The organism is Actinomadura keratinilytica (assembly GCF_039539665.1).
GTDB classification, from domain to species: Bacteria; Actinomycetota; Actinomycetes; order Streptosporangiales; family Streptosporangiaceae; genus Spirillospora; species Spirillospora keratinilytica.
Window position 1 is genome coordinate 1 of record NZ_BAABDO010000056.1, and the last position, 40,870, is coordinate 40,870.

Sequence of the window (40,870 nt, forward strand, 5' to 3'; positions counted from 1 at the left end):
GCCCCGCCGCCCGCCGCGGCCGGCGGGCGCCCCGGCCGCGCGGGCGGCTACTACCGCGAGCGCGCCGACGGCACCCGCGAACCGCTCGGCTCCCGGGCCACCCGCCAGCCGCTGGCCGCCGGGGAGGCGCTGGTCGTGGAGACCTCGGGCGGCGGCGGATACGGCGACCCCGCGGCCCGCGCGCCCCAGGCCGTCCAACGCGACCTCGCCGACGGCCGCATCACCCGCTGGGAGGCGCCGTGAAGTTCGGCGTACCGCTCGGACTGGTCCACCCCGCGGCCTGGCGCGACGTGGCCGTGGCGGCCGACCGGCTCGGCTTCGACTCGGTGTGGCTGCCCGAGCACCTGGTGTTCGGCACCGACCTGTCCACCGCCGCCTACCCCGGTTCCGGCGCGCCCGGCATCCGCCCGCAGACGCCGCTGTTCGACGCGCCCGCCTACCTGTGCGCGCTGGCCGCCGTCACCGAGCACGTGCGGCTGGGCACCGCCGTCTACCTCTACGCGCTGCGCCACCCCTTCGCCGCCGCCCGCGCCTTCGCCACCCTCGACCAGGTCTCCGGCGGCCGCGCCGTCGTCGGCGTCGGCGCGGGCTGGTACGAGGGCGAGTGGCGCGCCGCCGGGGTCGACTTCGCCACCCGCGGCCGGCGCCTGGACGAGGCCATCGCCGTGTCCCGCCGCCTGTGGACGGAGCCGACCGTCGAGCACCACGGCGAGTTCTTCGACTTCCCCGAGGTGGCGTTCGAGCCCAAGCCCGTGCAGCGTCCGCTGCCCGTCAACGCGGGCGGCGAGTCGCGGGCCGCCCTGCGCCGCGCCGCCACCCTGTGCGACGGCTGGATCAGCATGCCGCAGACCCTCCGGGGCGTCCGCCCGAAACTCGACCTGCTGCGTGAGCTGCGCGCCGCCGCCGGGCGCGCCGACGCGCCGTTCGAGATCACCGTGCACGCCGCCGAGCTGTCCGGGCCCGACGAGATCCGCCACTGGGAGCGGCTGGGCGTCGACCGCCTCATCGTCCGCCCCTGGAGCCGCACCCGCGACGCCGTCCCGGCCCTCATCGACTTCGCCGACCGGTACGGGGTGCGACACGCGGCCTGATCATGGGTTGAGCGGTCTGTCGGGAGGCGTCCGCCATACTCGGAAATCCGCACGATCGGGGCGTGTCGGTACCAACTGGCGATCAATGGGGGGATGTCCCGGCGACCGTCGGCGCGGCCCGCCCGCCCCGCGCCGCGGGGCCGCGGACGCTCCCGCACAGCCGCCCAGGGGGCAACATATGACATCCCGCGACGCGCCACCACACGGTGGCATACGGTTCGGGCATGGCGAGTGTGCTGGTGGTGGAGGACGACGCGAACGTCCGTACCGCCCTGATCCGGGAGCTGAGTGCGCGGTCGCACGTGGTGCGCAGCGCGGGGACCGCGATGGACGCGCTGCGCGAGGTCACCCAGACGCCGCCCGACGTGGTGATACTCGACCTCGGGCTGCCCGACCTGGACGGCGGCGAGGTGCTGAAGATGCTGCGCGGAGTGTCGGACGTGCCGGTCATCATCGCGACCGCCCGCGACGACGAGCCGGAGATCGTGCGGCTGCTCAACGCGGGCGCCGACGACTACCTGATCAAACCGTTCTCGGCCGAGCACCTGAGCGCCCGGCTCACCGCGGTGCTGCGCCGCGCGTCCCGCTCGGGCCCGACCGCCGAGCTGCGCGTGGGCGGCCTGCGCATCGACCTCGACCGCCGCGAGGTCACCCTGGACGGCGCGCCGGTGGAGCTCACCCGGCGCGAGTTCGACCTGCTGGCCTATCTGGCCGCCCGCCCCGGCCGGGTGGTGGCCCGCCGCGAGCTGCTGGCCGAGGTGTGGCGGCAGGCCTACGGCGACGACCAGACCATCGACGTCCACCTGTCCTGGCTGCGCCGCAAACTCGGCGAGACCGCCGCCAAGCCCCGCTACCTGCACACGGTGCGCGGGGTCGGCGTCCGGCTCGCCGCGCCCGACGACCGGGCGTGATCGAACCGCGGCCGGCCGCGGCCCGTACGACCCGCGGGGACGGTGTCGTGGGGCGGAGGCCGGTGTGAGGCGCACGCTGGTGCTGGTGTCGCTGGCGGTCACCTCCATGGTCGCGCTGGCCTTCCTCATCCCGCTGGCGCTGACCGTCCGGGAGATCGCCCGCGACCGGGCGCTGACCACCGCCGAGCGGCAGGCCAGCGCCCTCGGCCCCGTGCTCGTCGTCACCGAGGACCCGGCCGCCCTCAGCCGCGCCGTCGCCAGCACCCAGGCCGGCGCCGACCGCCGGATGGCCGTGCACATGCCCGACGGCACGGTGGTGCCCGGGCAGACCGGCGGCGAGGCCGGCCGCGCCCGCCCCGAGCAGCTCGCCGAGGCCGGCCGCCGCGGCCGCTGGACGACCGCCCGCGTCTCCGGCGGGTGGGCGCTGCTGCAACCGGTCGCGCTGGACGCGGGCCGCACCGCCGTCGTCGAGGTGTTCATCCCCGACGAGGAGCTGACCCGGGGCGTCTGGCAGGCCTGGGGCGTCATGACCGCCGTGGCCGCCGCGCTGGTCGCCGGGTCGGTCGCCGTCGCCGACCGGCTCGGCGCCCGCATGATCCGCTCCACCCGGCGGCTGGCCGCGGCGGCGGCCGCCTTCGGCGCGGGCGACCTGAGCGTGCGCATCGAACCGGACGGCCCGCCCGAGCTGGTCGAGGCCGGCACCGCCTTCAACGCCATGGCCGACCACGTCGTCCAGCTGCTGGCCGCCGAACGGGAGATGGCCGCCGACCTGTCCCACCGCCTGCGCACGCCGCTGGCCGCGCTGCGGCTGAACGCCGAGGCGCTGGGCGCGGGCCCGGTGGCCGAGGCGACCCGCGAGGCCGTGGACCGCATCGAGCGCGAGGTGGACCAGATCATCCGCACCGTTCGCCGCCCGCAGGGCCGCGGCAGCTGCGACGCCGCCAAGGTGCTGCGGGAGCGCGTCGAGTTCTGGTCCGTGCTGGCCGAGGACGAGGGCCGCGCCTGCGAGCTGATCGGCGCCGACCGCCCGGCGCCGCTGCCGCTGCCCGCCACCGAGCTGGCCGCCGCCGTGGACGCCCTGCTCGGCAACGTCTTCCGGCACACCCCCGAGGGCACCGGCTTCGCCGTCACCCTGCACGTCGGCGAGGGCATCACCGGGATCCTGGTCGCCGACGCGGGCCCCGGCATCGCCGACCCCGACGCGGCCCTGCAGCGGGGCAGCAGCGGCGGCGGCTCCACCGGCCTCGGCCTGGACATCGCCCGCCGCGCCGCCGAGTCCACCGGCGGCTACCTGCGCATCCACCGCTCCGTCCTGGGCGGCGCCCAGGTCCAGATGTGGTTCCGCACCAAGTGGCTGCCCCCGCCCCGGCGCTCCCGGCGCCTGGTCCGGCGCCGCCACTCGCGCACCTGACCGCCGCCCCCGCCCGGGGCGCCCCGAGCGGGGCACGGCGCCTCGGACAAGGCGGCTGACCTGCGCGTATACTCAAAATGCCGAAGTTTACTCCCAACGAGCGCACCGGAATTCCTCGGCATCCGGTCGGCGCCGCACGGACGACCGTCGGGCGCGGGGCGGAGTTTCCGGATGCGCGGAAGCGTGGACGCGGTGGAACTCGCTGGCCCGCGGACCAAGAACCTGGAGGCGGTCCCCGCCCGGACGAGGGTGGCCAAGAACGGCACCCCCGAGATCGTCTTCGGCCCCGGGGCCCTCGGTGACGTGGGCACCTGCGCGCTGCGCTGCGGTGCGCGCCGCCCGTTCCTGGTGACCGACCCGGGGCTGATCGAGGCGGGCTGGATCGCCGAGGCCGTCGGGCACCTGCGCCTGTCGGGGCTGCGCCCCGTCGTGTGGCACGACATCACGCCCAACCCCAAGGACCACGAGGTCGAGGCGGCGTACGCCGCCTACCGGGACAGCGCCTGCGACCTGGTGATCGGCCTGGGCGGCGGATCCTGCATCGACGCGGCCAAGAGCGTGGCGATCCTGGCCGGCAACGGCGGCCGGATCCTCGACTACGAGGGCGTCGACCGGGTCACGCGGCCGCTTCCGGTCACCATGATGGTGCCGTCCACCTCGGGCACCGGGTCGGACGTCACCCAGTTCGCGGTCATCACCGACACGGTGCACCTGGTGAAGGCCGTCATCATCAGCGAGGCGGTGGTACCGGACATCTCCATCATCGATCCGCGGCTGCTGACCACGATGCCGGAGTGGCTGAACGCCGCGACCGGGCTGGACGCCCTCACCCACGGGATCGAGTCGTTCGTGTCGCGGGCGCACAGCCCGCTCACCGACCGGCGGGCCCTGGACGCGGTGCGCCTGGTGGCCCGGCATCTGGACCGCACCATGGACCGTCCCGAGGAGGCCGGGTCGCGGATGGCGATGGCCCAGGGCGCGCTGGAGGCCGGGATGGCCTTCACCAGCGCCATCCTCGGCGCCACCCACGCCATGAGCCACCAGGTGGGCGGCCTGCTGGACGCCCCGCACGGCGTCATCAACGGCGTGCTGCTGCCGCATGTGATCAGGTTCAACGCGCGGGTGGACCCGGGCCGCTACGTCCCGCTGGCCGCCGCCGCCGGCGTCGACGTCGGCCGGTGCTCCCCGGAGGACGCCGCGTACCTGCTCGCCGACAAGGTCGAGCGGCTGGCCGACGCGGTGGGCGTGCCGTCCGGGCTGCGCGCGGTCGGCCTGACCGAGGAGGCGATCCCCCGGCTGGCGGCCACCACCCTCAAGGACGCCTGCATGGCGACCAACCCGCGCCAGGCGACCCAGGCCGACGTCGAGCGGCTGTTCCGCGAGGCGCTGTGACCGCCTCCAAAAATCCGTCAAGTAACTATAAAAATCGCGACGGGCGGCATAATTTGCGCAACGCCTAAGGAGCGGCGGCCTCTATCGTTGCTGGCAGAAACGGAAAATCCGCTCATTGGAGCAAAAGGGTCCGCCTTCGGAAACACGCCGGTCAAGGCGCCGAGACGGCCTCGTCGGGGGAGGGGGCTCGGTGAGCAATCGGTCTGGTGAGGGCCGGACGGTCGGACTGATCGGCAATGCGAGGGGCGGCGGCGAGAGATACGCCGTCCCCGGACTGATCAGGCGCGCCCTGCGGCAGATGAGCGACGGATTCCTGTTCGTCGAGGCCGACGGGCGGATCGCCTACTCCAACGACGCGGCCGACCGCCTGCTCGGCTGCTCGCACCGCATGATCGGACGGCGGCTGTGGGACGTCCCGGCGTTCCGCGGCGTGCCCGAGCTGGCCGACCGCTGCCGCGCGGCGATGGCCGACGACACGCCCGCCGACCTGGAGATCGCCCTGCCGCGCGGCGGCTGGTGGCACCGGCTGCGCATCGTCCCGGTCCCCGGCGGCTTCACCCTCACCATCGCCGACATCACCGACCGGTCCCCGCTGGGCACCGGACCCGGGTCCGCCGCCGGGGCCGCCGACCGCGCGGCCCTCATGGAGCAGCTCACCTGGGCCCTCGCCGAGGCCGTCACCACCCAGGACGTGGTCACCGCCTTCGCCGACAGCGTCCTGCCGGCCTTCCACGCCTCGGGGCTCATCATCGCCACGGTGGAGACCGTCCGGCTCTACCTCGTCGGCACCACCGGCTACAGCGGCGAGCTGATCGACCAGCTGTCCGGCGAACCGTTCCCCGAGCACTCGCCGATCGGGGAGGTGCTGCGCACCCGCATCCCGCTGTTCTTCGAGTCGGGCGACGAACTGGCCGAGCGCTACCCGCCGGAGACCGGCCCGTCGCTGTCGGTGGACCGGGACGCCCGGGTGTTCCTGCCGCTCATCGCGTCGGGACGCGCCATCGGCGTCGGCGTGCTGTCCTTCGACCGGCCGTGCCGCCTCGGCGAGGAGGAGCGCACCCTGCTCACCGCGCTCAGCGGCCTGATCGCCCAGGCGCTGGAGCGGGCCCGCCTGTACGACGCCGCCGCCGCGCGCGCCCGGGAGCTGCAGCGCGACCTGCTGCCCCGCGACCTGCCGTCGCTGCCCGCCGTCTCGGCCGCCGCCCACTACCAGCCCGCCGGGAACGGCACGGAGGTCGGCGGCGACTGGTACGACATCATCCCGCTGTCGGCCGACCGGGTCGCCCTGGTGATCGGCGACGTCATGGGCCACGGCCTGTCGGAGGCCGCCACCATGGGCCGCCTGCGCACCGCCGTGCGCACCCTGTCGGACCTCGACCTGGCCCCCGACGACATCCTCGACCGCCTCAACGGCATCGTCGGCGACCTGGGCGAGGACAGCTTCGCCACCTGCCTCTACGGCATCTACGACCCGGTCACCGGCGACTTCGCCTTCGGCTGCGCCGGCCACCCCCCGCCCGCCGTCGTCTCCCGCGACGGCACCGTCACCTACCTGACGGCCGCGGCCAACCCGCCGCTGGGCGCGGCGTCCCCGCCGATCGACACCGCCTCGGTCAACCTGCCCGACGGCAGCCTGCTGGTCCTGTACACCGACGGCCTGGTCGAGGCGGCCGACCGCGACATCGACAAGGGCATGGCGCAGCTGGCGCAGACGCTCGGCGCGGCCGTGCGCGACGGGTCGGCCGGGTGCCTGGAGACGGTGTGCGACGACCTCAGCGCCGCCTTCATCCCCCCGTGCCACCGGGCCGGCGACGACGCCGCGCTGCTGCTCGTGCGCACGCACCGGCTCCCCTCCGACAGCATCGCCTCGTGGGCGCTGCCCGAGGACCCCAAGGCCGCAGGCCAGGCCCGCGAGCTCGTCCGGCGCCAGCTGGCCGCCTGGGACCTGCCGGATCTGGTCATGACCACCGAGCTGGTGGTGAGCGAACTGGTCGGCAACGTCATCCGGCACGCCAAGGGCCCGCTGCGCGTCCGCCTGCTGCGCAGCCGCACCCTGATCTGCGAGGTGTCCGACGGCAGCCTCACCACCCCGCTGATCCGCCGCAGCGCCCCCACCGACGAGGGCGGCCGCGGCCTGCAGCTCATCGCCGCCCTCTGCCAGCGCTGGGGCACCCGCTACACCGCCAACGGCAAGACCATCTGGACCGAGCAGGCCATGACCGGCTGACCGCGGGCCGCGCCCGCCCTGCTCGTCCGCGGCCTATCCGCGTGGGCCTATCCGCGTGCCACGGCCCGCCGCCCGAAGTCGTCCGGCCACGGCACGCCCAGCGCCGTCCACCACCGCAGATACGGTTCGCCCAACACCGACGGCATGGCGCCCCGCGCCGCCCACGTGGCCGACACCTCGTCCAGGGCGGCGGCGTCCACGCCGAACAGCCGCGCGGCCGCCCGCCGCGCCTGGGGGGTGTCGTTGCGCGGCAGCGCACCGGCGCCCTCGTTGATCGACGCGGTGTGCACGGCCGTCCCGTCCGCCCCGAGCACCTGGTTGACGACCCCCTGCTCGTCGAAGTCCCCGGCGGTGATCGCCCGGCTGCCCCATTCCGGCATCAGCGTCGCGACCTCGCTGTAGAGCAGCGGCGCGTAACCGGCGTACACGAACACCCGTCGCCGCTCCACCAGGACGGAGTAGGCGCCCTCGATCACTTCGCCGAGCGCCTCGACGAAGTCCACGGCGTCCCGCCCGTCCTTCAGATCGACGACCGCCCACCCGCTGAACGACGACATGCTCCGCACCTACCCACCGCGACCGCGCTCCTTCCGGGCCGCCGCCCCGCGCCGGGTGTCACTCCCGGGTGAAGTCGCCGTAGGCGGGCGCGCCCGCCGGCCGGTAGACGCTGAGCACGCAGCCGCTGCCGGTCGGCGTGGAGTCGACCAGGCGCAGGGCCGTCGGCGTGCGGCCCGGCTCGAACAGGCGCCTGCCGGTGCCCAGGACGACCGGGTACGTCCACAGGCGCAGCTCGTCGATCAGGCCGTGGTCCAGCAGGGACCGGGCGAGCACGCCGCTGCCGTGGATCTGCAGCTCCCGGCCGGGGCGGTCTTTCAGCTCGGCGACCTTCTCGATGACGTCGGTCCTGATGAGCGTCGAGTTGTTCCACCCGGCCGTGTCCAGGGTGGTCGAGACGACGTACTTGGGGAGGGTGTTGAGGGGGCCCGCGATCGGGTGGTCCTCGTCGGTGACGAGCGGCCAGTAGGCCGCGAAGATCTCGTAGGTTCTGCGGCCCAGCAGGAAGGCGTCGGCCTCGGCGAACCACTCGGCGGTGCGGGTCTCCAGCGCCTCGTCCGCGTAGGGGGCCTGCCAGCCCCCGTGCCGGAACCCGTCGCGGGTGTCCTCGCCGGGCGCCCCCGGGGCCTGCATGACGCCGTCCAGCGTCAGGAACGTCGTCAGGGTGATCCTCATCGGTCGTGTTCCCCTCGGTCGCGTGGGCCAATGCGGACGGGCGCCGCCCCCGGGACTCATCGAAGCACGGGCCTGCGACATCGCCATGGACCGGCGGCGCCATGCGGCCGCTGCCCCGCCTCGGCGCCGAGCGGGGAGTTCGGTGCCGAACGGGCCGTGCGTCACCTGGAGCGCATCGCCGCCGAAGCCGCGCCCGAGCGGCAGCGCCGCCGGCGAACGCGCCGGGAAACCGCCCGGTGGAGCGGCTGCGGGCGGCGGGCTCGTCACCGTCGCCGCACGTACGCCTGCTGAGCCGCCGCCCCGGGTGTACCCGCAGGTCATGAGACTTTTCGTCCAACAACGCAGGCCCCTCAGTGGACCGGAATAAGCGCGGCTCAGGCGTTCCCTAAATGAGCCGCAATGAGCGGCGGTTCAAAGTTCCTGGTGAAGCGGTGCGCTTCACGTTCGGCGGGGTCCGGGGAGCCGTCTCGGGAGCCGCGTTCCTACGCGGACTTGACGGTCTTGCTCGGGAAGATCTTGTTCATGTGTTCCGCGCCGTCGCGGATCTCCGGGCGGATCTGGTGCCGGTAGACGGTCTCTGTGATCTTTGTGGTCTTGTGGCCGACGAGGACGCTGATCTTCTCGACGGGCACGCCGTGGTCGCTCATGAGCGAGACGAACGTGTGGCGCAGCTCGCGAGGCACCCAATCAGCGCCGTTGAGCCCCGCCGCGTCGAGGATCTTGCGGAAGCGGCGGCGGACCTGGTGGGCGGTGTACGGGGCGCCGCGCTCGTCGCAGAAGACGAGATCATGATCCTCGTACGCCTCTCCCGCCTTGAGCTTCTCGGCGGCCTGCCGCGCCTTGAGAGCGCGCAGGGCCTCCACGCCGAGTGTGGCGATGCCGAGTCCCCTGCGGCTGAGCGGCGTCTTGGTCTCGCCCCTGTGCCGCTCGGCCCGCAGCACGTAGAGGGTCGCCGAGTCGAGATCGACGGCGCTCCATGTGAGCTTGCGCAGTTCCTCGGTGCGAAGCCCCGTGACGATCGCAAGGATCACGTACGCGCCGAGTCGGTGCTCGCTCTTCGCCGCCTCTGCGAGGACGGCGTTGGCCTGCTCTAGGGTGAGCGAACGCGACTTGCGTGCGGGCTTGCCCTCCGGTGTGTCGACGAGTTCGGCGACGTTCCGGGCGACCTTGTCGTGACGTGCGGCCCTGCGGATGGATCGCTTGAGCAGTCCGTGGAGGATGCCGAGGGACGAGGACGTGAGGTGCTGCGTCCGGCCGTTGAGCCACGTCTCCACGTCGTCCGCCGTGAGGTCCTTGAGGCGGATCCGGCCGATGAACGGGATGAGATGGTGGTCGGCGAGCGACCGGTAGACGCTTTCGGTGTTCGGCGACCTGCCGGTCTTGTCGAAGGCCGCGAGGAAGTCGTTGACGGCGTCCGTCACGGAGTACCTGTGATCGGGCTTCACGCCCTTGTCCAGGTCTTCCACGGCCTGTCGGAGCTTGTCCTTGACCTCGGTCTTGGTCCTGCCCTTCCGCTTGAGCCGCTTGCGCTTGCCGTCCGGGCCGAAGCCGAGCGAGATGGCGCCGGTCCAGCCGTCGCCCTCCCGGTAGATCGACCCTTCGTATCTGCCGATCATGATCTTCGCCAAGAGATGCCTCCTCGTTGGCTGATCGCCGTCCGAGTGACGGTCCACCTGCGACGGTAGCTCAAGACGTCCCAAGACGTCCCTAAGGTCGGGCGGGTTCGTCCGGTTGTTGCCAGACGAACCCGCCCCGGTGCCGTCAGCGGGTGGCGTCTTCGAGTGAGGCGATGAACTCGGCGAGGTGGCGGTCGGTGATGCGGCGAAGCTTGCCGATCTTGATGCTGCGGAGGCGGCCGGTTCGGATCAGGGCGTAGACCTTGTCGCGTCCGATCTGGAGGGTGTCGGCGACCTGTTCGACGGTGTACGCCTGCATGATCGCTTTCTTGTCCCGGGCGGTGTCGGGCGTGGGGATCACCTCCTCTGGTGACGGTGCGTGATTGTCTACGTCCTCGTCTACGTCTCGTCTCCGCCCCTTACGTGCAGGCGCGCGCGGAGACGTAGACGTAGACGAGTCACTGAGCGTGTTCGGTGATGGCGCGCCACCGGCCGCGCGAGACCTGGGTGACGCGGTGGTCGTCGGCGAGTTCGCGGAGCCGTTGGTAGATCCACGGGCGGCTCATGCCGGTCGCGTTGATCAGGTGGGAGACGGGGATGCCCTCGTCGGGTGCGCGGCTCAGCATGTCCCACAGAACCGTCTCAGGCCGGTTCTCCGGTTCGGCGACGTCCGAGACGCTGGGCGGCTCTTCCGGACCGTTGAGGGAGCGCAGGGCAACGCCTGCGTGTGCCTCCTCGATCGCCGTCCGGGACACCTCGTCCAGTGCGGGACGGCGGGCGGCGTGCCGGTGGGCCGCGTCCGCTACGGCCTCGTCGGAGAGCAGATAGGCGCGCGCACGGCGGGGCGTGTCGTGTTCGGGTGCGGAGAGCAGGAACTTGCCGGGTGCGTTGAGGGTGTGAGCGTGCCAGCCGGCGGCGAGCATGCCCTGACCCAGGATGAGATCGACGTCCTTGCGTTCGCGAACGCGGAAGCTCACCCGTACGTCCATCTGCGAGCGGACGGCCCCCTTGCCCATGGCCTTCTGCGTGGGGCGTTGGGTGGCGGCGATGAGCGTGACGGCGACGGCCCTTCCGCGTCGGGCGATCGAGTCGGTGTCGGCGGTGGTGTCGGGCACCTCGTCGGCGAGTTCGGCGTACTCGTCGATGACGATGACCAGCGCGGGCAGTTCCGGCGTCGGCTCCCACACGCGGCGCCCCCGTGCGGCGAGCCATGCCGCCCGCGCCTCCAAGACGGCCACGGCGTCGCGCAGGAGAACGCGCGCCTGTTCGGGTGCGGTGGCGAGGCGATCGATGCACGGTGCCCACGGCTGCAGCTCCATGCCGCGTTTGAGGTCCACCGCCCAGATCACGACGTCGCGGCACGCGGTGAGGTTGCCCATGAGGACGTTCAACCCGCCGCTCTTGCCCGAACCGGCCACGCCCCCGAACAGGGCATGCCGACGCAGGAAGAGGACGCGGGCGCTGGTGGCGTCTTCGAACGGTCCGAGGTCGATCGGTTCGGTGATGGAGGCGACGGACGGTCCGGGCCAAGCGATGGCGTCGGCGTGCGGGTCGGTGTCCAGTACGCGCAGCTCGAAGCGGTTGGCCTTGTCGTCGCGCGTCGGTTGCACGCGCACCGCGCCGCGGAACGTCCCCAGAGCCGATTCGATGGCGGGCACTCTTGCGACCACGTCTTGGATGGTCTGGCCTCGCGCGAGTGCGAGGCGGGCGCGCCATCCCCACACGTCCACTACGGCGGACTGCACACGCGAACCCGCAAGCCCGACCGCGTGTGCGATCTCCGGCCATGCGGCGAGTTGACGCTCTACACGGACCTTGGCGCGCCGTCGCCGATGAGCCCACCAGGGCACGGCCAGCACGAAGCCCCCGAAGAGGAGAACCTGAGGCAGCGGCGCGAAGGCGAGCCCGAGAGCCGTGGCGGCGGCGAGCCACATACCGCCCCCGAGGGCCACAGCGGCGGCGTAGAACCGTTCGGCGCGTAGCGAGAGGCCGACCCGCTCGCCGAACATCGCCAGCGTCCACGCGGCGAGCGTGGCGCCGGCGAGGATGTACGGCCACCACGGGGCGTGCGTCGCGTGCAAGACCGCCCCGGCGAGGGCGAGCGCGACGACGGCGTAAACCGGAGCGAGTTCGGACCGGTACCGCCACAGGAACCGGCCGATGATCACGGCGGCGATGTCGGGAAACCGGTCGTCCTTGTCGATGACGACCACCGGTTGGATCCCCTGACGGCGCATCTTGTGGGCGTGGCGCCGCATCTTGGTCGCCTGACTCATCGCCGCCCCCACATGTCCGGCGGAAGGTGCCCCTGTGCGCTCAGCTCGTCGCGCAGGTAGCACAGGTGGTCGCGTTCGCCGTCCCGGGCCGCGGTGAGGGTGGCGCGGGCGGCGGCGAGAAGGTCGGCGTGCGCACGGCGCACGGTGCTCCACTCGGCGACGAGGCGGGGCGTGTCGTCAAGTGAGGCGTTGAGGCGAAGCCACAACTTGCCGAGGTTGGGCATGGTCTGCGACAGGGCCGCGACGATCTCGCGGGCCACGAGGTTGCGGGTTCTGACCTCCTGAAGATCGATGGCGGGACGCTGGGGGGTGTTGGGCACTACACATCCCTCCCTTCGCACGAGCGGCTACGGCTGGGAGCCGGTCAGGGCGTTGACGAGGACGGCCACCAGGCGGCGGATCCCGGGGGCCGCGCTGGTGGCGGCGAGGAAGAACCCGCACAGCAGGCACACGGCCGCGTGCCAGACGCGCAACCCCATGTACCGCCACGCCAGCCACACGGCCGCACCGAGGACCGCCACCAGCGGAACCGACACGGTCACGAACGCTTCACCTCCCTTCCGTTGTGGGAACTGATCACAGCCACAGGTCGGGAACGCGGGAGCCCTGCTTACGGCGCTTCCAGCGGGCGCGGGCGCGGCACTTGCGGCACGCACGGCTTCCGGGGGCGATGCGCGCGCCGCAAGCGCAGGTGAACGCGGTGATGATGCGCGGCATCCGCACCGGCGTCACCGTCCCGCCTTGACACGGACGCGCGGGACGTCGTGGCCCGTCTGCGTGGACAGCAGCCGGCGGGACGCGGCACCGGTCACGGTCGGGCCGTCACCGGGACGGCTCACGCGGCGTTCCTCGGCGTGGATACCGAGGACCACCATGGCGAAGACGCCGCAGACGACACCGGCCAGGAACACGGCGGCGATCGAGGCCAGGACGAGGATCATGTGGATCACCCCTTTCCCGTAGGGGCCCGTGTCCGGCGGGGGCGGCTCGGGCGGTGGAACGCTGACGGATCGAGAGTGCGCCTGACCAGCAGGACGGGTTCACCACATGACTGGACCTGTTCATGACGTCCTCATAGGGTTGACCGCGTCCTAGGACGTCCCGGGATCCGGACGGGTGCATGCCGAACGAACGCCTACGTGCCGCTCTGCTCCAACGAGGTCTCACCGTGGCCGCGCTCGCCGAACACATCGGCGTGGACCCCAAGACCGTTGAGCGGTGGATCACCAAGGACCGCGTCCCCTACCGGCGCCACCGCTACGCCGTGGCTTCGCTTCTCGGCGTGGACGAGACCTACCTGTGGCCGAACGCGCTGACCAAGGAGCAGGTCACCTCTGCGTCGGGCAGCGAGATCGTCACCATCTACCCGCACCGCTGGGCCGTCCCCCGGGACGCATGGGGACGGCTCTTCGCCGACGCCGCGTCCGAGATCGGCATCCTCGTCTACAGCGGCCTCTTTCTGGCCGAGGACACCGGCGCCCAACGCATCCTCGCCGACAAGGCACGCTCAGGCGTACGCGTCCGCATCCTCCTCGGCGACCCGGACTCGCCCCAGGTGGCCGAACGCGGCGCCGACGAGGGCATCGGCGAATCGATGGCGAGCAAGATCCGCAACGTCATCGTCCTCTACAAGCCGCTGCGCGGCCTCGACAACGTCGAGATCCGACTGCACAGCACGGTGCTCTACAACTCGATCTACTTCGCCGACGACCAGATACTCGTCAACACGCACGTCTACGGCGCGCCGGCGTCCAACGCGCCATGCTGGCACCTGCGCAAAATCCCCGGCGGCGAGATCGTCAACACCTACCTTGAAAGCTTCGAACGCGTCTGGGAAGGCGCCCGACCACTGCAACCGGGGGAGTGAACCGATGGGCCGCAGGATCGACTACTACGACGACCCCCAAGCCCCCAAGGCCAACAGCCTCGTCCCCTCCGTCAACGTCGTCGTCACCAACGACAACGGCGACATCCTCATGATCCGCCGCACCGACAACGACAACTGGGCCCTCCCCGGCGGCGCCATCGACCTCGGCGAATCCGTCGCCCAAGCCGCCGTCCGGGAGACCAAAGAGGAAACCGGCATCGACTGCGAGATCACCGGCCTCGTCGGCGTCTACTCAGACCCCAAGCACGTCATCCACTACACCAGCAACGACGAGGTCCGCCAAGAGTTCTCCATCGTCCTCACCGCCCGCCCCACCGGCGGCGAACCCCGCCCAAGCGACGAATCACGCGAAGTCCTCTGGATCCCCGCCCACCAAGCCACCGACCGCCAGATGGACCACTCCATGCGTCTCCGCATCACCCACTACCTAGAAAACCGCCAAGACCCCGTCATCACTTGACCGGCATTGATAGGCCAGCTTCACGAGGCTAGGGGCAAGAGCGCACTCCTTCCCAGGACAGCCAGGCAGCGACTTGCGCCTGCCCCGATCAACCATCGACTACAAGGAGTTTTTCCGGCGTTCTTTGAAATTGTTGAATTTTACTGCGAAAACGTAGATATACTCCAACATCGTTTCCGCCAAGTCCAACGCGTCTTCTGCGTCTTCGCGGCTAACTTGTCTGCCAGTGAAGTGGGCACCCTCATTGCCAATAACGCGTAGCTCATTTGCCCATTCCAGTAGGCGGTCGTCAATCTTGCCCATCTCATGCAATTCCTTGAGCCCTTGGGCCAAGATTTTCTTTTTCGCGCCGTTAAGTTGACACATGCCCTCAAGGGTGCGTCGCACCATAACAACCACAGCCGTGTGCGCCCGTGCCTCCAGGCAGGCAACGGCTTGCTGATGCTCTCTTCGAAGTTCTTCAGGGACAAGGTTGCTAAGTGCTTGTCGTCGCAATGGCCAGACGGGCGCCAAGAACGTAACGGCTTCACCTTCGTAACAATATTGGCTGAAAAGCGAGCCCTTGCCGCACTCACTGCATTCCAACAGGAACAGCTCGCGTGTCGCTACGGGTACGTCCTCATCTGGTTCCGAGAGTCGCCCCATTATTCGCGCGATCGCGATCTTTTCGCAGTAGGGGCAACGTGTTGCATGAACTTCAGAGGGCAGATCACTCATACTGGGCGATCTTAATCATGGCTAGTATTGTAGGTGTTCGACCGCGCCAGATTGGCCACCTTCAGCCACTTATGGGTATTTCCAAACTTGCATGGCATGGAACTTGCTACACTGGTATATTGACCAGCTCGCACCGCCTGTCCTGCACCGACTCTTCGTGACGTCACGCGCAGGGGACACGTGTAGGCAGGGAACCAGCTAGTGCAGGCAGCTGCAAGAACTAAGTCGATGGCGCGCCCCCTACTTTTGGTACCGCATTGAAGTAGCTTGCGCAGCCGCTACCTTATTTCTGTGATAGACCTCTATGGTCAGTCGCGGGCCATCAATGCTTCCTGCACGCGATGTACGGCTCCTATCAGGAGCGGCGATGAGGTGGTTATTGCTCGGGTGACCAGGTGCTCTTCGCCGTAGCGGGACAGGATTTCCGACAGGCGTTCTTCTACCGGTAGCTCCATGCCGTCGGGGCTGGTGGTCATGTCGCAGTAGATCAGGGCTTCCGTCAACTCGGGGGGCTCGCTGCCGAACTCGCTCACTAGGTCGTCGGCGAGTCCTCGTTCGCGTGCCTCAACCAGTGCACAGGAGTGGTGAGCCACCAGGCGGCACAGGTGGTCGTCAGCCTTGTGGACGTTGCGGAGGTAGCGGGCGCCGTCCAGCGGGTGGAAGCCCGTCACGGCCAGGTCGGGCGCGTAGCCGACGTCGTGTAGCCACGCGGCGGCCTCCAACAAGTCGGCACGGTCGCCGAGGATCGGGGCGAGACTGCGCGCCTGCCGCGCGACGCCTCGTGTGTGCGCCCACCGGCGCGGGAGCGTGCTCTCTAGGTGCTGACGTGCGACTTCTCGTGCCCACGTGGCCATGCTGCTCATGACTCCGACGCTACGCGCAAGATCGCGGACATCCACGGGCGCCTGTGGATCATCTAGGGACGTCTTGGCAGCACAACGCGTCCCCTGCCGCGCACACACCTCACCAGGCCCTCGGCTTCCAGCCGCCGCAGCGCCTGCTGTGCGGTGAACCGGGACACGCCGTACCGTGCGCAGATCTGTGCTTCGCTCGGCAGCACCGCACCCGGCGGGAGCGCGCCGCTCTCGATCTGTGCGCACAACTCGGCGGCGATACGGCCGTACTTCGGGTGTGTGTCTTCGACCGTCGCGCCCCGTACGAATCGGCCGATGCCAGTCACGGTTACCAGCAATCCCTCGTTCTCGAGGACGTTCAACGCGCGTCGCACCGTGTTTCGGGTGGCGCCCAACTCTCGGCTCAACGTGTGTTCTCCGGGCAAGCGTGTCCCTGCCGGGTACGTGCCGTCCTCCACGCGCCTCCGCAGCACATCCGCGATACCGCGGTAGGCACCCCATGCCGCCCGCTGCGTCATCGCATGCCCCGCCGCGCACGCGTAGGGCCCAAAGCAACAGCCCTGGGCCCTATGTCGTCGACTTTGCCGCCTGTCACCCGAAGTCCACGAACGCACCGAGGATGCGTCGCACGAGCGGCCGCCGGTGCTTGCCGCCCCGCCCGTGGACTGCGAACGGCTCGGTGGGGAAGGGGGTGCCGGGACGGCCGAGGTCGCCGTCGGGGGGAGAGGCGTAGTACCACCAGTCCGCCGTGCCGGTCTGTGTATTGCGGTGAGGGGCCGACGAGCGCGCGTGTGACCGTCGACGCACGCGCCGATGCCTGCCAGCCGGGCGGCCCATCAGTCCCGCACCTCCGCCGCGTCGCGCGGCGTGAGCCTGCCCTTGACCCACATGACCGCGTCCTCGATGCGGTCGGCTTCGGCGATCGGCTCGCGCGCCGAGTTGAAGAACCACAGCCGTCCGCCGTCCTCCGTACGCCGACGGCAGTTGATCACGTCGGACAGCACCGGGCTGTCGTCGCAGCACCCCGGCGCGTTGGGGTTGCGCACGCGCAACCCGTTGTTGGTCAGCTTGACGTCGAAGCCCTGCGCGTGAAGGTGGGTGGTCAAGGCGACCAATCGCGACTCGGACGCGCTCAGGCGGGACAGCGCGTCGGGGACGGCGTCGGACTCGCATGGCCGGTCGAAGGACATGACGCCTCCAATCAGGAACGGGGGACGTTGACGGGCCGGAACCGCTGTGCGCGGCACCTCGGCCGTGTCCAAGAGCCTCGTTCGACCTGGGGGACCTCTCCACCGGCACCTAGGGACGTCTAGGGACGTCTTCTGTTAGCGTCACTCCTACCTTGTGCATCCGGGAGGACGGATGAGCGACCTGTTGCGACGCGCGATCGAAGACGCCCAACTCACCGAAGACGACGTGGCCGCACGACTCGGCGTCGACCCCAAGACCGTCCGACGCTGGCTCGCCGGCCGTGTCCCCTACCCCCGCCACAGGGCGCGGCTGTGCAAGCTTCTCGGCCACGACGAGGAAGACCTCTGGCCCCACGTGCGCGCGCCCCGCCCACTTCCCCAACCGCCCGGCGCCCAGATCCTCGCCAGCTATCCGCACCGCTGGGCCGTCCCCCGCGCCGTCTGGCACCAGCACTTCGCCAGCGCCCGACGCGAGATCGGCATCCTCGCCTACGCGGGACTCTTCCTCGCCGAAGACCAGGGCATCATCCGCACCCTCACCGACAAGGCACGAAACGGCGTCGCCGTCCGTATCCTCCTCGGCAACCCGGGCGGCCCCCGCATCTCCCAACGCGGCGCCGACGAGGGCGTAGGCGACTCGCTCGCCGCCAAGATCCGCAACGCCCTCGTCCTCTACCAACCCCTACGCGAACTCGACAACGTCGAGATCCGCCTACACGACACCACCCTCTACAACTCGATCTACCGCGCCGACGACGACCTGCTGATCAACCCCCACGCCTACGGCATCCCCGCATCCCATGCTCCTGTCCTCCACGTCCGCCACGTCGATGACGGCGACATGGCGTCCACCTACCTTCGGAGCTTCGAACGCGTGTGGTCCGACGCGACACCAAGCCCGTAGAGGACACCTGACCATGCGGAGGCCCCCGCCGGTTCACTTGACCGGCGGGGGCCTCGTCGTCGCGTCGCGGCTCAGCCGTGTGTCACATGCTCACGGCGAGCACCGTTGTGATCCGGGTGAGACGGTCAGCCACCGGCCAACTCCTCTCGGAGCGACACCACGCACGGGTCAGCCTCGTCGGCCCCCGTCGCCACGAGTCTGGCGATCGTGAGGGCCGTGATCGCTTGGCTGCAGGTGAGCGGCGTCGGCCACCCGGTGGCGTGCCAGACACCGGCGGTGCGGGTGGCTTCGGCGATGACGCATCCGTTGATCTCGGCGGTCATGCGGGTCTCGGTGATCTTGATCATGGTGTGCCTCCCTCCTGCGGGAGGGGAGCCAGGGAGCCGATCCGGGGAGCCACCGCTCGTCGATCTCGGTCGACGCGGCTCGATTCACACGGACGGTCCGTCGCCGCTCCCTCCCGGGTTTGTGCAGGTGGACGGCTCCTGAGGCGACCCCACCGGACCCCGCCGGATGTAAGGATGAACCGCTTCGCAAGAGCCGCTTAAATGAGCCTTAAGAGGGGGCGCCGAGGGGGCCGGGCGGCTTAGCGTCGTGGGTGTCACAGCAAGACTTTCGGCGGAGGTGCAGAGGCTGGAGAGCAGAGCGAACGTCGGCTGAGGTTCCGACCCGAGGTTCCTGATTGAGACAGGCCGCTGGCCCGCACGACCCCGTAATCCGCTCTGGGGGTGTGCGGGCCAGCGCCGTTTCGCGCGGGGGTGCGGGGAGTCAGTCGCGGGGGAGGGCGCCGTGCAGGAGGAGGCGGAAGGCGTCGGCGGTGCCCGTGGCGGTGGTGTCGCCCGTGGACAGGCGGCGGACGGCCAGGCCGTAGAGCATGGCGACGACGGCGGGGGCGTGGCGTTCGGCGTCGGGGATGCCCAGGGCGGTCAGGACGGCGGTGGCGAGGCGGTCGTAGGCCTCGACGGAGCGGGTCGAGGTGGCGCGGACGGCGGGGTCGCGGGACGCGTGCAGGTGCAGTTCGAGGTTGGCGAGCTGCTCGGGGCCGTAGGAGAACTCGACGATGGCCTTCTCCACCTCGTCGGCGGCCTGGTCGGCGTCGATGCCCGCGGTGCGCAGGCGTTCCACCCGGGCGGTGATCCGGGCGATCTCCTCCTCGACGAAGGTGTGCAGGGCCTCCCGGAGCAGGTCGGACTGGTTCGGGAAGTGGTAGGTCAGCGAGCCGAGGGAGACGCCGGCCGCGCGGGCGACGGCGCGGTTGGTCACGGCGCCGACGCCCTGCTCGCCGATCAGGCGCAGGGCGGCGTGCAGGATGCGGTCACGGGCGTTCATCGGCACCAGTCTTCCGGATCGGGCGGTGTTCCCGTTATCGTTCGTTCGAACGAACGATACCCCGGGCGGGCGAGATGTCCGCCCCGGGCCGATCCGGAGGTGCGACGTGGAGGGGCTGGCCGAGCAGGCGCGGGCGCTCGCGGACGGTCAGGTGACGGCCAAGGAGCTGGTCGAGCGGTCGCTGGAGCGCATCGCGGAGCTGGACGGGCTCGGCGCCTTCCGGGTGGTGTGCGCCGAGGCGGCGCGGGAGGCGGCCGCCGAGGCCGACCGGCGGCTGGCCGACGGGGAGCGGCTGCCGCTGCTGGGCGTGCCGGTGGCCATCAAGGACGACACGGACCTGGCGGGGGAGACGACCCCGTTCGGGGTGCCGGGCGACCACCGGCCCAAGACGGCGGACGCCGAGGCGGTGCGGCGGCTGAAGGCGGCCGGGGCGGTCATCGTGGGCAAGACGACCACGTGCGAGCTGGGGCTGTGGCCGTTCAGCGAGTCGCCGGGGTTCGGCCGCGCCCGCAACCCGTGGAACCCCGAGCACACGCCGGGCGGGTCGTCGGGCGGTTCGGCGGCGGCCGTGGCGGCGGGCATGGTCGCGGCGGCGGTGGGGTCGGACGGCGCGGGGTCGATCCGCATCCCGGCGGCGTGGACGGGCCTGGTGGGCATCAAACCGCAGCGGGGCAGGGTGTCGGGCTTCCCGCACCGCGACCCCTTCAATGGGCTGACCGTCTGGGGCCCGCTGGCCAGGAGCGTCGAGGACGCCGCGCTGCTGCTGGACGTGCTGACCGGCAGCCACCCCGAGGACGCCTACCGGCTCGACCCGCCGGTGACGCCGTTCGCGGAGGCGGCCCGCACCCGGCCGCGCAGGCTGCGGATCGCGGTGTCGTTCAAGACGGCGTTCGGGGTGGGCGGCCGGCTCGATCCGCAGATCCGGGCGGCGGTGGAGCGGATGGCCCGCAGGCTCACCGACCTGGGGCACAAGGTGTTCCCGGCCGACCCCGACTACGGGCTGGTGGTGCTCGGGCTGGTGCCGCGCGGCACCGCCGGGGTGGCGGACTGGCTGGACTCCCTCCCGGGGGCGAGGCCGGAGCCGCGCACCGCCGCGGAGGCGCGGATCGGCAGGACGGTCGGCAGACGGCTGCTCCCGCTGGCCAGGCGCATGGACCCGGGGCTGCGCAGGAGGATCGGCAGGATCTTCCAGTACGCCGACGTCGTGCTCACCCCGACGACCGCGCAGCTCCCGCTCAAGGTGGGGGCCTTCGACGGCGTCCCCTACCGCAGGACCCAGTCGGGGGTGGCCGCCGCCTGCCCCTACTGCTGGCCGTGGAACGTGCTGGGGTGGCCCGCGGTGAACGTCCCCGCGGGGCTGAGCCGGGAGGGGCTGCCGATCGGGGCGCAGCTGCTCGGCCACGACTCGGACGAGGCGACGCTCATCTCGCTGGCCGCCGAGCTGGAGGCCGTCGAGGGCTGGACGCGGCGGCGCCCGGAGGCCCTCAGTAGCCCGCACCGGTGAGCATCCCGCCGTCCACCAGGATCTCGCTGCCGGTGCAGTAGCTCGACTCGTCCGAGGCCAGGTACACCAGCAGGCCCGTGACCTCTCTGGTGGAGCCGAGCCGGCCGAGCGGCAGCGCCTTCATGAACGCGTCGGCGCCGGCGGCGGTGGCGCTGACGACGTCGTCCTGCATCGACATCGGCGTGACGATGCCGCCGGGGTGGACGGAGTTGACGCGGATGCCGTCCGGGCCGAGCTCGCGGGCGGCGGCCTTGGTGAGGCCGCGCACGCCGAACTTGCTGGCCGAGTAGGCGGCGAGGCCGGCGGCGCCGATGAAGCCCTCGGTGGACGACACGTTGACGATGGAGCCGCCGCCCGCGGCGCGCATGGCCGGCGTCACCGACTTGATGCCGAGCCACTGGCCGACGAGGTTGACGTCGAGGATGCGGCGGCACTCCTCCAGCGACATCTCCTCGATGGTCTTGTGCCGCAGGATCCCGGCGTTGTTGACCAGCACGTCGAGCCGGCCGAAGGCGTCCACGGCGGTGCCGACGGCGGCCTGCCAGTCCTGCGGCGAGGTCACGTCCATGCGGACGAACCGGGCGGCGTCGCCGAGGTCGGCGGCGACCGCGGCGCCCTCCTCCGCCAGGACGTCGCCGAACACCACCCGGGCGCCCTCGGCGACGAAGCGCCGCACGTGCGCCTTGCCCATGCCGCGCGCGCCGCCGGTGATGAGCGCGACCTTGCCGTCAAGCCGTCCCATGCCTGCTCCTCGCCGAGAACGTCTTTCCCGCGGCCACCGCGGCGGCGGCGGCCTCCATGCCGCGGTACACCGGGATCCCGGCGCCGCGGGCGATGCGCCGGACGTCGTCCTCGACGCCGGGCGGCGCGCATTCGCTGTTGCGCAGCACCAGCGTGACGCGCGTGCCGGGCTGCTCCTCCTGGAGCGCGCCGAGCCTGCGCGCGTAGGCCAGCAGAGGGTCGGCGCCGGTGCCGAACGTGACGAAGCTCTGCACGTTGACGTGCGCGACGACGTCGGTGAACGGGCGGTCCGCCAGGATCGCGGTGACGGCGCCGCGCACCAGGTCCGGGTCGGCCTGCGGGCCCACGGGGAGCTCCAGCGGGTTGGCCAGGGAGCTGCCCGCGCCCAGGCCGAGGGCGCGCAGCGCGGCCTCGGCCTCGCCGGGGAGCGCGGCCAGGTCCAGCCCGGCGGCGTCGAACACGTCGGCGGCCAGGACGGCGGCGCCGCCGCTGGGGCCGACGACCAGCACGTCGCGGCCGGGCCCGACGTCGCGCGCCGCGTGCAGGTCGAGGAAGTCCAGGGCGCCGATGAGGTCGTCCTGGCCGGTGACGAGGGCGGTGCCGGTCTGGGCGGCCAGGGCCGACCAGACGCGGGCGTCGCCGATCATGCCGCCGGTGTGGGACGCGGCGGCCGTGCGGCCCTGGCGGCTGCGGCCCCCGACCAGCGCGACGACCGGCTTGCCGACCTCGCGCAGCGTCTCGAACAGGCCCCGGCCGTCGCGCGGGTCCTCCAGGTAGAGGCCGATGACGGCGGTATCGGCGTCGGCCGCCAGGTAGCGCAGCAGCTCGGCGGGCGTGACGTCGGCGCTGTTGCCGACCGTGGCGACCTTGGAGAACGCCAGCCCGCGCCGCTCGCCGACCCTGATCACCTCGCCCGCGAGCCCGCCGCTCTGCGAGACCAGCGCGATCCGCCCGGGGCGGCCCGGCTCGCCGCCGAGGAACGTCTGGCCGCCGGCCGGCGCGTACACGCCCATGCAGTTGGGGCCGAGCAGCCGCACGCCCGCCTCGCGCGCCGCCGCCAGCAGGTCGGCCTCCAGGCCGGCGGCGCCCGTCTCGCGGAACCCGCCGCTCATCACCTGCACGAACGGGATGCCGGCCGCCTGCCGCACCACGTCGGCGCAGCGCGGCGCGGGCACGGCCACCAGCGCGTAGTCGACGTCCGGGGCGGCGTCGGCCAGGGACGGGACGCACGGCACGCCGTCGATCTCGCCGGCCGCGGGGTGCACCGCGAGCAGCTTCCCCCGGTAGCCCGCCGCCTTGTAGAAGCCGAGGAACATGTTGCCGAACCCGGGCCTCTTGGTGGACGCGCCCACCACCGCGACGCCGCGCGGCGCGAACAGCCGGTCGAAGCCGGGCACGGTGCGCGGCCGCCGACGGTGCGCGGGGCGGCAGCCCGTGGGCAGCGTGTCGGTGCCCAGGAGGCGCGCGTCCACGGCGACCGCGCCGTGCCGGCTGCAGATCACCGGGTTCAGCTCGAAGTCGGTGAACCCGTCGCCGAGCCGGTCGACGATCCCGCCGGGGCTGCCGACGGCCAGCATCACCCGCACCAGCGCGTCCCGGTCGACGCCCGGCCGGCCGCGCGAGCCGCGCAGCAGGGCGGCGCCGCGCAGCTCGTCCAGCATGGCGCGCGCGTCGGCCTCGGTCACCGGGCACAGCCGCAGCGCCGTGTCCCCCAGCACCTCCGTCCACACGCCGCCCAGCCCGACCAGCAGCACCGGTCCGAACGCGGGGTCGCGGACGGCGCCGACGATCACCTCCACGCCCGGCGCGGCCTGCTCCTCCACCAGGAAGCCGTCCGGGGGCACGCCCCGGGCCGCCAGGGCGGCCCGCATCTCGGCGGCGGCGTCGCGGGCGGCCTGCGGCGACCCGAGCCCCAGGCGGACGGCGCCGGCGTCGCTCTTGTGCACCAGGCCGGGCCCGTACGCCTTCACCACCAGCGGGCCGGTCAGGTCGTGCGCGGCCGCCGCCACGCCGTCGGGGGACGGGGCGGTCGCGCCGCGCGGCACGGCCACCCCGAACCCCCGGATCCACGCCTTGACGGCGTGCTCGGGAACCGACGTCATCGGGCCGTTCACCGGACGCGGTCGGCGTACCGGTCGCGGATGCCGCGCCGCAGCAGCTTGCCCGGCCCGCCCGACGCATCCTGGGTGTGCGGCAGCTCGTCGGCGACCACGACGGTGTCGGGGGCCTGATGGGCGGGCAGCCGTTCGGCGAGCGCGGCGCGCACCGCGTCGGCGTCCAGCTCCGCCCCCGCCCGCGGCACGACGGCCAGCAGGATCTTCTGCTCGACCGCGTCGCCGCCCTCCGGATGCGCGGGCACCCCGACCGCGCCGGCCTCGGCCACGCCGGCCAGCCCGATCGCGGCCTCCTCGACCTGCGCGGGCTGGGTCCACCGGCCGCCCTTGAGGATGGAGTCCTCCCGGCGGCCCAGCACGTACAGGAACCCGTCGGCGTCCATGCGGCCCAGGTCGCCGCCCACGTACCAGCCGTCGCGCAGCACCTCGGCGGTCTTGTCGGGCTGCCCGTCGTACCCGGCCATCAGGTTGGGCCCGGACAGGTTGATCTCGCCGACCTCGCCGACGACCCGCCGCCCGGACGGGTCGGTGACGCGCACCGCGCAGGACATGCGGGCCCGGCCCACCGAGGAGATGTCCTGGCTGCCGTCGTCCTGGCGGCCGATGCAGGTGTAGGGCGCCTCGGTCTGCCCGTAGTAGCTGTAGATCGCCGCGTCCGGCAGCCGCCGCATGATGCGTTCGCGCAGGCCCGGCAGCAGCGGCTCGCCGCCCAGCACGATCGCCCGCAGCGACGACAGGTCGGCGCCGCGGTGCTCGTCGGAGCCGAGCAGCGCCGAGAAGAAGCTGGGGATCAGGCTGACGTGGGTGACCTTCTCGCGCGGCACCACCTTGAGGAAGTTGGCCGGGCCCCAGTCCTGCTCCAGCACCAGCTTCATGCCCGCGTAGAACGCCGGGCCGACCAGCGCGGGGAAGCCGATGCCCCAGATGATCGCGCCGGTGCCCAGCACCGAGTCCCGGTCGTGGCCGACGTCCAGCCAGATCTGCGCGGACGCCAGCGAGCTGAAGTGGGTGTGCATGACGGCCTTGGGCAGGCCGGTCGTGCCGGAGGTGTAGAACAGCGCGAGCAGGTCGTCGCCGAACCCGCCGAGCGGCGGCTCGGCCTCGCTCGCCCCGGCGGCCAGCGCGTCCAGGTCGACGGCCTCGGCGCCCGGCCCGCCGACGCGCAGCCACAGTTTCACGCCCGGCAGCTCGGGCCGGATGGCGGCCACGGTGTCCTCCACCGTGGCGTCGTACACGAACGCGGTGCACTCGGAGCGCTCCACCACCTGCCGCAGGGTGTCGGCGGGCCAGTACGGGTTGAGCGCGGCGACGATGGACCCGATCTTCATCTGCGCCAGGTAGACCTCGGCGACGTGCAGGGTCTCGTTCAGCAGCGACGCCACCCGCATGCCGGGCGCCACCCCGGCCGCCAGCAGCGCGTGCGCCACCCGGTTGACCCTGCGGTTGAGCTGGTCGTAGGTGAAGCTCTGCTCGCCGCAGTACGTCAGCGCCACCTTGTCGGGGGTGCGCCGGGCGTTCGCGGTGAGGATGGCGTAGGCGTAGTTGCTGAAGGGGGAGTTCTCTCGCGCCACGGCTCGGCTCCTTCGGCTCCGGCTCTGGGGGTGGGGTCGCGGACGGTGGCGGGGGACGTGCCTTCGAGAACGGGGACCTGCCGGCGGATCAGGGGCGGGGCGCGTACAGGACGAACGCGTTGCCTGCCGGGTCGCGCAGCACGGCGCGGGTCTCGTGCGGCCCCTCCTCCGGGCCGCGCACCTGCCGCGCCCCGGCCGCGGTGAGCCGCTCCACCGCCGCCGCCACGTCGTCGACCTTGAACGACACCGCGGGCACGCCGCCGGTCACGTCCTCCTCCGGCCCGGCGACCGCGAAGGTGGTGCCGCCGCCGTCGAAGGCGGCGAACCGGTCGCCGTCGGTGAACTTCACGGCCAGGCCCAGGGCGTCGCGGTAGAAGCGGACCGCCTCGTCCACGTCCTCCGCGACGTACAGGACGTTCCCTATGCGCGTGCCTGTGCGCGTCATGCCGCCGGCCTCCAGTGGGGGATCGGGCCGAAGCCGTCGAGGTCGTCGAAGGTCACCTGGACCGGCATCCCGATCCGCACGTCCTCGGGCGGGCAGCCGGTGACGTCCCCGAACACCCGGGCGCCCTCCGGCAGGTCGATCCACGCGACGACGTACGGCGGGTCGAACCCGGGCAGGAAGGCGCGGTGCACGACGCTGAACGTGTGGACGTGTCCGCGTCCGGACACCGCCTCGTACGCCAGTTCGGCGGCACCGCAGAAGGGGCAGGACGGTTCGGGGAAGTGGACGAACCGCGCGCAGCCCCGGCAGCGCTGGAGCACCAGCTCGCCGCGCCGGCAGGCCGCCCAGTAGGGCTCGGTCAGCGGCGTCGGCACGGGGGAGGGGCGACGGTCCATCGCCAACCAACCTAGCGCACGCTTGGTTGGCGAACAAGAGCGCCGAACCGCGTTCGCCCGGGGGCGGGGCCCCGCGGGAGAAGGCCGCGCGGCTCAGGAGGACAAGGGCGGGGCGGCGAGGTCAGGGCGGCGGGGTCAGGGCGGCGGGGTCAGGGCGGCCAGGGCGTCGCGGGACAGCCGGTCGGCCCGGCGGGTGGTCTCCGGCAGGCGGTAGCGCGGGGTCAGCGCGAGGGCGTGGCGGCACGCGGTGTCCAGGTCGATGCGGTGCCCGACCGACACGAACACCGGCTTGACGCCGTCGCGGGTGCGCAGCACGCGCCCGACGATCTCGCCGTCGTGCCGCACCGGGCTCGCGTCGCCGCGCCGCCCGCCCGGCGGGTCGTAGGCGCCGACGAACGGGGTCTTGGCGACGCCCATCGTCGGCAGCCCCGTCAGCACGCCCACATGGCAGGCCAGGCCGAACCGGCGCGGGTGGGCCAGCCCGTAGCCGTCGCACACCAGCAGGTCGGGCGTCACCGTCAGCCGCCGCAGCGCCTCCACCAGCGCGGGAATCTCGCGGAACGCCAGCAGGCCCGGCACGTACGGGAACGCGGCCGTGCCGGTGGCCACCGCCTCCTCCACCACCTCCAGCGTCGCGGCGTCCAGCACGACCGCGGCGGCGGCGAGGCGGCCGCCCCGCCCGCCGCCGTCGCCCTCGTACGACACGTCCAGCCCGGCGACCAGGCGGGGCGCCTGCGGCCCCGGGCCGTCCAGGTCGAGCAGGGGGCGCAGCCGGTTCTGGATCTCCTCGGCCTCCTCGGCGGTGGCGGGCCGGCCGTGCAGGTCGCGTACCTCCATGCACGGGACGTTACCGCCCCCGTCTACCAAGCAAATGCTAGATTGATTCACGTGCCGATCGATCTCGCCGCACTGGCCGCCCCCGCCGACACCGCCGTGCTGGTCATGGAGATGCAGCGCGGCGTCGTGGGGGACCTGGCCCGCTTCCCCGACCTGGTCGAGGTGTGCGCCGAACGCGGGGTGACCGCGGCCGCCGCCCGCACCCTCGCCGCCGCCCGCGCCGCCGGGATCCGCGTCGTGCACTGCACCGCCGCGTTCCGCGCCGACCGCGCCGGCAGCCACACCGGCAACAGCCCGTTCATCCGCAACCTGCTGCGCGACCCCGCGCACATGCTGGAGGGCACGGGCGCGGTCGAGGTGCTGCCGGAGCTGTACGACCCGGCCGACCTGGAGTCGCGCCGCTATCACGGGTTCGCCCCGTTCACCGGCACGTCCCTGGACCAGACGCTGCGCGCCCTCGGCGTGCGCACGGTCGTCGCCCTCGGCGTGTCGCTCAACCTCGGCGTCCCCGGCCTGTGCCTGGAGGCGGTCGCCCTCGGCTACCGGGTGGTCGTCGTCACCGACGCGGTCGCCGGGACGCCCGCCGAGTACGGCGATGCCGTCATGGCCAACACCGTCGCCCTGCTGGCCGCCCGCGCCGCCAGCGCCGACCTCGCCGCCGCCTGGAGGGCCGCGTGAACGGGCTGACCCTGGACGGGCGCGTCGCGGTCGTCACCGGCGGCGCCGGGGGCATCGGCCGGGCCGTCTGCGCCGACCTGGCGTCCCTGGGCGCCCACGTCGTCGTCGCCGACCTCGACGGCGCCGCCGCCGAGCGGACCGCCGAGGCCGTCGGCGGCACCGCCCGCCGCGTCGACCTCGCCGACCCCGGCGACATCGACCGCTTCACCGCCGCGGTGGGCCGCGTCGACGTGCTCGTGCACAACGCGGGCGTCAGCATCGTCGAGCCGTTCACCGACAGCGACCCCGCCCACTGGGACCTGATGTGGAAGGTGAACCTGCGCGCCCCCATGCAGCTCACCAAGGCCCTCCTGCCGGGCATGACCGAACGCGGCTGGGGGCGCCTGGTGTTCGTCTCCTCCGACGGGGCGCGCGCCGGCTCCGGCGGCGAGGGCGCCTACGCGGCCACCAAGGCGGGGCTGTTCGGCCTGGCCAAGACCCTCGCCAGGGAGGCCGCGCGCGGCGGCGTCACCAGCAACGTCGTCTGCCCCGGCCCGACCGACACCCCGATGGTGCGGGCGGTGTCCGACCGGCATCCCGGCCTGCTGGACAAGCTCGCCCGGCAGATCCCGCTGCGCCGCATCGGCCGCCCGGACGACGTCGCCGGGCTCGTCGCGTTCCTGTGCACCGACCGCGCCGCCTACATCACCGGCCAGACGGTGTCGGTCAGCGGCGGCATCACCATGCACTGAAGGGCGCCGGCTGCGATGGGCGCGGACTCGACCGGGACGGGATCAGCCGAGGCAGCGGTAGGCGGCCTCGACCAGGCGGGCGGCGCGCAGGTCGCCGACCAGGCCGTCGCCCATCAGGTTGGGCAGGTACGCCAGCGCCAGCCCGGCCTCGGCGTCGCCCAGCCCGATCGACCCGCCCGCGCCGCCGTGCCCGAACGCCGACGCGCGGGCGGCCGCCGGGACGCGGAACGAGGAGGCCGGACGCATGAAGCCGAGCCCGAACGCGGTCTCCTGCAGCATCGTCAGGTCGGGCCCCTGCACGCGCGTCCTGACGGCCTCGCGCAGCGTGTCGGGCCGCAGGATCCGCCCGGCCGCCAGGTCGCGGTAGAAGGCCGCCATGCCCGCCGCCGTCGTCATCATCCCCGCGCCCGGCCAGCCCGCCCGCAGCACCACCGGGTTGTTGAAGCCGCCCTTGCCGGGGTGCGGGTTGCCCACCGCCCGGTTGAGCCGGCTCGCGGGGTCGGCGGCCGCCTTCGGCAGCCGCTCCAGCAGCAGCGCGTCCCCGGCCGGGCCCGGCGCCGCACGCCGGCCGCCGTCCGGGGCCGGCCCGCGCCGCCGGGCGGTCATCCTGGCGCCGCGCTCGATGACGTCGTCGGGGGCGCCGATCCACAGGTCCAGGCCCCCGGCGAACTCCTCCTTCACGAACGCGCCGACCGTCCGCCCCGACAGCCGCCGGACGATCTCGCCGGCGAGCCACCCGTACGTCAGCGCGTGGTAGCCGTGGCCCTCGCCGGGCGTCCACTCGGGCTCCTGCGCCGCCAGCTCGGCCGCCATCGCGGCCGGGTCCGCGGCCTCCTCGGCGGTGACCGGGCGTGCGAACGCCGGCAGGCCCGCCTGGTGGGACAGCAGGTGCGCCGCCGTCGTGCGCTCCTTGCCGTGCGCGCCGAACTCCGGCCACCACGCCGTCACCGGGCCGTCGACGTCGTAGGCGCCGCGCTCGGCCAGCAACAGCGCCGCCGTGGCGGTCAGCGCCTTGGTGCAGGAGAACGCGAAGCACGGGGTGTCGGCCCGCCACGCGCGCCCGGTGCGCCGGTCGGCCACGCCGCCCCACAGGTCCACCACCTTGCGGTCGCCCGCGTACACCGCGACGGCGGCGCCCAGCTCCAGCCCGTCGGCGAAGTGCTGCTCGAAGACGTCCCGTACCGCCGCGAAGGCCGGATCGCACTGCCCCTGTACCGCCGTCTGCGCCACGTGCCCGCTCCCGCTCGTCGAGAAAGGTCCCATCGGATGACCGACCGGTCAAGCTCATCCCGAATGATGTTCGAACAGTATGGCAACTGGGGGCGCTGGGGAGCCGGCGACGAGCGCGGCACCCTCAACCTGCTGACCCCCGAGGCGGTCGTCGCGGCGGCCGGGTGCGTGCGCGAGGGGCGCGTGGTGAGCCTGGCGATGCCGATCCGCGGCGCCACCTCCTCGCCCGCGCCCACGACCGTCCCGCATCTGCGGGGCAGGCCGCTGCCGCAGCACTTCATGTCCGTCGACGGCGGCGACTACGCCGCGGGCGCGCGGGCGATCGGCGCCGGGCTGCGCATGGCCGACGACGCGCTGGTCGTCACGCCGCACGGCACCACCACGCACATGGACGCGCTGTGCCACATGTGGGCGGGCGACGAGCTGTACAACGGCCACCCGGCCGGGCGGGTGCGCTCCTACGGGGCGCAGCGGTGCGGCATCGACAAGGCCGGGCCGGTGGTGGCGCGGGGCGTGCTGTTCGACGTGGCGGGGCTGCGCGGCGTCCCGCACCTGGCGGCGGCCGACCGGATCGGCCCGGACGACCTGCAGGCGTGCCTGGCCGCGTCCGGCGCCGAACTGCGCCCCGGGGACGTCGCCGTCATCCGCACCGGCTGGCCGCTGACCTGGCAGGAGGAGGGGCCGGACGGCTACTGGGCCGGGCAGCCGGGCCTGAGCGCCGACGGCGGCCGCTGGCTGGCCGGACGCGACGTCGCCATGGTCGCCGCCGACAACGCCGCGATCGGCGGGCTCAACGGGCGCCAGCTCGCCGACGAGGACCTCGCCGACGACCTGCACATGATCCTGCTGTGGCGGCACGGCGTGCACCTGGCCGAGATGCTGTGGCTGGAGGAGCTGGCCGGAGCCGGCCGCGCCGAGTTCCTGTTCGTGGCGGCTCCGCTGCGCATCGAGGGCGGCACCGCCAGCCCGATCAACCCGGTCGCCGTGCTGTGAGCCGGGCCCGGCCGCCGAGCCCCCGCCGTCCGGTCGTACCGGCCGACCGGACGGCGGGACGCGCAGGTCGGCGGGGTTTCCGGGGTTGACAATCCCATATCCCTACCGGAATTATCTGAAATATGGCGCACGCACTGACCGTCCGGCGCGTGGTCGATCTGATGCGGCTGGACAGCACGCTCTGTAGCTGATCCCGCCCCGGCTTCCCTCCGTCTCCACCTCCTCCTCCCCGTCGTCTCCCTCTGCGAGCCCCTGCGGCCGCATGCGCCCCGGCGTGTCCGCCGACGGCGCCCCGTCGGCCTGCTCGCACGACCCGTGAAGGGCCACGTCAGCCATGTCGAAATCCGTCCTGTCCGCGTTCCCCGGAGAAAGCCCCCGCCACCGCCTCAGACCGTTCGCCCGCACCGCCCTCGCCGCGCTGCTGAGCCTGTCGCTGGGCCTGGCCGCCGCGTGCGGCGGGTCGGCCAACGCCGGGGGAGGCGGCTCCGGCACGGTGATCAAACTCAAGGATCCCGGCAACGCGGGCGTGCTCGCCTACGCCAAGCGCGAGAAGATCCTGGAGGAACGGCTGAAGGCCGTGGGCGCGCGGGTGGAGTGGGGCGGCTCCTACGCCTCGTTCACCGCGACCATCGACGCGGTGCGGTCCGGCTCGGTGAACGTGCTGGAAGGCGCGATCTCCCCGGCGGTCGGCTATCTGGCCAACGGCCGCGACCTGCGCGTCTTCGCCGTCACCGACCGCGTCACCGACAAGGCCGCACCCCACGAGGACGGCCTGGTCGTCAAGCCGGACAGCCCCATCAGGTCGGTGCGCGACCTGGTCGGCAGGCGCGTCGCGGTCAACAAGGCCGGACGCGGCGAATACCTGCTGCTGCTCGCGCTGAAGGAGGCGGGCATCCCGGCCTCGCAGGTGCAGCGCGTCTACCTCGACCCGGTGCAGGGCGCGTCGGCGTTCTCCACCGGCAAGGTGGACGCCTGGTGGGCGATCGTCGACGCCTACCCCGAGGCGGTCGCCAAGGGCGCCCGCGTCCTGGTGCACGGCCGCGACCTGCCCGACCAGGACCTCACCATCTGGGCCGCCCGCACCGAACTGCTCCAGGCCGACCCGAAGGCCGTGCAGACCTTCCTGGACGTGCTGCGCGAGCTGACCGAGCAGGAGAAGCGCACCCCGGAGAAGTTCCAGAACGTCTTCCTCGACAAGGGCCCGGCCGCGGTGTCCGGGGCGCGGCTGAACGACGCGCTCGCCTCCGCCCGCCACCAGAACGTGCCGCGCCCGGTCACCGACGCCGACGGCGAGCACGTCGCGGCGGTCGCCGGCCTGTTCCGCGAGCAGGGCGTGCTGCCGGGCGAGATCCGCCCCGAGGACGTCCTGTTCAAGCTGGGGGCGCAATGACCGTCGAGACCATCCCCGAAGAGCCGGGGGGCGTGCGCGACCGGCGCCCGGCCGGCGGCGAGGCGGCGGTGTCACCGGACACCGCGGCACCGGACACCGCGGCACCGGACACCGGTCAGCTGCGCGCACCCGCCTGGCTGGGCAGGCGGCGACGCCACCCGGCGGTGTCACTGGCCGTCCGGCTGTCGGTCCCGCTGGCGCTGCTGGCCGCCTGGTGGTGGGGCTCGGGCACCGGACGCATCCCCCCGGACGTGCTGACCGGCCCCGGCGCGGTGCTGTCGGCCCTCAAGGAGCTGGTCTCCACCGGGCAGCTCGCCGACTACGTGCTGGCCTCGGCGCGCCGCGCGGGCCTCGGCGTGCTGCTCGGCTGCGGCGCCGGACTGCTGCTCGGCGCGGCCGCCGGCCTGTCGGCCCTCGGCGAGGAGCTGATCGACCCGACCCTGCAGATGAAGCGGGCGGTGCCGTTCCTGGCCCTGGTGCCGCTGTTCATCTCCTGGTTCGGCGTCGGCGAGACGTTCAAGGTCGTGCTGATCGCGGTCGCCGCGTCCGCGCCCATGTACGCCTACACCTACCTCGGCGTGCGCGGCGTCGACCGCAAGGTGGTGGAGGCCGCCCGCGGCTTCGGGCTGCGCGGCCCGCGCCTGGCCGCGTCGGTCGTCATCCCCTCCGCGCTGCCGAGCGTGCTGATGGCGCTGCGGATCAGCCTGTCGGTGTCGCTCACCGGCCTGATCGCCGCCGAGCAGCTCGGCGCCACCGAGGGCATCGGCTACCTGGTGACGCTCGCCCAGCAGTACTACCGCAACGACTACATGGTGCTGTGCATCCTGATCTACGCGCTGCTCGGGCTGCTCATCGACCTGGCGATCCGCGGCGCCGAACGGCTCGCCGCGCCCTGGCGGGGGCAGGTGGCGGTGCGATGAGCGGTCCCGGCGAGGTGGCCGTGCGGGTGCGCGGCCTGACCAAGCGGTTCGGCGCCGCGGCCGTCCTGGACGGCATCGACCTGGACGTGCGGCGCGGCGAGTTCGTCGCGCTGCTCGGCCCGAGCGGCACCGGCAAGACCACGCTGCTGCGCCTGCTGGCCGGGCTGGAGCGGCCCGACGCGGGCACCGTGCTGACCGCGCCGCGCGTCACCACCGTCTACCAGGAGCCCCGGCTGGTGGTGGCCAAGCGCGTACTGGCCAACGTCACGCTCGGGCTGCCGCGCTCGGCGCGCGAGCGGGGCCGCCGCGCCCTCGCCGAGGTCGGCCTGGCCGGGCGCGAACGCGACTGGCCCGCCACCCTGTCCGGCGGCGAGGCGCAGCGGGTGGCGCTGGCCCGCGCGCTCGTGCGCGACCCGGACGTGCTGCTGCTGGACGAGCCGTTCGCCGCCCTCGACGCCCTGACCCGACTGCAGGCCCAGGACCTGGTGGCCGAGCTGTGCGCCCGGCACCGTCCGGCGGTCGTGCTGGTCACCCACGACGTGGACGAGGCGGTGCGGCTCGCCGACCGCGTCGCCGTGCTGCGCGACGGCGCGTTCGCCGTGGACCGTGCCATCGACCTGCCCCGTCCCCGCGGCGCCCTGTCCGGCGCGGCCGACCCGGCGGTGCGAGAGCACCGCCGCGAGCTGCTGACCCACCTGGGCGTCGCCCCGTCATCCCCGTGAGGAGCCGCCGCATGCCCACGCACGCCCGTCACACCGACATCGACAAGATCTGGTTCACCCGCTGCCCGGTGCCCACCGCCAGCGGCCTGGCCCACCGGAAGGGGTGGCTGGCCGAGGCGTTCGCACCGTACGGGCTGGAGGTGGGCGTCCTGCAGGACGCCGGACCCGACCTGGCCCGCCACCACTTCGACCACGGCCTGCCGGGCCTGTTCCGCGAGGGCGGCAACGTCCCGGCGCTGGCCGCCCGCGCCGAGCGCGCGCCGACCCGGCTGATCGGGCTGACCTGGATCGAGGAATGGCAGTCGATCCTCGTGCGGCCCGGCTCGGGCATCCGCGGGCCGCGGGACCTGCCCGGCGCGCGCGTCGCGCTGCCCGGCTGGGCGCGGACCAGGGCGCAGAGCTTCCCGCGCGCGATGGCCCTGCACGGCGTCAAGGGCGCCCTCGCCCAGGGCGGCCTCACCCTCGACGACGTGACGTTCGTCGAGGTCGCCGCCGACCTCTCGCCGTCGGTGGGACGCGACGCGCGCGACCGCCGGCTGTCGTGGCCCGGCCTGGAGGAGCTGGTGCGCGGCGAGGTGGACGCCGTCTACGCCAAGGGCGCCCGCGCCGCCGAGCAGGCCGCCGAGCTCGGCCTGGCCGTCGGCGTCGACCTGGACGCCCACCCCGACCCCGCGACCCGCGTCAACAACGGCACCCCGCGGCCGATCACCGTGCACGAGCGGCTGCTGGAGGAGCGGCCCGAGCTGGTGACCGCGTTCCTCGTCCAGACGCTGCGCGCGGCCGACTGGGCCGCCGCCGACCTCGACGGCGTCCGCGAGATCCTCGCCGGGGAGACCCGGTCGGGCCGGGCCGGCGTGCACACCGCCTACCGCGGCGGGTTCCACCGCACGCTGCGCCCCGACCTGTCGCCCGAACGCCTCGCCCTGCTCGAACGGCAGAAGGACTTCCTGCTGCTGCACGGCTTCCTCGCCGCCGACGTGGACGTGCGCGCGTGGGCCGCACCCGAACCGCTGCGCCAGGCCACCGAAAGGAGGGCGGCATGACGACGCCCAGGTTCCTGCTCACCCTGCCGACGATCGGCCCGTACGCCGACCCGGCGCCGCTGCCGCCGTTCGTCACCGACACCCGCGCGGACCGCTACGGGGCCTTCGACACGATCGCCGAGGTGGGACGCGCCGCCGAGGTCACCGGCTTCGACGGCGTCGTCGCCCCCTTCGCGCACGACGCCGAGGAGGCGCTGATCGTGGTGGCCGGGCTGCTGCGCGCCAACCGCTGGCTGCACGGCGTCGCCGGCTTCCACCCCGGCGTCGGCACCCCGGTGTACGCGGCGAAGCTGTCGGCCTCGCTGCAGCGGTTCACCGGGGACCGGTTCGGCTGGTGGCCGGTCGTCGACCTGGACCCGGTGACGGCGCGGGCGCAGGGCGACTTCCTGGACGGCCCGGACCGGTACGCGCGCGCCGACGAGTTCCTGACGATCGCCAAGGGCGTGTGGGAGCACGAGGACTACACCTACGAGGGCCGGTTCTTCCAGGTGCTCGCGGGCGGCTTCCAGGGGCCGCTGGCGGGGCGCCGCTTCCCGCCCGTCCACCTGTCCGGTTCGTCGCAGGAGGCGCTCGAGCTGTCGGCCAAGCACGCCGACGTGCACATCTTCGACGCCACCGACGACATCGACGCGCTCATCGCCGACCTCGGCGCGCGCGCCGCCGCGCATGGCCGCACCGTCGCCTACGGCCTGCGGCTGACGGTCGTGGCGCGCGAGGACGAGGCGGAGGCGCGGGCCGTGCGGGGCGTCCCCGAACACGCGCTCGCCGGGTCGTTCGAGCAGGTCGCCGACGAGTTGCGGCGCTACGTCGACCGGGGCGTCGGCACGTTCGTACTGGAGACCGAGCCGCACGTGGAGGAGACCTACCGGCTGGGGGAGCGGCTGCTGCCCCTCTTCGCCCAGGAACACGCCCGGGAACACGCCCGGGAACACGCCCGGGAACACGCCCGGGAACACGCCCAGGAACACGCTCAGGAACACGTCCGGCAGCACGCGCAGGAGCAGGCGAAATGACCGCAGGGAGCCGCTCGATCGACATCTACTGGCGCATCGGCACGCACGGCGACCAGCGGTCGCTGCGCCGCCGCCTGGTGACCCGGGGCGACTGGTCGCCGGTCGGGCCGGGCAGCATCACCCCCGGGCTGCGCGGCGGCCGGCCCGACGGGTACACCCACCTGGACCACATGGCCGACGTGGCGCGCGCCGCCGAGCTGTCGGGGTTCGTCGGCGGGCTGCTGCCGTCCTTCCCGTTCACCGACGACCCGTGGGCGGCGGCCGCCGGCCTGGCCCGGGAGACCACCACCTACCGGTTCATGATCGCTTTCCAGCCGGGGTTCCTGCACCCGGTGCAGGCCGCGCGGATGTCGGCGAGCCTGCAGCGGGCCACCGGCGGACGCGTCGTCTACAACATCATCTCCGGCGGCGGCGGACCCGCCCAGCTGTGGTGGGGCGACAAGGTCGGGCACGACGACCGGTACGCCCGCACCTGCGAGTTCCTGGACGTGCTCAAGGGCGTGTGGGACGGCGGCCCGTTCACCCACCGCGGCCGCTTCTACCGGGTCGAGGGCGCGGGCCTGCCCGAGCGGCTGCGCGGGCAGCCGTTCCCCGAGATCTACTTCTCCGGCTCGTCGCGGGCGGCGATCGAGGCCGCCGGGCGGCACGCCGACTACTACCTGTCGTGGCTGGAGCCGTTCCCCGCGCTGGCCGCCAAGTTCGACCAGGTCCGCGAGCACAGCGCGGCGATCGGCCGGTCCCCGCGGTTCGCCGTGCGCATCGACGTGCTGGCCCGCGAGACCGAGGACGAGGCGTGGGAGGAGATCCGCCGCGGCTGGCGGCACGTCGATCCCGCGCTGCTGCAGGGGCCCGAGGCCGGCGGCGACTCGGTGGGCCGGCGGCGCGGCCGGTCCTTCATCGACTGGCCGGTCCGCGAATACCGCGAGCTGGAGGCCGAACCCAACGTGTGGGGCGGCTTCCACCTGCTGCGCGGCGGCCCGGCGTTCGGGCTGGTCGGCAGCTACGCGCAGGTCGCCGCCCGGCTCGACGAACTGATCGCGCTGGGCGTGGACGCCTTCATCCTCGCCGGGGTGCCGCACCTGGAGGAGGCCCACCGGGTCGGCGAGCACGTCCTTCCGCTGCTGCGCGGCGGCCGCCCGGACGGCGGCGCGCACACGTCACTGCCCACCGTCGGAACGAAAGGAAACCTCCGATGACCCGTGTCGGCTTCTTCCCCAACAACAACTCCCTGTGGGTGCTGCGGCACCGGGGCGTCCTGGAGCGGTCGCTGCCGGACGTGGAGTGGGTCGACCTGCGGTCGCTGCCCGCCGGCGACCGCCCCGCCCCCACCGAGGGACTGCCGTCCGCGCACGGCGACCACCTGTTCGACGGCGGCTACGACTTCATCGGCACCGGATCGACACCGCCGGTCACCGCGCAGGGCAAGGGCCATGACATCGTCTACGTGGCGATCTCCGGACCGCGCGTGGACAACGGGCGGCTGGTCGCGCCGGCCGACTCCGGCATCCGGTCCCCGGCCGACCTGGCGGGCCGCAGGGTCGCGCTCGGCCACGGCTCCTGGCAGACGACGCTGCTGCTGTTCGCGCTGGACCGGGCCGGGCTCACCTGGGCCGACATCGAGCCGGTGGACGCCGGACCCGAGGGCGCGCGGCTGCTGCTGGAGGGCAAGGTCGACGCCTGGACCGGCTACTACCCGCAGCTGGCCGGGCTGGAGCGCACGACGCGGCTGCGGACGCTGGTGGAGACCGAGGGGCTGTTCAGCCACCGCTCGCTGTGGTTCACCCGGCGCGACTTCGCCCTCGACCACCGCGACGAGCTGGCCGCGATCGTCGCCGCGCTGCAGGAGTCGGACGCCTGGGTGCGGGAGAACCCCCGCGAGGCCGCCCGGCTGTTCGCCGCCGAGGACGGCGGGGACCTGGACGAGTGGGAGCACGCCCTGCGCAACCGCCCGTTCGGGCTGCACCCGGTGACCGACGAGTTCGTCGCCGAGCAGCAGCGCGCCGCCGACCTGCTCCACGCCAACGGCCTGCTGGACCGGAAGATCACCGTGGCGGACGCGGTGCTGCCGGAGCTGGCCGACCTGGTCACCGCCTCGGCGCGCTGACCAGCCGGACCGCGGGAGGGGACGGCGGCGCGGCGCCCGTCCCCTCCCGCGCACCTCAGGCCCCGGGGTAACCGCCGCCGCCGTAGCGCTCGTCCAGCAGGTCGTAGTCGGGCGTGAACCCCTTCTTGGGGATCTCGTCGGCGAACTCCACGTGCCGCGGCTTCTTGTACGAGGCGATCTGGCCGCGCACGTGCTCGATGAGCTCCTCGGCGGTGGCGGCGGCGCCGTCCCGCGGCACCACGATCGCCTTGGGGGACTGGCCGAACCGGTCGTCCGGCACCCCGATCACGGCGGCGTCGGCGACGGCCGGATGGGTCTTCAGGGCGCGCTCCACCTCGGCGGGGTAGATGTTCTCGTTCGCCGACTTGATCATGCGCAGCTTCGGGCCGATGAAGGTGATGGTGCCGTCGGGCTCGCGCCGCCCCAGGTCGCCGGTGTGGTGCCAGCCGCCGGCGGTCTTGGCCGCGTTCAGCTCGGGGCGGTTCCAGTAGCCGGAGAACACGCTGTGGCCGCGCGCGCAGATCTCGCCGACCTCGCCCGGCGGGACCTCGGCGCCGGAGGCGTCCAGGATCCGCACCTGCGCCAGCGGCGACGGCCGCCCCGCCGGCCCCCGGCCGCCCATGCCGAGGCCGAGGAAGGTGAGCATGCCGCCGACCTCGGTCTGCCCGTAGCCGCCCATCTTCGACGCGCACCAGGGGCTGTCGTCCACGGTGATCATGTCGTCCCACTCCGGGGAGTGCGAGACGAAGCGCAGCGAGGACAGGTCGAAGGCGCGGTCCCTGTTGGCCTCGACCAGCCCGTCGATCATCGGGCCGAACAGGAACGCCTGGGTGACCCGCTCGCGCTCGATCAGGCGGCAGACCTCGGTCGGCTCGTAGGCCGGGGTGAACACGACCGTGCCGCCGAGCTGGAAGGCGGCCAGCGTGAACATCATCGTGCCGACGTGGAACAGCGGCCCGCACGCCAGGTAGGTGAACCCGTCCTCCATCTGCCGGATGTGCAGCAGCGACATGCTGTGCGCGATCAGCGCGGCGTCGCTGAGCAGGGCGGCGCTGGGGCGCCCGTCGAACGCGGCGGTGTAGAGCGCCAGGACGGGGGAGTCGGCGGACACCTCGGCGTCGGGGTCGATCGGGTCGCCCGCGGCGGCCCACGCCTCGTACTCGGCCCGCCCGCCCGGACCGGCGTCCCCGCCCGAGCGCACCCAGCGCGCGTCCAGCGCGACCTGCCCGCGCGCCTTCTCCACCGCCTCCGACTCCTCCCACACGACCACCGCCGGGGCCAGGTCGGTGAGCACGTGGGCGAGCTCGTCGGCGGACTGCCGCCAGTTGGCCGGGCAGAAGATCGCCCCGAGCCGCGAGCAGGCCAGCAGCAGCTCCAGCACGCGGAAGGAGTTCTGCCCCAGCCACAGCACGCGCCCGCCCGCGGTGACGCCGTCGGCGGCCAGCGCGCCCGCCACGCGGTTCACCCGCGCGTCCAGTTCGGGCCAGGTGAGCCGCACGTCGCCGTCGACCACGGCGGTGCCGAGCGGCCGGCCCCGCCGGTGCTCGCCGAGAACGTCCCCGAGTGTGAGCCGGTGTACGACGGACATCGCGCCTCCTGCGTGTGACGGAAACCGGGGGTGGCGGGGAGGGCCGCGGCGCGGTCGCTCGCTCAGCGGAAGGCGGGCATGACCTCCGCGGCGAAGAACCTCAGGACCTTCTTCATCTCCTCGACGGGCATCGGCCGCGTCGAGCCGAAGTCGCACATCAGGTGGGAGTAGCCCATCTCCTGGATCATCTTGATCTGGCCGATGACCCGCTCCGGGTCGCCGATCACCTCCAGCTGCTCCCAGCGGAACTCGCTGTCCACCGCGCCGCCCTTGAGGTAGCGGTTCTGGTAGTACTCGAAGCCCTTGGCGGCCTCGCCGGTGCGCGAGTCGATGGGGGCGCTCTGCGCGTTGAAGATGCGCGAGCGGTCGAAGGCGGCCTCGAACCGGGCCTGGTCCGCTCTGGCCTGCTCGATGGTCGGCGCGACGTACACGATGCGGCTGGCCACCAGCTCGGCCTCCGCGGTGTCCACGCCGTTGGCGGCGGCGACGGCGTGCCAGGTCTGCGCCGCCTTGGCGATCTTGCGGAACGGGGCGGCCGGGTCGGCCAGGATCGGCAGGCCGCGGGCGGCGTAGATCTCCACGGTCTCGGGACTGATCGCCGCCACGTGCAGCGGCGGGTGCGGTTTCTGCAGCGGACGCGGTGTCAGTGTCAGCGGACGGCCGGTGCCGTAGTAGCGGCCCTTGTACTCGTAGCCGTCCTGCGTCCAGAGGCCGACCACCATGTCGAGGCACTCGTTGAAGCGGTCCCGGGCCTCGCCCAGGTCCAGCCCGAAGTTCTCGAACTCGACGCTCTGGTAGCCGCGGCCCACCCCGAGCTCCAGGCGCCCGCCCGACAGCAGGTCCACCATCGCGGCCTCCTCGGCCACGTGGATCGGGTTGTGCAGGGGCAGCACGACGATGCCGGTGCCCAGCCGCAGCCGCTCGGTGCGGGCCGCCAGATGGGCCAGCATCGTGAAGATGTTGGGCACCACCCCGTAGTCCCGGAAGTGGTGCTCGGCGACCCACACCCCGTCGAAGCCGAGCTCCTCCAGAAGCTCGATCACCTCGATCTGGTAGTCGTACACCTCGCGTGCGCTCTGGCCCGCGTTCTGGTGGAACAGGTGGAAGGTCGAGAACTTCATCGGGCGGTCGGCCACGTCTACGGCTCCTTCTTCACCGGGCCCGGCGGGGCGCCCCGGCGTCCGCCTGGTCGGGACAACGCCGGATCCCATCATTACGTACCAAGCGCTCGCTTGGGAAGCCTAGCAGGCCACGACCCCGGCCATGCGGTGCCGCCCGCGTCCGGGCCGATGCCCGACCCGCGGCCCGGTGCGCCGCCGGATCGCCCGCCGCGCGGCCTCCCGCGTCGGCGAGGT

General features: G+C 73.1%; 43 protein-coding genes. 20 read left to right on the top strand and 23 right to left on the bottom strand.

Going from position 1 to position 40,870, the window contains the following annotated elements; all coding sequences use genetic code 11:
• The 6 genes from ABD879_RS18300 to ABD879_RS18325 form a co-directional block, all read left to right on the top strand.
• On the top strand, positions 1-243 hold a 243-nt coding region (locus ABD879_RS18300), incomplete at its 5' end, for a hydantoinase B/oxoprolinase family protein (protein WP_345022669.1).
• Positions 240-1,091, top strand: coding sequence for a TIGR03619 family F420-dependent LLM class oxidoreductase (locus ABD879_RS18305; protein WP_345022670.1), 852 nt, complete (start codon positions 240-242; stop codon positions 1,089-1,091). The genes ABD879_RS18300 and ABD879_RS18305, both read left to right, overlap by 4 nt.
• 224 nt (positions 1,092-1,315) lie before the next feature.
• On the top strand, positions 1,316-2,002 hold the full coding sequence (locus tag ABD879_RS18310; RefSeq protein ID WP_345022671.1) for a response regulator transcription factor: 687 nt from the start codon (positions 1,316-1,318) through the stop codon (positions 2,000-2,002).
• Between the two features lie 64 nt (positions 2,003-2,066).
• On the top strand, positions 2,067-3,413 hold the full coding sequence (locus tag ABD879_RS18315; RefSeq protein WP_345022672.1) for a sensor histidine kinase: 1,347 nt from the start codon (positions 2,067-2,069) through the stop codon (positions 3,411-3,413).
• Positions 3,414-3,584: 171 nt separating this feature from the next.
• On the top strand, positions 3,585-4,805 hold the full coding sequence (locus ABD879_RS18320; protein ID WP_345022673.1) for an iron-containing alcohol dehydrogenase: 1,221 nt from the start codon (positions 3,585-3,587) through the stop codon (positions 4,803-4,805).
• Positions 4,806-5,103: 298 nt separating this feature from the next.
• The gene (locus tag ABD879_RS18325; protein ID WP_345022674.1) at positions 5,104-7,032 is read left to right on the top strand and encodes an ATP-binding SpoIIE family protein phosphatase; all 1,929 of its coding nucleotides are present in this window, start codon (positions 5,104-5,106) and stop codon (positions 7,030-7,032) included.
• Positions 7,033-7,079: 47 nt separating this feature from the next.
• Here ABD879_RS18325 and ABD879_RS18330 read toward each other — a convergent pair whose 3' ends face one another.
• From ABD879_RS18330 to ABD879_RS18365, 8 genes are all read right to left on the bottom strand, one after another.
• A complete protein-coding gene (locus ABD879_RS18330; RefSeq protein WP_345022675.1) occupies positions 7,080-7,589 on the bottom strand; it encodes a hypothetical protein in 510 nt (169 codons plus the stop codon).
• Between the two features lie 58 nt (positions 7,590-7,647).
• Positions 7,648-8,262 carry a dihydrofolate reductase family protein gene (locus ABD879_RS18335; RefSeq protein ID WP_345022676.1) on the bottom strand — a complete coding sequence of 205 codons (615 nt, stop codon included), beginning with the start codon at positions 8,260-8,262 and terminating at the stop codon, positions 7,648-7,650.
• A gap of 482 nt (positions 8,263-8,744) precedes the next feature.
• Positions 8,745-9,890, bottom strand: coding sequence for a tyrosine-type recombinase/integrase (locus ABD879_RS18340; protein WP_345022677.1), 1,146 nt, complete (start codon positions 9,888-9,890; stop codon positions 8,745-8,747).
• A gap of 133 nt (positions 9,891-10,023) precedes the next feature.
• Entirely contained in the window at positions 10,024-10,239 is a 216-nt protein-coding gene (locus ABD879_RS18345; protein ID WP_345022678.1) for a helix-turn-helix domain-containing protein, read from the bottom strand.
• 97 nt (positions 10,240-10,336) lie between these two features.
• On the bottom strand, positions 10,337-12,154 hold the full coding sequence (locus ABD879_RS18350; protein WP_345022679.1) for a cell division protein FtsK: 1,818 nt from the start codon (positions 12,152-12,154) through the stop codon (positions 10,337-10,339).
• Positions 12,151-12,474, bottom strand: coding sequence for a hypothetical protein (locus tag ABD879_RS18355; RefSeq protein WP_345022680.1), 324 nt, complete (start codon positions 12,472-12,474; stop codon positions 12,151-12,153). Before ABD879_RS18355 ends, ABD879_RS18350 begins: the two co-directional genes overlap by 4 nt.
• Before the next feature lie 27 nt (positions 12,475-12,501).
• On the bottom strand, positions 12,502-12,696 hold the full coding sequence (locus ABD879_RS18360) for a hypothetical protein (protein WP_345022681.1): 195 nt from the start codon (positions 12,694-12,696) through the stop codon (positions 12,502-12,504).
• 186 nt (positions 12,697-12,882) lie between these two features.
• Entirely contained in the window at positions 12,883-13,095 is a 213-nt protein-coding gene (locus tag ABD879_RS18365; RefSeq protein WP_345022682.1) for a hypothetical protein, read from the bottom strand.
• A gap of 179 nt (positions 13,096-13,274) precedes the next feature.
• Here ABD879_RS18365 and ABD879_RS18370 point away from each other — a divergent pair, with 179 nt between their 5' ends.
• The gene (locus tag ABD879_RS18370; protein WP_345022683.1) at positions 13,275-14,021 is read left to right on the top strand and encodes a helix-turn-helix domain-containing protein; all 747 of its coding nucleotides are present in this window, start codon (positions 13,275-13,277) and stop codon (positions 14,019-14,021) included.
• A 4-nt stretch (positions 14,022-14,025) separates the two neighbouring features.
• A complete protein-coding gene (locus ABD879_RS18375) occupies positions 14,026-14,502 on the top strand; it encodes an NUDIX domain-containing protein (RefSeq protein ID WP_345022684.1) in 477 nt (158 codons plus the stop codon).
• 99 nt (positions 14,503-14,601) lie between these two features.
• Here ABD879_RS18375 and ABD879_RS18380 read toward each other — a convergent pair whose 3' ends face one another.
• From ABD879_RS18380 to ABD879_RS18395, 4 genes are all read right to left on the bottom strand, one after another.
• On the bottom strand, positions 14,602-15,219 hold the full coding sequence (locus ABD879_RS18380) for a DUF4145 domain-containing protein (protein ID WP_345022685.1): 618 nt from the start codon (positions 15,217-15,219) through the stop codon (positions 14,602-14,604).
• A 308-nt stretch (positions 15,220-15,527) separates the two neighbouring features.
• The gene (locus tag ABD879_RS18385; protein WP_345022686.1) at positions 15,528-16,082 is read right to left on the bottom strand and encodes an HD domain-containing protein; all 555 of its coding nucleotides are present in this window, start codon (positions 16,080-16,082) and stop codon (positions 15,528-15,530) included.
• Positions 16,083-16,135: 53 nt separating this feature from the next.
• On the bottom strand, positions 16,136-16,591 hold the full coding sequence (locus ABD879_RS18390; RefSeq protein ID WP_345022687.1) for a GntR family transcriptional regulator: 456 nt from the start codon (positions 16,589-16,591) through the stop codon (positions 16,136-16,138).
• Positions 16,592-16,909: 318 nt separating this feature from the next.
• Complete coding sequence (locus ABD879_RS18395) at positions 16,910-17,263, bottom strand: hypothetical protein (protein ID WP_345022688.1); 354 nt, start codon at positions 17,261-17,263, stop codon at positions 16,910-16,912.
• Positions 17,264-17,435: 172 nt separating this feature from the next.
• Here ABD879_RS18395 and ABD879_RS18400 point away from each other — a divergent pair, with 172 nt between their 5' ends.
• Positions 17,436-18,167, top strand: a complete 732-nt coding sequence (locus ABD879_RS18400; protein WP_345022689.1) for a helix-turn-helix domain-containing protein — start codon at positions 17,436-17,438, stop codon at positions 18,165-18,167.
• A 125-nt stretch (positions 18,168-18,292) separates the two neighbouring features.
• Here the strand turns inward: ABD879_RS18400 and ABD879_RS18405 are convergent, their stop codons facing one another.
• Together ABD879_RS18405 and ABD879_RS18410 are read right to left on the bottom strand one after the other, a co-directional pair.
• Positions 18,293-18,514: a hypothetical protein gene (locus tag ABD879_RS18405; RefSeq protein WP_345022690.1), complete on the bottom strand. Its 222-nt coding sequence runs from the start codon at positions 18,512-18,514 to the stop codon at positions 18,293-18,295.
• A 421-nt stretch (positions 18,515-18,935) separates the two neighbouring features.
• The gene (locus tag ABD879_RS18410; protein WP_345022691.1) at positions 18,936-19,496 is read right to left on the bottom strand and encodes a TetR/AcrR family transcriptional regulator; all 561 of its coding nucleotides are present in this window, start codon (positions 19,494-19,496) and stop codon (positions 18,936-18,938) included.
• A gap of 106 nt (positions 19,497-19,602) precedes the next feature.
• On the opposite strand from ABD879_RS18410, the gene ABD879_RS18415 reads away from it, so the two are divergent.
• A complete protein-coding gene (locus tag ABD879_RS18415; protein ID WP_345022692.1) occupies positions 19,603-21,000 on the top strand; it encodes an amidase in 1,398 nt (465 codons plus the stop codon).
• Here ABD879_RS18415 and ABD879_RS18420 read toward each other — a convergent pair.
• The 6 genes from ABD879_RS18420 to nfi form a co-directional block, all read right to left on the bottom strand.
• On the bottom strand, positions 20,981-21,742 hold the full coding sequence (locus ABD879_RS18420; RefSeq protein WP_345022693.1) for a glucose 1-dehydrogenase: 762 nt from the start codon (positions 21,740-21,742) through the stop codon (positions 20,981-20,983). The two genes, ABD879_RS18415 and ABD879_RS18420, sit on opposite strands and share 20 nt — an antisense overlap.
• Complete coding sequence (locus ABD879_RS18425; protein WP_345022694.1) at positions 21,729-23,843, bottom strand: acetate--CoA ligase family protein; 2,115 nt, start codon at positions 23,841-23,843, stop codon at positions 21,729-21,731. Before ABD879_RS18425 ends, ABD879_RS18420 begins: the two co-directional genes overlap by 14 nt.
• A gap of 8 nt (positions 23,844-23,851) precedes the next feature.
• The gene (locus tag ABD879_RS18430; protein ID WP_345022695.1) at positions 23,852-25,426 is read right to left on the bottom strand and encodes a class I adenylate-forming enzyme family protein; all 1,575 of its coding nucleotides are present in this window, start codon (positions 25,424-25,426) and stop codon (positions 23,852-23,854) included.
• Between the two features lie 88 nt (positions 25,427-25,514).
• Entirely contained in the window at positions 25,515-25,871 is a 357-nt protein-coding gene (locus ABD879_RS18435; protein ID WP_345022696.1) for a VOC family protein, read from the bottom strand.
• Positions 25,868-26,266, bottom strand: a complete 399-nt coding sequence (locus tag ABD879_RS18440; RefSeq protein ID WP_345022697.1) for a Zn-ribbon domain-containing OB-fold protein — start codon at positions 26,264-26,266, stop codon at positions 25,868-25,870. Before ABD879_RS18440 ends, ABD879_RS18435 begins: the two co-directional genes overlap by 4 nt.
• 135 nt (positions 26,267-26,401) lie before the next feature.
• Positions 26,402-27,103 carry a deoxyribonuclease V gene (gene nfi / locus ABD879_RS18445; RefSeq protein ID WP_345022698.1) on the bottom strand — a complete coding sequence of 234 codons (702 nt, stop codon included), beginning with the start codon at positions 27,101-27,103 and terminating at the stop codon, positions 26,402-26,404.
• Positions 27,104-27,154: 51 nt separating this feature from the next.
• On the opposite strand from nfi, the gene ABD879_RS18450 reads away from it, so the two are divergent.
• Positions 27,155-27,781: an isochorismatase family protein gene (locus ABD879_RS18450; protein WP_345022699.1), complete on the top strand. Its 627-nt coding sequence runs from the start codon at positions 27,155-27,157 to the stop codon at positions 27,779-27,781.
• The gene (locus tag ABD879_RS18455; RefSeq protein WP_345022700.1) at positions 27,778-28,512 is read left to right on the top strand and encodes an SDR family NAD(P)-dependent oxidoreductase; all 735 of its coding nucleotides are present in this window, start codon (positions 27,778-27,780) and stop codon (positions 28,510-28,512) included. Before ABD879_RS18450 ends, ABD879_RS18455 begins: the two co-directional genes overlap by 4 nt.
• A gap of 42 nt (positions 28,513-28,554) precedes the next feature.
• Here ABD879_RS18455 and ABD879_RS18460 read toward each other — a convergent pair whose 3' ends face one another.
• Positions 28,555-29,775, bottom strand: coding sequence for a serine hydrolase domain-containing protein (locus ABD879_RS18460; RefSeq protein WP_425549643.1), 1,221 nt, complete (start codon positions 29,773-29,775; stop codon positions 28,555-28,557).
• A 33-nt stretch (positions 29,776-29,808) separates the two neighbouring features.
• Here ABD879_RS18460 and ABD879_RS18465 point away from each other — a divergent pair, with 33 nt between their 5' ends.
• From ABD879_RS18465 to ABD879_RS18500, 8 genes are all read left to right on the top strand, one after another.
• Positions 29,809-30,735, top strand: a complete 927-nt coding sequence (locus ABD879_RS18465) for a cyclase family protein (protein WP_345022710.1) — start codon at positions 29,809-29,811, stop codon at positions 30,733-30,735.
• Positions 30,736-31,069: 334 nt separating this feature from the next.
• Positions 31,070-32,125 carry an NrtA/SsuA/CpmA family ABC transporter substrate-binding protein gene (locus ABD879_RS18470; protein WP_345022702.1) on the top strand — a complete coding sequence of 352 codons (1,056 nt, stop codon included), beginning with the start codon at positions 31,070-31,072 and terminating at the stop codon, positions 32,123-32,125.
• The gene (locus ABD879_RS18475) at positions 32,122-33,045 is read left to right on the top strand and encodes an ABC transporter permease (protein WP_345022703.1); all 924 of its coding nucleotides are present in this window, start codon (positions 32,122-32,124) and stop codon (positions 33,043-33,045) included. The genes ABD879_RS18470 and ABD879_RS18475 overlap by 4 nt, the downstream gene beginning before the upstream one ends.
• The gene (locus ABD879_RS18480; RefSeq protein ID WP_345022704.1) at positions 33,042-33,767 is read left to right on the top strand and encodes an ABC transporter ATP-binding protein; all 726 of its coding nucleotides are present in this window, start codon (positions 33,042-33,044) and stop codon (positions 33,765-33,767) included. Before ABD879_RS18475 ends, ABD879_RS18480 begins: the two co-directional genes overlap by 4 nt.
• An 11-nt stretch (positions 33,768-33,778) precedes the next feature.
• A complete protein-coding gene (locus ABD879_RS18485) occupies positions 33,779-34,810 on the top strand; it encodes an ABC transporter substrate-binding protein (RefSeq protein WP_345022705.1) in 1,032 nt (343 codons plus the stop codon).
• Positions 34,807-35,823, top strand: coding sequence for an LLM class flavin-dependent oxidoreductase (locus ABD879_RS18490; RefSeq protein ID WP_345022706.1), 1,017 nt, complete (start codon positions 34,807-34,809; stop codon positions 35,821-35,823). Before ABD879_RS18485 ends, ABD879_RS18490 begins: the two co-directional genes overlap by 4 nt.
• Positions 35,820-37,019, top strand: a complete 1,200-nt coding sequence (locus ABD879_RS18495) for an LLM class flavin-dependent oxidoreductase (RefSeq protein ID WP_345022707.1) — start codon at positions 35,820-35,822, stop codon at positions 37,017-37,019. Before ABD879_RS18490 ends, ABD879_RS18495 begins: the two co-directional genes overlap by 4 nt.
• Complete coding sequence (locus ABD879_RS18500) at positions 37,016-37,927, top strand: ABC transporter substrate-binding protein (protein ID WP_345022708.1); 912 nt, start codon at positions 37,016-37,018, stop codon at positions 37,925-37,927. The genes ABD879_RS18495 and ABD879_RS18500 overlap by 4 nt, the downstream gene beginning before the upstream one ends.
• A 55-nt stretch (positions 37,928-37,982) precedes the next feature.
• Here ABD879_RS18500 and ABD879_RS18505 read toward each other — a convergent pair whose 3' ends face one another.
• Together ABD879_RS18505 and ABD879_RS18510 are read right to left on the bottom strand one after the other, a co-directional pair.
• Positions 37,983-39,515 (bottom strand): AMP-binding protein, encoded by a 1,533-nt coding sequence (locus ABD879_RS18505; RefSeq protein ID WP_345022709.1) that lies wholly within the window; start codon positions 39,513-39,515, stop codon positions 37,983-37,985.
• A gap of 62 nt (positions 39,516-39,577) precedes the next feature.
• Positions 39,578-40,636 (bottom strand): LLM class flavin-dependent oxidoreductase, encoded by a 1,059-nt coding sequence (locus tag ABD879_RS18510; protein ID WP_345022711.1) that lies wholly within the window; start codon positions 40,634-40,636, stop codon positions 39,578-39,580.
• Positions 40,637-40,870: the final 234 nt, after the last annotated feature.

Excerpts from the sequence above, each read along its gene's own strand:
- ABD879_RS18310 (WP_345022671.1), top strand. The coding sequence starts at position 1,316 with ATGGCGAGTGTGCTGGTGGTGGAGGACGACGCGAACGTCCGTACCGCC.
- ABD879_RS18320 (WP_345022673.1), top strand. The coding sequence starts at position 3,585 with ATGCGCGGAAGCGTGGACGCGGTGGAACTCGCTGGCCCGCGGACCAAG.
- ABD879_RS18325 (WP_345022674.1), top strand. The coding sequence starts at position 5,104 with ATGAGCGACGGATTCCTGTTCGTCGAGGCCGACGGGCGGATCGCCTAC.
- ABD879_RS18330 (WP_345022675.1), bottom strand. The coding sequence starts at position 7,589 with ATGTCGTCGTTCAGCGGGTGGGCGGTCGTCGATCTGAAGGACGGGCGG.
- ABD879_RS18335 (WP_345022676.1), bottom strand. The coding sequence starts at position 8,262 with ATGAGGATCACCCTGACGACGTTCCTGACGCTGGACGGCGTCATGCAG.
- ABD879_RS18350 (WP_345022679.1), bottom strand. The coding sequence starts at position 12,154 with ATGAGTCAGGCGACCAAGATGCGGCGCCACGCCCACAAGATGCGCCGT.
- ABD879_RS18365 (WP_345022682.1), bottom strand. The coding sequence starts at position 13,095 with ATGATCCTCGTCCTGGCCTCGATCGCCGCCGTGTTCCTGGCCGGTGTC.
- ABD879_RS18370 (WP_345022683.1), top strand. The coding sequence starts at position 13,275 with ATGCCGAACGAACGCCTACGTGCCGCTCTGCTCCAACGAGGTCTCACC.
- ABD879_RS18375 (WP_345022684.1), top strand. The coding sequence starts at position 14,026 with ATGGGCCGCAGGATCGACTACTACGACGACCCCCAAGCCCCCAAGGCC.
- ABD879_RS18380 (WP_345022685.1), bottom strand. The coding sequence starts at position 15,219 with ATGAGTGATCTGCCCTCTGAAGTTCATGCAACACGTTGCCCCTACTGC.
- ABD879_RS18385 (WP_345022686.1), bottom strand. The coding sequence starts at position 16,082 with ATGAGCAGCATGGCCACGTGGGCACGAGAAGTCGCACGTCAGCACCTA.
- ABD879_RS18390 (WP_345022687.1), bottom strand. The coding sequence starts at position 16,591 with ATGACGCAGCGGGCGGCATGGGGTGCCTACCGCGGTATCGCGGATGTG.
- ABD879_RS18395 (WP_345022688.1), bottom strand. The coding sequence starts at position 17,263 with ATGTCCTTCGACCGGCCATGCGAGTCCGACGCCGTCCCCGACGCGCTG.
- ABD879_RS18400 (WP_345022689.1), top strand. The coding sequence starts at position 17,436 with ATGAGCGACCTGTTGCGACGCGCGATCGAAGACGCCCAACTCACCGAA.
- ABD879_RS18405 (WP_345022690.1), bottom strand. The coding sequence starts at position 18,514 with ATGATCAAGATCACCGAGACCCGCATGACCGCCGAGATCAACGGATGC.
- ABD879_RS18410 (WP_345022691.1), bottom strand. The coding sequence starts at position 19,496 with ATGAACGCCCGTGACCGCATCCTGCACGCCGCCCTGCGCCTGATCGGC.
- ABD879_RS18420 (WP_345022693.1), bottom strand. The coding sequence starts at position 21,742 with ATGGGACGGCTTGACGGCAAGGTCGCGCTCATCACCGGCGGCGCGCGC.
- ABD879_RS18425 (WP_345022694.1), bottom strand. The coding sequence starts at position 23,843 with ATGACGTCGGTTCCCGAGCACGCCGTCAAGGCGTGGATCCGGGGGTTC.
- ABD879_RS18435 (WP_345022696.1), bottom strand. The coding sequence starts at position 25,871 with ATGACGCGCACAGGCACGCGCATAGGGAACGTCCTGTACGTCGCGGAG.
- ABD879_RS18440 (WP_345022697.1), bottom strand. The coding sequence starts at position 26,266 with ATGGACCGTCGCCCCTCCCCCGTGCCGACGCCGCTGACCGAGCCCTAC.
- nfi (WP_345022698.1), bottom strand. The coding sequence starts at position 27,103 with ATGGAGGTACGCGACCTGCACGGCCGGCCCGCCACCGCCGAGGAGGCC.
- ABD879_RS18460 (WP_425549643.1), bottom strand. The coding sequence starts at position 29,775 with ATGGGACCTTTCTCGACGAGCGGGAGCGGGCACGTGGCGCAGACGGCG.
- ABD879_RS18465 (WP_345022710.1), top strand. The coding sequence starts at position 29,809 with ATGTTCGAACAGTATGGCAACTGGGGGCGCTGGGGAGCCGGCGACGAG.
- ABD879_RS18470 (WP_345022702.1), top strand. The coding sequence starts at position 31,070 with ATGTCGAAATCCGTCCTGTCCGCGTTCCCCGGAGAAAGCCCCCGCCAC.
- ABD879_RS18475 (WP_345022703.1), top strand. The coding sequence starts at position 32,122 with ATGACCGTCGAGACCATCCCCGAAGAGCCGGGGGGCGTGCGCGACCGG.
- ABD879_RS18480 (WP_345022704.1), top strand. The coding sequence starts at position 33,042 with ATGAGCGGTCCCGGCGAGGTGGCCGTGCGGGTGCGCGGCCTGACCAAG.
- ABD879_RS18485 (WP_345022705.1), top strand. The coding sequence starts at position 33,779 with ATGCCCACGCACGCCCGTCACACCGACATCGACAAGATCTGGTTCACC.
- ABD879_RS18490 (WP_345022706.1), top strand. The coding sequence starts at position 34,807 with ATGACGACGCCCAGGTTCCTGCTCACCCTGCCGACGATCGGCCCGTAC.
- ABD879_RS18495 (WP_345022707.1), top strand. The coding sequence starts at position 35,820 with ATGACCGCAGGGAGCCGCTCGATCGACATCTACTGGCGCATCGGCACG.
- ABD879_RS18500 (WP_345022708.1), top strand. The coding sequence starts at position 37,016 with ATGACCCGTGTCGGCTTCTTCCCCAACAACAACTCCCTGTGGGTGCTG.
- ABD879_RS18505 (WP_345022709.1), bottom strand. The coding sequence starts at position 39,515 with ATGTCCGTCGTACACCGGCTCACACTCGGGGACGTTCTCGGCGAGCAC.
- ABD879_RS18510 (WP_345022711.1), bottom strand. The coding sequence starts at position 40,636 with ATGAAGTTCTCGACCTTCCACCTGTTCCACCAGAACGCGGGCCAGAGC.